This is a genomic window from Nonomuraea sp. NPDC049709, assembly GCF_040674815.1.
Taxonomy (GTDB): Bacteria; Actinomycetota; Actinomycetes; order Streptosporangiales; family Streptosporangiaceae; genus Nonomuraea.
Genome location: NZ_JBFANM010000059.1, coordinates 20,555 through 76,138, shown reverse-complemented (window position 1 = coordinate 76,138; position 55,584 = coordinate 20,555). Strand labels below are relative to the sequence as shown.

Below are 55,584 nucleotides of genomic sequence, written 5' to 3'. Positions count from 1 at the left end.
TCGCGCCCCTGACCCAGGGCATGGAACAGCCGCCGCACCCCATGCGGCTCGGTGAGACCGAAGAGGACTACTACCGGCTGGGGCGGACCAATGGGTGAGACCATCACTTTCTGGGTGCTCGCCGTCGTCTCCGTCGGCGCAGCGCTTGGCATGGTCTTCAACCGCAAGGCCGTGTACTCCGCGCTGATGCTCGGCACCGTGATGCTCTGCCTGGCCGTCCTGTACGCCGTGCAGGACGCGCCCTTCCTGGCCGCGGTGCAGATCATCGTCTACACCGGCGCGATCATGATGCTGTTCCTGTTCGTGCTCATGCTCGTGGGCGTGGACTCGTCCGACTCCTTCGTCGAGACGCTGAAGGGCCAGCGCTTCTGGGCGATCATCGCGGGCCTCGGCTTCCTGGCGCTGATCGTCGCGGCCGTGGGCAACGCGGTGTTCGCGCCCCAGGCCGGGCTGGCGGCGGCCACGCAGCAGGGCGGCTACATCCGCTCGATCGCGCTGCAGCTCTTCACCAAGTACGTGTTCGCGTTCGAGATCACCTCGGCACTGCTGATCACCGCCGCGCTGGCCGCGATGGTGCTGGCACACCGCGAGAAGCTCACCGAGAAGGTCACGCAGAAGGACCTGGCCCGCGCCCGGTTCCTCGGCGACCACCCCTCGCCGCTGCCCGGGCCTGGCACCTACGCCAGGAACAACGCCATCGACATGCCGGCGCTGCTGCCCGACGGGTCGGTCGCGGAGACCTCGGTCAACCGCTACATCGCGCGCTACGACGTCGAGCACGACCACCTGCCGGCGGACCCCAGGCTCGCCGAGGCCATCAAGCACACGGCCGAGCACGACGAGGCGCCGACCGAGGCCGAGCAGGACGCCGAGACCAATGAGGTGACAAAGTGACGACGCACTACCTCGTCCTGTCCGGCCTGCTGTTCGCCATCGGTGCCATGGGCGTGCTGATCAGGCGGAACGCGATCGTGGTGTTCATGTGCGTGGAGCTCATGCTCAACGCGTGCAACCTCGCCTTCGTCACGTTCTCCCGGCAGGTGGGCAACCTGGAGGGCCAGATCATCGCGTTCTTCGTGATGGTGGTGGCCGCGGCCGAGGTCGTGGTGGGCCTGGCCATCATCGTGACGATCTTCCGAACCCGCAGGTCAGCGTCCGTCGACGACGCCAACCTGCTGAAGTACTAAGAGGTGACTGGTGGAATCTCAAATCGCTGAGATCGTCCAGCACACCGGCGGAGTGATCGGCAACGCCTGGCTGGTGATCGCCTTCCCGCTTCTGGGAGCGTTCGTCCTGCTGGTGTTCGGCCGGATCACCAACCGCTGGGGCCATCTGCTGGGCGTGGCCATGTCCCTCGCCTCGTTCGTCGTGGCGGTGCTGGCGTTCTTCGAGCTCATCGGGTTCGGGACGGAGGAGCGCCGCCGGGCCGTCCATCTGTACGAGTTCATTCCCAAGCTGGTCGACATGGGGTTGCTCATCGACCCCCTCTCGATCAGCTTCGCGCTGTTGATCACCGGTGTGGGCTCGCTGATCCACATCTACTCGATCGGCTACATGTCGCACGACGAGCACCGGCGCAGGTTCTTCGCCTACCTGAACCTGTTCGTGGCCGCGATGCTCCTGCTGGTGCTGGCTGACAACTACGTGGGCCTGTTCATCGGCTGGGAGGGCGTCGGTCTGGCGTCGTACCTGCTGATCGGGTTCTGGCAGTTCAAGCCGACGGCGGCGGTCGCGGCGAAGAAGGCGTTCGTCGTCAACCGCGTCGGCGACTTCGGCCTGCTGGTCGGCATGTTCCTGATCCTGCCCGCGTTCGGCACGCTGTCGTTCAAGGGCATCGCCGAGTACACCGGCCCCGCCCCGTCGCAGGGCATCATGCTCGCCATCGGCCTGCTGCTGCTCCTCGGCGCCTGCGGTAAGTCGGCGCAGCTCCCGCTGCAGTCCTGGCTGCTCGACGCCATGGAGGGCCCGACCCCGGTCTCGGCCCTGATCCACGCGGCGACCATGGTCACCGCCGGTGTCTACCTGGTGGTCCGCTCGGGGGCGTTCTTCTTCCCCGAGGGCTCGGGCGCCGCGCTCGCCGTGGCCATCGTCGGCGCGGCCACGCTGCTCGCCGGTGCGATCATCGGTTGCGCGAAGGACGACATCAAGAAGGGCCTGGCCGGTTCGACGATGTCGCAGATCGGCTACATGATGCTCGGCGCGGGCCTCGGCCCGGTGGGCTACGCCTTCGCGATCGGCCACCTGATCACGCACGGCTTCTTCAAGGCCAACATGTTCCTCGGCGCCGGCTCCGTCATGCACGGCATGAACGACGAGGTCGACATGCGGAAGTACGGCGGCCTGCGCAAGTTCATGCCGATCACCTTCGTCACGTTCTTCATCGGCTACCTGGCGATCATCGGGTTCCCGCTGCTGTCCGGCTACTTCACCAAGGACGGCATCATCGAGACCGCGGTGCACCACCAGCCGATCCTCGGCTGGCTGGCCGTGCTGGGCGCGGGCATCACCGGCTTCTACATGTCGCGGATGGTCTTCATGACCTTCTTCGGCGAGAAGCGCTGGGCCGAGGACGCCCACCCGCACGAGTCGCCGCTGGTCATGACCGTGCCGCTGATGATCCTGTCGCTCGGCTCGCTGGGCCTGGGCGCCTACCTGGTCCTGAACGGGACGCTGTACGACTTCCTGATGCCGGCCGTGGGCGGCACGCCCGAGCAGAGGCCGCACTTCGACCCGTTCACCACGCCCGGTCTGGCCACGCTCGCGCTCGTCGCGGTCGGCGTGGTCTTCGCCTGGATGAGGTACGGCCGGGTCGAGGTGCCTGCGGTGCAGCCGCGCGGCTCCTTCCTCACCACGTTCGCCCGGCGCGACCTGTACGGTGACGCGCTCAACGAGTCGCTCTTCATGCGCCCCGGCCAGTGGCTGACCCGCCTCGCGGTGTTCTTCGACAACCGCGGCGTCGACGGGATCGTCAACGGGCTGGCGGCGGGCATCGGCGGCAGCTCCGGGCGCCTGCGCAGGCTCCAGACGGGCTTCGCCAGAACGTACGCGCTGTCCATCCTGATCGGTGCCGCCCTGCTGACCGGCGCCCTGCTCCTCGTTGGGAACATCTGATGTCACCCTGGCTTCCGATACTCATGGCGGTGCCCGTGGTGGGCGCCATCGTGGTGGCCCTGCTTCCCAAGGGCAGTGACAAGCTCGCCAAGCAGGTCACGCTGCTGGTCTCGCTGCTGACGCTGGTCCTGACGGGCGTCATGGCCGCCGGGTTCAAGCCGGACGGCGACCGCTTCCAGTTCACGGCCGAGTACAACTGGATCCCGAGCTTCGGCGTGAAGTTCGGGGTCGGCGTGGACGGCGTTGCGCTCGTGCTCATCGCGCTGTCGGTGGTGCTGGTGCCGATCGTGGTGCTGGCCTCCTGGCACGACGCCGACGGCGTCAAGACCGCCGACGGCACGCTGATCACGCCCAAGCGGTCGGTGAAGACGTACTTCTCGCTGCTGCTCGTGCTCGAGACGATGATGATCGGCGTCTTCGCGGCGACCGACATCTTCCTCTTCTACGTCTTCTTCGAAGCCATGCTGATCCCGATGTACTTCATGATCGGCTCGTACGGCGGTGCCCAGCGGTCCTACGCGGCCGTCAAGTTCCTGCTCTACTCGCTGTTCGGCGGCCTGCTCATGCTGGTCGCGGTCATCGGCCTCTACGTGGTCGCGAACAAGCAGACCTTCATGTTCCCCGAGCTGATCGGGGCCATCCAGGACCCGAACATGCAGAAGTGGCTGTTCGGCGGCTTCTTCATCGCCTTCGCCATCAAGGCGCCGCTCTGGCCGGTGCACACCTGGCTGCCCGACGCGGCCGCCCAGGCCCCGGCCGGCGCCGCGGTGCTGCTGGTGGGCGTGCTGGACAAGGTCGGCACGTTCGGCATGCTGCGCTTCTGCCTGGAGCTGTTCCCCGACGCCGCCAAGGCGTTCACGATGCCGATCGTCGTGCTGGCGGTCATCAGCATCATCTACGGCGCCATCGTGGCCATCGGGCAGACCGACATGAAGCGGCTCATCGCGTACACGTCGATCTCGCACTTCGGCTTCATCGTGCTGGGCGTGTTCGCCATGTCGGACATCGCGCAGTCCGGCGCGGCCCTCTACATGGTCAACCACGGCTTCGCCACCGGCGCGCTGTTCCTGGCCGCCGGGTTCCTCATCGCCAGGCGCGGCTCGCCGTTCATCGGCGACTACGGAGGCGTGCAGAAGGTCGCGCCCGTGCTCGCGGGCTTCTTCCTGGTCGCCGGTCTGGCCGGTCTGTCGCTGCCGGGCCTGTCGTCCTTCGTCAGCGAGTTCATGGTCATGATCGGCACGTACTCCAGCACCGCCCACGGCTCGGGCGCGCTGACGGTGGCGGCGATCATCTCCGCGGTGGCCGTGATCCTGGCGGCCGTCTACATCCTGTGGATGGTCCAGCGGATCATGAACGGTCCGACGGCCGAGCCGGTCAAGGCCTTCAAGGACCTGAACGCCCGCGAGGTCTGGGTGCTGGCCCCGCTGGTCGCCCTGATCATCGGGTTCGGCTTCTTCCCCAAGCCGCTGCTGGACGTGATCAACCCGTCGGTGCAACAGACGCTGACGAACGTGAAGGTACCCACCTCCACCATCGCTGAGAAGGGGACAGGTCAGTGAACCCCGCCATCGAAGCGCCGACGATCGAGTACGGCACGCTGGCGCCGCTGCTGATCATCTTCGGCGCGGCCTGCATCGGCGTGCTCGTCGAGGCGTTCGCGCCGCGCTACCTGCGCAAGTCGATCCATGTGCCGCTCACCCTGCTGAGCCTGGCCGGCGCGTTCGCGCTGGTCCTCGTGCAGACGCTGCGCGGCCAGGTGTCCACCACGGCCTCCGCCATGGGCGCGATCGCCGTGGACGGGCCCTCGCTGTTCATCTGGGGCGTCATCCTCATCCTGTCGTTCGTCTGCGTGCTGCTGATCAACGACGAGGGCCACTTCGTGGCCTCCGCCGCGGCCGTGCCGGGCAGCGCCGACGAGGAGGAGGCCGAGGCCCACGACAACGGCACCGGGCACACCGAGGTCTACCCGCTGGTCCTGTTCGCGGTCGGCGGCATGCTGCTGTTCCCGGCCTCGCACGACCTGCTGATGATGTTCGTGGCCCTCGAGGTCATGTCGCTGCCGCTGTACCTGCTGTGCGGGCTCGCCCGCCGGCGCCGCCTGCTGTCGCAGGAGGCGTCCATGAAGTACTTCCTGCTGGGCGCCTTCTCCTCGGCGTTCTTCCTGTACGGCACCGCGATGATCTACGGCTTCGCGGGCACCGTCTCGCTGCCGGGCATCAACCAGGCCATGGCCGCGGGCAACACACTCGACCCGCTGCTGCTGATCGGGTTCGCGATGCTCGGCGTGGGCCTGCTGTTCAAGATCGGCGCGGCGCCGTTCCAGGCCTGGAAGCCGGACGTCTACCAGGGCGCCCCGACCCCCATCACCGCCCTCATGGCCTCCGGCACGCTGGTGGCCGCCATCGGGGCCGTGCTGCGGGTGTTCTGGGTCGGCCTGGGCAACCTGGACTGGGAGTGGCGGCCGGTCATCTGGGGCGTCGCCGCGCTCACGATGATCGTCGGCTCGATCCTGGCGATCACGCAGACCGAGATCAAGCGGATGCTCGCGTACTCGTCCATCGCGCACGCCGGCTTCCTGCTGGTCGGTGTGATGGCCACGTTCGGCAGCGCGCAGCAGAACGCCGACTCGCTCAAGGCGATCCTGTTCTACCTGGCGGTCTACGGCATCACCACGGTCGGCGCGTTCGCGGTGCTGACGCTGGTGCGCGACCCGGGCGGCGAGGCGGGGCACCTGTCGCGCTGGGCCGGGCTCGGCAAGCGCGCGCCGGTGCTGTCCGGGGTGTTCGCCTTCTTCCTGCTCGCCTTCGCCGGCATCCCGCTGACGAGCGGCTTCTTCGGCAAGTACGCCGTCTTCGCCGCCGCCCTGAACAGCGGCACCCAGCCCGGCGACTCGATGGGCGGCTGGATGGCCGGCCTGGTCGTCGTGGGCGTCGTCGCCTCCGCGGTCGCGGCGTTCTTCTACGCCCGCGTGATCGTGCTGATGTTCTTCAGCGAGCCGGCGGCCGACGGCCCGGCGATCGCGGCGCCCAGTATGGGCACCGTGGCCGTCATCGCAGTTTCGCTGCTGGTTACCGTAGGAGTGGGGCTCTATCCGGAGTCCGTACTCGGTGTTGCCAACGACGCTGCTAGCAGCCTGTTCATCAGATAAGGGGATCTCGTATGTCTGCGCCTCCCGTGGTTGACCTTCCCATTGAGGACGAGCGGTTGGCGCAGGACGTGGCCAACGGACTGGCCGCGGTCGAGAAGCTCCTGCGCTCGTCGGTGGAGAGCGAGGACGCCTTCGTCACGGAGGCGTCCAAGCACCTCATCGAGGCCGGCGGCAAGCGGTTCCGTACCTTGATGGTGCTGCTGGCCGCGCAGTTCGGCGACCCGTCGGCGCCGGGCGTGGTGCCCGGTGCCGTGGTCATCGAGCTGACCCACCTGGGCTCGCTCTACCACGACGACGTCATGGACGAGGCCCCGGTACGCCGGGGCTCACCGTCCGCCAACGCCCGGTGGGACAACACCGTGGCGATCCTCACCGGCGACTACCTGTTCGCCCAGGCCTCGGACCTTCTCGCCGACCTCGGTCCCGAGCTGATCCGCATCCAGGCCCAGACGTTCTCCCGCCTCGTACAGGGTCAGATCCGCGAGACCATCGGCCCCCGCGCCGACGAGGACCCGATCGCCCACTACCTCAGCGTCCTGTCGGACAAGACGGGCTCGCTCATCGCCGCCTCCGGCCGCTTCGGCGCGCTCCTCTCGGGCGCCCCGGCGGACGTGGAGGAGCGCCTCAGCCGGGCGTGCGAGGCGATCGGGGTGGCCTGGCAGCTGGGGGACGACCTCCTGGACGTGGCCTCGACGGGCGCGCAGTCGGGCAAGACGCCCGGCACGGACCTCCGGGAGGGCGTCAAGACCCTCCCGGTCCTGTACGCGCTCGCGGTCGGCGACTCCCCGCGCCTGACGGCCCTGCTGTCGGGCCCGGTGGCCGAGGAGGACGTCGAGGAGGCGCTCACCCTGCTGCGCGCCCACTCCGGCATGGCCCGGGCGCGGGCGGAGCTGGACGCCTGGGTGGACCGGGCCCGCGATGACATCTCGGGCCTGCCCGACATCCCGGCCAAGGACGCGTTCCTGGCGCTATGTGACTACGTGGTCCAGCGCTCCGGCTGACGCCTCACGACGACGACGGCTCCGGGCCGCCCGCGCTGCCCGGAGGCTGTCGTACGTGAAGATCGCCAGGGCCAGCCAGACGATCGAGAACCCGATCCACCGGCTGGACGGCATGACCTCCTTGGCGATCAGCACCCCGCAGGCGAACTGCAGGATCGGCGCGATGTACTGCAACAGCCCGATCGTGCTCAGCGGCACCCGGATGGCCGCGGCCCCGAAGCAGATCAGCGGCACGGCCGTGATGAGGCCCGCTCCCACCAGCAGCGCCGCGTGCGCCACGCTCACCTGCCCGAACGTGGCGTCCCCGGTGCTCTGCAGGAAGGCCAGGTAACCGAGGGCGGGAATCAGCAGGACCAGCGTCTCGACGGCCAGGCTGTCGGTCGCGGCCACGTTGGCCCGCTTCTTGATCAGCCCGTACACGCCGAAGCTGACCGCCAGGACGAGCGCCACCCAGGGCAGGCGGCCGTAGTCGAGCGTCAGCACGAGCACCGCCAGCGCCCCGAACCCGACGGCCGCCCACTGCAGCGGCCGCAGCTTCTCACGCAGCAGCACGACGCCGAACAGCACGTTGACGAGGGGGTTGATGAAGTAGCCGAGGGCGGTCTCCACGACGTGGCCGGCGTTGACGGCGTAGATGTAGGTGCCCCAGTTGACTGTCACGACGACGGCGGCGAGGGCCAGCAGCGCCACCTTGGCCGGCTGCCGGGCGATCTGCTTGATCCAGGACCAGTGCTTGCGGACGGCGAGGACGGCCAGGACCACCACCAGCGACCACACCATGCGGTGGGCGAGGATCTCGATGGCGCCGGAGGGCTTGAGGAGGGGCCAGTAGAGGGGGAAGAGTCCCCACATGGTGTAGGCGGCGATCCCGTAGAACACACCACGCCGAAGGTCAGGCATGTAACCGATTTTCGGGCATTACCACCTTTAAACACAAATCTCAGTCGCTGTATGGAAATGTGTAGAAATCCTTAAGTGTTGGGCCTGTGTAGGCTGGCAAACGACCTATGGAGGTAGCGCTATGGGCTGGCTGTTCGGCGGTAACAAGACATCGATGGTTCGACGCGAGGACGCCCTGCCGGGCCGCCAGGACCCCATCCCCGTGCCGACCCGTCACGCGGTCCTGGACGCCCCGCTCGCGCCGCCGTACCCGGAGGGCCTGGAGGTCGCCGACTTCGGCCTGGGCTGCTTCTGGGGCGCCGAGCGCAAGTTCTGGCAGACGCCCGGGGTGGTGACGACGGCGGTCGGATACCAGGGGGGCTACACGGCCAACCCGACGTACGAGGAGGTCTGTTCCGGTCTCACGGGGCACGCCGAGGTCGTACGCGTGGTGTTCGACCCGGCGAAGGTCTCGTACGAGGAGTTGCTGAAGGTCTTCTGGGAGGCCCACGACCCCACGCAGGGGATGCGCCAGGGCAACGACGTCGGGACCCAGTACCGGTCGGCGATCTACTACCACTCACCGGAGCAGCAGAAGTCGGCGGAGGCTTCGCGGGAGGCGTACCAGCGGGTGCTGAAGGTGGCGGGGTACGGGAACATCACGACTGAGGTGGCTCCGGCGGGTCCGTTCTACTTCGCGGAGGATTATCACCAGCAGTACCTTTTCAAGGAGCCGAACGGCTACTGCGGGATCGGCGGCACGGGCGTTGCCTGCCCGGTCGGGCTGACCTCCGGTGAGGCGTGACCGTTCTGACTTGATCCACGCTGGGTGGATCAAGGAGGAGAACGCGAGGATCTTCTGCGAGATCCTCGCGTCGCTCATCGGGTACGAGTTCGACGACCTCGACTGGCAGGCGGTTGAGTGTGCGTTGCCCGACACCGACGATGAGCAGGAGGAACGCTGGTACGGGTATCCGTTGGTCGGTCGGGTGACGAGGCTCGATCTCAGGCTCGCACAGGCAGTGGGTGGGAGCGTGGTCTCAGTCGAGGTGTACGGCGATCCGAATGACGTCCTTCGAGGGCAGGTAGAGCTTGCCTGTGACGTTGCCGCCGCGTACGGCATGAGCCGAACGTGAATGCGCCTCAGCGCTGCACAGAGGCGAGGACGGCGACAATCTTCATTACAGAGTTTCCAGGGCGTGCCGCCTGCGGCGTCCCGCCGCGCGTCGGGCGGTCACTGGCCGCGCTGCGGCTCTTCGACCGGTCGCGGCCAGCACCACCCACGCGCTGTCAGCAACACGGCAGACAGCTAGAACGTCGGAAGGCGTATCACGGCTCAGTCGTCGACCGTATGGACCTGGTGTCTCAGCACTACACCGCTGAGAACACCGCAGCCTCAAGCTTGCCGAGTTGTACACATAGGAGATCAATCGGCAGCGCGGCGCGCCGCCGTACTCCCGGCCCTCCGCCCGCCCGCCGTCCGGGCGGCGGGCCGGTCCCGGACGGCAGCGGGACACCAGGCCGGGAGCCGCACGCAGGCCCGCCGTACCAACCGAACGCTCGGCCGGGGTTGCCGCGCCGCCGCTCAGATGCAGGCCTACGATCGCCGCTGCATGGCTGGACGCCGTACGTGCTTGGGGGCGATCGACGATTCAGGGTTCGTTCCTCACCCTGGCTCACCGGGCAACGTGGCTGACCCTCATTGCCGATATTGCTGAGCGTTATGTGGATCTGATTTGTCAAGCATGGCCACTACGGGTCGGCGGTGGCTACCGACTGGCCGATTTGGCGATGAACCTGGACGATCGCTTGTCGTGATGGGGATCTTCGGTTTCGAGCCGACCTTTCTTATCGGGCTTAAAGCTATCCGCGAGGAACATGGATCGGGCCTGGCTGCGTTGGGTGGTCGGCGTCTGACTGCTTCGCGATCGTGCGTTTCATCGAGGACGGGGATTGGTATGCCGAATGCCCCGTCGTCTTGGACTTCGACGGCGTCCAGGTAGAGATCATGCACTCGAGCTCGATGAGCTGTCGATCAGCTGGAACTCCATCGACACGACGGCTTCGATCACCGGCTGGGAATGGTTCGAGCTGACACCGGCGTGGTCCAGCGCCGACGAACGACTTGAGCCTTTCATCGGCCAGAAACTGCGCGGGGTGGCCCTACTCGAGTGCCGGCCATCACGTCGCGACGTGGCGGCCGGCACCCTCGCTGTGGAGTTCGTCTTCGACGCGGGCCGCTTCCACATCGCCAACGCCCTCGATGAGAACAGCATCGAGGTCAACGAGGCCCATCCAGAATGGGTGCGGCACCCACTGGGCTGTGGCACGCAGCCTGATTAGGTTGGCCTCCGGTTTATCTCGATGACCGGCAGCAGGGTCGCCTGAGCCGAGGCGTTGATCTGCCGGGGAGTGAGCCCGGCGGGGGTGGAACGTCGACGAGATGGCCGAAGTAGTCGGTCCAGGGCAGCCTGGCCATCATCGACCGCGGCGCGTTCGTCGTCGGTGAGTGGGACAGCGGAGAGCATGCGCTGCAAGTTGTTTTAGCCTCCAGCAGCAGAGCCCTGGAGGAGTCCTTCGGGGTGTAGAAGTCACACTTGGCGCAGGCCATCCGGTGCGGGCACTGCTTGAAGAAGGTGTAGTTGCAGAACCCATGCCCCAGGTCGTAGTACTGCCACGGCTCTCCCGCGGCTGCGGCCCCGCTCTCGACGGCGTCCCGGTCGACGAGGACTTCGATGGTGCGGCCGTTGCGCTCGAAATGTCCGGCGTCGCGGTATGCCTTGGACAGCGTGCTCGGGGCGATCTTGGCGTAGTGCTGGGTGGTGTCGGCTGAGCGGTGTCCGAGCCGAAGCCTGAAGCTCGAACAGCGTCATTGGCCACCTTGCTCCGACTCCGGCGGTGGCTCCGAGGTCCACTCTTGCTAACCGAGGTGCTAACAACGGTCCTGGACGATTACGAACGTTGGGGGACAGCGCCCCATCAGTAGGGTCGCCTTGAGCACGCATTGTCGCTCCACCTGGACGACCCTGGACGATCGTGTTCTCACTCGTAATGAAGGGGTCTCCAGCGTTCCCCGGTCTACCTCTACAGCGGATTAGGCTCTTCAGGCTCGGTCGCTGGGGGTCGATCCCAGAAAGTGGTCGCGATGACGAGCGCCGCTGCGGCCAGGAGGTGCCATCGGATCATCTTGGTCGCGTACGCGAGGTATTCGGCGCCCGCGACGATGAGAACCGTCGCGAACCCCTCGACGGCGGCGAGGAGGAGGAGCGCACCGATTCCCCATGCGACCTGGTGCCGCGTCCGGCCTGCCATGACGCCGCCGGCCACCGCGGCTAAGGCGATGAGCACGATCAGCACACCGTCCACGTCGGCCTTGCAGGACCACGCCCCGGGTCGTTTCCACAGCAGTTCCACCGATGGTGTGTAGGCGAACCAGCCGAAGGAGGTGGACTCACCGATCGGAAGAAAGAGCCGGCCGACTGTCCACGCAGCCGCCACGATGGCCGCCGCCCAGAGCACGATTCCCTTCCGCGCCGGAGGCAGGGGCGAACGTGCCGCCACGAGCAGCGTGACGATGGCCACGGTGTAGCAGACGATCGACAGCCAGGGCTCATCGACGGGAAGGGTCCGGTCGGTGAGGGGGCGGGTATCGGACGGGAGGGAGATCACGAACAGCCTGAACGCGAGGACGGCACAGACCGCCGCGCTTCCGAGGAGCGTGGTCCGGCGCGGGGCGCACACCAGGAGACCGGCCAGGACCACCGGCAGCAGGAGTTCGCCCCACGACAGCAGCTGCCACCACGGGCTCGTCGTCATGAGGACGGGTGCGACGGGGTCACCTCCCCAGCAGATCCCGATGTTCAGCTCTGCCGCGCTGACCCTGGAGGTCTTCAGGATGACCGGCCCGGAGGCGGCCAGGACCGCCCCGACACGGAGTGCCTTTGCAGGGAGGCGCGTCTCCACATGAGATGACTGCGTCACGACGGCCTCTCCGTTCCCCCGCTTGCTGGTAGAGCGACTCGGGCGACAGTAGCGGACGAAGGTCATGATCTAGCAAGGGCCACTCCTCGGTGAGGCGACCACCGGCGCGCTCCCTGAGTGCGACTTCTTTACCTAAGGCCACGCCAAGGTGAGCAATAGCCACTCATGTCACCCCCTGTTCGTTGGTGCGCGAGATGAACTGCTGCCACCAGCAATGTCTTTTGGAGTACCCAACGGCTACTGCGGTATCGGCGGCACGGGTCGCGTGCCCGGCAGGATCGGCGTCAGCCGAGGCCTGATCTCCAATCGAGCGCCGCGACACCGTTCGGACACGGGGAGGGGGTGCGGCTCGGTCTCAGGCTCGCGCGGGCGGGCGGGCGGGGGGAGTGTGGTCTCGGTTGAGGTGTACGGCGATGCGGACGATGTCCTCAGTGGGCGTGTGGAGCTGCCGCGTACGACAAGACGTGTGCTTGAGGCTGCGCCACCCGGGGCTGGTGCATCTGGGGTTGACGGGCAGGTATCGGGTGAGATCGTCGGCATGAGGAGAGGGGAATCTGATGGTGCGTCGTCCGGAGATCGTTCACGTGCGTACCAATCTGGGGTTGGTGCCCGGGGTTGAGCGGCTGGGTGAGGTGCTGTTGGGGGAAGGGTTGGCGGAGGGGATCGGGGCGAGGGCCGGGGCGGTGGTGGAGGCGCCGGCGTACTCGGGGGAGCGGGTTCATCCGAGTCGGCTGCTCAATGCCGAGGCGATGGGTGAGGTGGCGCTGCGGCAGGCCCTCGTGGTGGCGGACGTGATCGAGGGCGGCCGGTTGCCTGTGGTGCTTGGTGGGGACGACAGCGTGATCTTCGGTAGTTTGCTGGCGTTGCGGCGGCGAGGGGCCTACGGGTTGGTGTTTCTGGATGCGCACACCGACTTCTATCCGCCTGGTGACTCGCCGACGGGGCAGGCGTCGGATTCCGAGGTGTATCTCGCGTTCGGCAACGGTGCGGAGGTGATCGCGAATCTCGATGGTGCGCGGCCGTTGGTCGAGCCTCGGGCGGCGGTGCTGATCGGGCGCCGGGACTCTGACGAGTGGCGGGACACCGGTGCGGCGCTGTCCGCGACCGATGCCCTGGTCGTTTCTCTTGAGGAAGTGCGTGAGAGCGGTGTGGAGGGGGTCGCGCGGCGGGCGCTCGCTCGTCTGGACGATGCGGGAGTCGAAGGGTTCCTGCTGCACATCGATGCCGACGTGCTCGATGACGCGCTCATGCCGGCGGTCGACTACCGCTTGCCCGGTGGGTTGGATCGACGGGAGTTCGGTGCGCTGGTGGGGGCGTTGCTCGCCGATGAGCGGGTGGTGTGCGTCGACGTGACGATCTACAACCCTGGGCTTGATCCGGGCGGCGAGGCGGGGCGTGATCTCGCCGGGTGCTTGATCGACGCGTTTGCGCAGGGGCGCGCCGCGTCGTAGCCGTGTCGTTGGTGGTGTCCGTGGCCTGTGCGATGGGGTGGGCGGGCATTTGGGTCTTAGTGTGCTAAAAGGTGCACTAACCTCTTCGAATGATTTCCTGCCGTGCGAGCGTCCCCGCCGAACTCGAACGGGTGACTGCTTGGATCGTGTCCGAGCCTGTCGGCTGGATCCCCGCCGACCGTTACCTCGCGGAGCTGGCCGAGAACATGTACCGGCCGGAGTGGACGTGGATTGCCGAGGTCGGTGACCGGGTCGTGGGGCGGGCGCTGTGGTGGGGGCCGCGGGACAGCGCGTACCCGGTCGCGCTCGACTGCCTCGACGTGGATCCCGCGGTGGGTGAGCGGGCCACCGTCGCCGCCGAGCTGATCAGGGCCGGGCTGACGGGGTTCCCGAAGCCGGTGCAGTACGCGATCAAGGCGGCCGGCGGCTGGCGCGACGATCCGGCCACCTCGGCGGCCGTCGGATGGCGGCGGGCGGCGGCGCACGCGGCGGGGCTCACCCGGGAGGTGGAGCGGCTGCAGTTCGAGTGGGCGCCGGCCGACGGGGTGCCCGCGGCGACGGGCGTGCTGCGGTTCGCCGAGGCGTCGGACGAGGAGTTCCTGGCGGTGTTCGCGAGGATCGCCGAGGGGAGCCTGGACGCTCACACCCGGGCGAGCCTGGCGGCCAAGGGCGTGGACGCGACGGCGCGTGGAGAGATGGACTTCTATCTCGGCGCGCCGGGCAGGCGGGAGTGGTGGCGGCTCGCCTACACGGGCGAGGGTGAGGTGGCCGGCATGGCGATCCCCTCGGCGACGCCGTACAGCGTGAACGTGGGGTATCTCGGGGTGGTCCCGGAGTTCCGGGGGCGTGGGTACGTGGACGAGGTGCTGGCCGAGATCACCCGCATCCACGCGGCCGGCGGGGCGTCGCGGATCACCGCCACCACCGACGTGGGCAACGCACCGATGGCGGCCGCGTTCCGGCGCGCCGGATACCGCAACACGGAGATCCGGATCAACCTCTCCAACGACCTGAACCCCTGAGACTCCCCCCCGGTACGAGGTCGACCGTCGGGTGCGCCGGCGGTCATCCGGGTGCGGCGGCAACCGGGCGTGGGCGTACGGGGAGCTCGAGGACGGTGGCCTGGGTGCCGTCGGCGTCCACGAGGTGGTCTTCCACGGTGGGGCCGGCAATGTCCAGGTGGTGGCGGTCCAGCCAGCCGAACAGGTCGTGCCCGGCTTCGACCAGGGTGGTCGTGGGCGGGACCACGGCGCGTACGACGGTGCGGGTGGGCAGGGTGAGCCGCATTCCGCTGCGGTCCGTGGTCACCGCCGCGGTGAAGGTGCCCGTGGGGTGGCCGCGTAGCCAGGTCAGGAGGGTCGCGGGCGGTGGTGGGCAGAGGGCGGCCAGGGCGGACGGATGGTCGAGGCGCAGGTGGCGTACGTGGAGGTGGCGTGGGCCTACCGCGGTCTGCTGCGGCAGGATCGACATCGGGGTGGCGAGGTGGTCTTCGGCGTGGGCCGCGGTGGCGGCCAGCGCGGTGATGTCGCGACGGATGTCCGCCAGGGTCTCGGTCACGGCTTGGCGCAGTTGGGCCTCAGGTGCGTCCAGCAGGTCGACGATCCGGCGGAGCGGGAGGCCGAGGCGGCGAAGGGCGCGGATGCGTTCGAGCCGGGACAGTTCGGTCACGCCGTACCAGCGGTAGCCCGTGGCCTGGTCCGTGGCGGCGGGCGTGAGGAGGCCGATCTTGTCGTAGTGGCGCAGCGTGCGTTCGGTGATGCCGACCATGCGTGCCAGTTGCCCGATCCGCCACATTTCGACCTCTCGTGTTGACCTTGTCCCTGCGGCAAAGTCCTACGGTCACCGCCATGACTGACTCCAACGCTGGGCGCCGGCTTGCCGGTGTACTGCTGCTGAGCTCGCTGGTTGCCATGATCCTCGGTGCGGCCCTCGTGGTGCCATCGGGGCTTACCCTGAATCCGGCCGACCCCGCCGCCGCGCTGGCCGCGGTGAGCGAGCAGGCCGGGCTGCATCTGGCCGAGCTGGCCTTCGACGTGCTGGGCTGGCTGGGGCTGACCGCGGCGGGGCTGGTGATGGGTGCCAGTGCGGGCGGGGCGGGGCTGGTGATGGGCGCCGGTGCGGGCGGGGCGCCCAGGCCGTACCTGGTGGTGCTCGCCGGTGGGCTGCTGGCGGCGGCCGGGGTGGCCGGGCTGCTCCATGACGCCGGGAACCTGGCGTTGACCCAGCTGAGCCCCGTTCCCGCGGTCGCCGGCGCAGTGCTTCTGACCGCCAAGTGGATGGTCAACCTGGCCGGGCTGCTGTGGGCCGCGGCCACCGTCGCCGCGGCGGCCGGCGTGCCGATGCCTGCCGGGCTTCGCCGGGCCGGCTTCTGCGCGGCGCTCTTCGGTCTGGCCGCGGTCGTCCTGCCGTGGACGGCCGGGGCGGAGGGGGTGCCGGTGGCCGTGGAACAGCTCGGGTACGCCCTGCAGTTGCCGGTCGTCTTGTGGTACGGCTTGCTGGGATGGCGATTTCTGCGGCGTGGGTGACGTACGGAGCGGTGGCCGGGTTTACCGGGGGACTCGGCCCAGGATCGGTGGGTGGTGGGATGCCGTGGTCACGGGGTGCCGTCGTGGTGCTCGTGGCGGTGGTTTCGTTGTCGGGTTGCGGGCTCTCCGAGAATGAACGGTTCGCGCGGTCGGTGGCGAGCATGGAGGAAGTGGCGCGGGCGGCGGGTGGCGGGGAACTGCCGCGCGAAATCGGGGCGTTCGCGTTCGAGGATGTCCATCGGGACGGCGACCGGGTGTATTTCCAGGTGGGCAACAGCACCGGTGGTGTGGATCCCTATGGCTATGTCTGGAGCCCGAACGGCGTGCCGGTCGACACGGACGACTCCGATGCGGTGGCTTCGTCCTTCGAGCATGTGCGGGGCCACTGGTACCGGTGGAGCGACAGCTACTGAGCTCCGCCTCGATCGGGGGCCCTCGACAATGATCGGCGGGGCTGTGATGATCTGCGCGTGGCGCGTTTCAGGGTACGGTTCCGTGGTTACCACCGGGGCCAGGTCGATGAGCTGGCCGAACGCGTCGAGCGGGCGCTCGGTGGCTCCGGGGAACTGACGGGGACGGAGCTGCGCAAGGAGCTCACCGAAGGCGGGCTGGAGCTCGTGATCAGGGGGTACGACCCCCGCGAGGTCCACGCGGCCCTGGATGAGTGGGTGCGGCGGCTGGACGGTCGATGACGGTCATCGGGCAGATCTCGCTGGGCGTGCGGGATGACGTACGGGCCGCCGGGTTCTGGGGGCGGGCGCTCGGTTACGTGCGCAGGGCGCCGCGGTTCGAGGGTGACGACTGGATCGTGCTGGAGCCGCCGCCGGGCGTGGCCGGGGTCGCGATCGCGCTGGATGTGAGCGAGAGCCCGGCGGAGGAGTTCCCGCGCGTTCATCTCGATCTCCACGCTGGTGATCGAGACCTCGACGAGGAGGTCGAGAGGCTGGTGGCCCTGGGGGCACGGCGCGTGGACTGGGCGCATTATCCGGACGATCCGCGGCCCGAGGAGTGGCCTTATGTGGTGCTCGCCGATACGGAGGGCAACCGGTTCTGTGTGGAGGGGCGGCGTGCCGGGTGACCGGTGCGCAGGTGCGTCATCCGGCGCTGTCCGGGGTGCGGGGCGCGGTCGCCGGCGAGCTGAGCGGCCGTTTTCCGCGGGGCTCGCAGAACCAGCGGCCCGCCGGGGGCAGGAGCATGGCGATGACGATGATCATGGGAAACGGGTTGATCAGCTTGGACCAGGTGAGCTCGGAGTAGACGGCGGCGTTTGTGAGATTGGACGCCATCGACACCACCTGTACGGCGGCGATCTCCCAGCGCAGCATCCTTCTCCGCCGTCGCCAGCGGCTCAGTTGCCAGCCGATGGCCGACAGGAGCGCGGTGACGTAGGCGAGTGGCAGGAGAAGGCGCCACTCGAAGGAGGAGGCGAAGGCGACGAGCATGAGAGCCGTGCCCGCAAGGCCGAACGCCACCTCGAACGTCATGACATATTGGGCTGTCTTCACGGCTATCGGCATTCGCTCCGTCGCCGGCGCCGTGGTCGTGTTCGTCACATCCCTATTGTGCTGAACCCGGCACGAACTCGCTGTGAACCGGCTATTTCCGACAGCGGGCGATCCGAGGTCGCCGGTGGACAGGGGGATTCGGGCGTCAGATATTGGAAGAGAAAACGGAGGTGTTTTCATGTACGCACGCCTTGACCATATCGTCTGCTGGGTCTCCGATCAGCTCGTCTCGCTGCGTTTCTACGAACAGGTGATCGGTCTGCCCGGGGTCCGGGCCGCGGAGTTCCGTGACGGGAAGGCGCCTTTTCCCAGCGTACGGATCTCGCCCGAGTGCATTCTCGACCTGATGTCCTTCGAGGCGATGCGGGGGGTGGACGAGGGCACCGGGGTGCGCGGGAGCGCCGGGCATCCGATCAACCATTTCTGCCTGGCGGTCAGCAGGGAGGACTTCGACGCGTTGCAGGTCAGGTTGAAGCAGAACGGGGTGGAGATCACCGGCACCGGGGCGAACTCCTTCGGGGCGCGGGGCATCGCGCCGGAGACGTTCTTCTTCGCCGATCCCGATGGGAACGTGGTCGAGGTCCGATATTACGAGTGAGTGAGCCCGGCCGGCGTTACGTGCGGGTCGAGCGGGTCCGTCCGACGCCGCGGGTGAGCCGGGCCCGCACGGCTCGCCGGACCATCGGGCCCATGTCGTCCAGGGCCGCCACGAGCACGGTCAGCTCCTCCAGCGCGTCCAGCGCCTGGACGGCACCGTCGGTGTCCACGCCCTCGTACAGCTCCAGCCCCACGAACGCCGCCGCCGTCGCCTTGGCCAGCCCCGCGACGTCCACGAACTCGGCCAGCGGCGAGCTCGCCAGCACCCTCCCGAGCGCCTGCTCCACCTCCGCGATCCACAGGTTGAGCCCGGCCACCACCGCCGGGGCCAGCTTCTGGTCGGACTGGCTGCCCGCCAGGAGCTGGGAGAGCGCCGCGACGCTGCCCTCCGCGCGTTCCTCGGCGTGCAGCGCGCGGCCCAGGTCGAGCAGCTCGCGCAGCGACGTCACGGCGGCGAAGCGGTCCCGGTAGAGGGCGATGCGCTGGTGGGAGCCGTGCTCGCAGGCGGCGGCCAGGAGCTGGTCGACGCTGCCGAAGTGGTAGAAGACGAGTGCCTGGTTGACGCCCGCCGCCGCGGCGATCGTACGGGCGGAGGCCCCCGCCAGGCCCTGCTCCCTGAGCGTTTCGAGTGCCGCGTCGAGCAGCTTGGTACGTGTGTCGGCCACCAGGTCCACCAGATCTTCTCAGCGTCGATCAGCGTCGATGCACGTTGGTCGAGTGTCGGTCGGCGACGGGCTTGCTCCGTCCGGCCTCACGCTAGCGGGAACCCGTGCGGGACCAGGTCCGCTTGCGGGCCCTGCCGAGGGTCGAAGGCGGCTCGGAAGTGTCGGTCCGGTCTGGTACACAGGCGGCATGGGTGTGAGTGTCGACGAGTTCCTCGAGTTGCTGGACGAGCTGCCTGAGGTCCGGATGGGCCATGGTGGCGAGTGGATCGCGCTCAAGGTGCGCGACAAGGGGTTCGGCTACCTGTGGGAGGCGACCGAGACCGTCGGGCTCAAGGCCACGATCGAGGAGCAGATCGCGCTCGTGGCCGAGCGGCCGGAGGTGTTCGAGGTGCAGTTCACGGCGGGGCGGTTCGGCTGGGTGGTGGTGCACCTCGACAAGATCGACTCCGAGGAGCTGTTCGAGCTGGTGGCCGAGGCCTGGTGTCTGACCGCGCCGCGGCAGATGGTGGCCGACTTCGAGGCCTCCCACCCGATCGGGCAGAGGGTGCAATCGGGGTAATCTCGGGCAACGTGATCCCTGTGAACGTCCGGCTCCGGGAGTGGCGCGAGGGCGACGCACCCGCCGTGCTCCGCGCCTTCCAGGCGCCTGACCTGCGCCGGCAGGCGCCCTGGCCTGTTGTCACGCTCAAGGACGCCTGCGGGTGGATCGCGTCGTGGTCGGGGGTGGGGCATGCCTTCGCGGTGACGGTCGACGGGCCGGGCGGGGAGCAGGTCGTCGGGAACGTCGCGGTGGCCCGGATCGATGATCACGGCAACGGGTGGGTGTCCTACTGGGTGGTCCCCGAGGCCAGGGGTAAGGGGATCGCGGTCGCGGCCACCGAGTTGCTCGCGAGGTGGGCCTTTGACGAGCGCGGGCTCTATCGGCTTGAGCTGGGGCATCGTACGAACAATCCGGCTTCGTGCAGGGTCGCCACCAAGGCCGGGTTCCTGCCGGAGGGCATCGAGCGGGGCAAGCTCTGTTACGAGGGTGTCCGCTACGACGTCGAGCGGCATGCGCGGCTGGCCACCGATGAGTGGTCAGGGTGGGGCGCGCTGAACTAACCTTTGCGGGTGGACAGCGAGAGTCTGGCCGCGGCCGGGCTGCTGGCGGCCCTGGGTCGGGCGTCGGAGATTCTCGCCGAATTACGTCATCCCTTCGTGAGAAGTGAGCGCTTCTCCTATTTCTTCCCGCCCGCGGGAGCCCGCGTCGGCGCGCTCTTCATGCTGCCCGACGGCCGTGAGGTGCGGTTCGAGGTCTCCATCGTCGCCTCCGGCAACGCCTTCCACGTGGAGGGCGGCATCACGGCGGAGGCCGAGACCCTGCTCGACCTGCCGCGCAAGAGCGTGCCGGGGATCCACGACGGGCTGGCCGTGTTCGACGACTACGCGGGGGAGGTCGCGGCTCCGGCGGCGCGGGTGATCGAGCAGCTTCTGGAGGAGTTGTCAGACAGCTAGGCAAAATCGAGTGTCTGATTGTCTGACAATGACGGCATAATGGGGCCATGAGAAATGGACCCCTTGCCGTCGTGGGCGCTTCCGTGCTCTGGGGCACCGCCGGGACGGCCGGGTTGCTGGTCTCCGCCGACTCCGTGGCCCTGGCGGCCGCCCGGCTGGTGATCGGGGGTGCCGCTCTCGCGCTCCTGGCCGGGGCCGGCCTCCGCCGGGTCGTACGACCGGGGCTGCTGCTGGGAGCGGTCGCGGTGGCCGCGTACCAGCTCTGCTTCTTCGCCGCCGTCGGCCGCACCGGCGTCGCCATCGGCACCGTCGTCGCGATCGGCAGCGGGCCGGTCTTCACGGGGCTGCTCTCCTGGGTGCTGCACGGCCGCCGCCCCAGCGGGCGCTGGACCCTGGCCACCACCGCGGCGATCTGCGGCTGCGCGGCGCTGATCGCGGGAGGTGATGCCGAGGCCGGTGCGCAGGTCGTCTCGGGGATCCTGTTCGCGCTGGTGGGCGGGCTGCTCTATGCCTTCTACGCCGTCATGGCGGCCCGGGCGATCGGCCAGGGCGGCGAGTCCAACGCGGTGATGGGCGTGATGTTCGGCGGGGCGGCGCTGATCATGCTGCCCGTGCTGGTGGTGAGCGGGGCCGGATGGACGGCGGAGCCGCGCGCGCTGCTCGCCGTGCTCTACCTGGGGCTCGGGACCACGGCTCTGTCCTACTTCCTGTACGGCCGGGGCCTGCGCACCACCCCCGTGGCCACGGCCGCCACGCTGGCCCTGGCCGAGCCGGCCGTCGCCGCGCTGCTCGGCCTGGTGGTGCTGGGCGAGCGGCTGCCCCCGGTCTCCGTCGCCGGGCTGGTGCTGCTGGGCCTCAGCCTCGTGGCGGTGGCCGTACCAGACAGGAGGCCGGAAAGAAGGCCGGAAAGGGAGCTAGAGTCGCAGCCGTGACTTTGCCGCTCAGACCCGTCTCCACCGTCGGCGCGCTCGCGGACGCCCTGCGCAGCAGGGTGTTGTCCGGCGAGATCCCACCCGGCACCGCGCTGCCCGAGCAGGAGATCGCCGCGGCGTACGGCGTCGCCAGGCCGACCGTGCGCGAGGCGCTGGCGAGCCTGGTCAACGAGGGAGTGCTCAGGCGTGAACGCAACCGCAGCGCCTATGTCCCGGAAGTGACGCTTTCGGACCTCGAAGACCTCATGTACGTCCGCCGCCCCCTGGAGGACCTCATGGCGCAGGCCGTGGCGGGGCGGACGGTGCCGGGGGCCGAGGCCGCGCTGCACCGGATGGCCGCCCTGCCCCACGACGCGCCCTGGTCGGAGACCGTGGCCGAGCACATGGCGTTGCACCAGGCGCTGATCGAGGCGGTCGGCAGCCCGCGGCTGGAGCGGCTCTACGGCGCGCTGTCCGCTGAGACCAGGCTCGGGCTGGTGCGGCTGCGCGAGGTGTACAAGGACCGCGACGTGCTGATCAGCGAGCATCGCGAGCTGCTCGACGCCATCGCGGACGGGCCGCAGGAGGCGGCGCGGGCGGCCGTGGCGGCGCATCTCAGCCACTCCTGGGGCGGTGAGGGGCGGGGTCATTGAGCCGGCCCGCCGGGGGCTGAGGGCGGGGTCATTGAGGTGATTGGGGTGGGCATGAGCACCATTGAGCGCGAACCCTTGCGGGACTGCCCCGGAACTCGCAAGAATCGCGGCCATGCACGGCAATCCGATGCCGGACTCCTACGTGTATGTCACGGAAGAGGGCGTCACTCGTCACTATGCGGACGGTAGCGTCGAAGCCCTCGCCTGGGAGGACGTGGTGGAGGTCCGTGTCGTCACCGAATCCGGGGAAGACGTCCTCTACATCCTGCTCGATCGCGACGGCGAGGGTTGTGTCGTACCGCGCTCGGCCACGGACGCCACGTTCCTCGCCCGCCTGCGCTACCTGCCCGATTTCGACCTCGACCGGCTGACCCTGGCCGCCGACTCCGCGCACGACGGGGTGGTGGTCGTCTGGCGCAGCCCGGATCCGCCGTCGGCGCTGCCGGACCTCGAGTACGACTAGCCGCTTCACGCAACGGCAACCTGCTGAAATGTCGCCGTAAAACTCCCATTTCCCTACGGAACTGCTGCCACTTGTGGACCGTTCCGTCAACCCCTCCAGCCGCCCGGCAAACGTCCGATTGTGGACGTTTGACGTTATTCCCCGCGCCGGACTCGATCTTTACTCTTTAGTGGGGGCCGCCGCCCTTGTTGTGCGTGGGACTTGTCAACCCATGTGGTTCAAGGAACGTCAAGTTATCGCGGTGCACAGAGTTGTCAGGGTGGTGCTATGAGGGTGGGGACTGGGGAGTCCGCTGTCGTGCTCCTCGAGGCCGTACCACGCCGCGCGTCCAGCATCTGGACGCGGGCGTACTTACGGCTCCTGTTATGCGGGGACACGATCTGCGTGCTGCTCGCATGCGTATGCGTGCTGGGCATCCGGCTGATCGCCGGCGCGTACATTCCACTGGCCGAATACCTGCTGGGATTCGGTCTCGTCATCGCCTGGCCGGTCGCGCTCCTGATGAGCGGGGCGTATCGCCAGCGCGCCAACGGCGAGGGAACGGAGGAGTTCAAGGCCGTCTTCAACGGCGGCATCGGTCTGATGGCCACCGTCGCCATCATGGCCTACGCCACGCAGGCGGTGATCGCGCGCAGCTTCGTGATGGCGATGCTGCCGCTGGCCCTGCTGATCACGCTCTATTACCGATACCGGATGCGCAAGCGGCTCCACCGAAGGAGAGCGGTGGGCGACTACATGCGCCAGGTCATAGCGGTCGGGCACCGGGAGTCGATCCTCGACCTGGTGGTGCAGTTCAGGCGGCAGCCGTATCACGGAATGCGGGTGGTGGGAGCCTGCCTTCCGGACAACACGCTCGACGTCGACGTGGACGGCATCCCGGTCCTGGGGTCCTTCGGTGACGTGGCGAGCGCGGTCGAGCGGCAGCAGGCGGACGCCGTGGCCGTGCTGGCCTGCCCGGAGCTGGACGGGGCGGCGCTGCGCCGGCTGGCCTGGAGCCTGGAGACCGCGCGCACCGATCTCTTCGTGGCCCCCGCCCTCCTCGACGTGGCCGGGCCGCGTATCAGCATCAGGCCGGTCGCGGGGATGCCGCTCCTGCACGTGGAGCATCCCGAGTTCGACGGCATGCGGCAGTTCGTGAAGACGGTCTTCGACCGCCTGGTGGCGGGGGCCGCGCTCGTGGTGCTGGCCCTGCCGCTGCTGGCGATCGCGCTGATGATCCGCATGACGAGCCCGGGTCCCGCCCTGTTCCACCAGGTGCGGGTCGGCAAAAGCGGCAAAGAGTTCCGTGTCGTGAAATTTCGTACGATGGTGGTTGATGCGGAACGGCTCAAGAGCGCGTTACTCGATGCGAACGAGTTCGACGGGGTGCTCTTCAAGATTAGGAACGATCCAAGGATCACTCGGGTAGGCGCTTTCCTGCGGAAATACTCCCTCGACGAGCTGCCCCAGCTGCTCAATGTCCTCCGCGGAGAGATGTCCCTCGTCGGCCCCCGGCCGCCGCTGCCGGAAGAGGTCGGCAAGTACGGCGCCGACGTCCGCCGCCGCCTGGTGGTCAAGCCGGGCATGACCGGGTTGTGGCAGGTCAGCGGTCGCTCCGACCTGACCTGGGAGGAGTCCGTACGCCTCGACCTGCGGTACGTGGAGAACTGGTCGCTCATCCTCGACCTGCAGATCCTGTGGAAGACCTGGTCCGTCGTCACCCGTGGAGAAGGGGCGTACTAACGGTGAAAGCACTCGTGCTCGCCGGGGGGTCGGGCACACGGCTACGACCCATCACCCACACCTCGGCCAAGCAACTGGTCCCGGTCGCGAACAAACCGGTCCTGTTCTACGGGTTGGAGGCCATCGCGGCCGCCGGGATCCGGGAGCTGGGCCTGGTCGTGGGCGACACGCACGCGGAGATCGAGGAGGCGGTGGGCGACGGCTCGGCGTTCGGGCTGCAGGTGACGTACCTGCGGCAGGAGGCGCCGCTCGGGCTGGCCCACGGCGTGCTGATCGCCCGCGACTACCTGGGCGACGACGACTTCGTCATGTACCTGGGCGACAACTTCATCGTCGGCGGCATCAACGACCTGGTGGACAGGTTCGCCAGGGAGCGGCCCGCCGCCCAGATCATGCTGACCCAGGTCGGCGACCCGCGCCAGTTCGGGGTCGCCGAGCTCGACGCCGCGGGCCGCGTGGTCGGCCTGGAGGAGAAGCCGGCCCGGCCCAAGAGCGACCTGGCGCTGGTCGGCGTCTACCTGTTCAGCCCGGCCGTGCACGCGGCGGTGGCGGAGCTCAAGCCGTCGTGGCGGGACGAGCTGGAGATCACGGACGCCATCCAGTGGCTGATCGAGGCCGGGATGCGCGTCGAGTCCTCGGTGATCTCGGGCTACTGGAAGGACACCGGCAACGTCACCGACATGCTGGAGGTCAACCGGCTGGTCCTGGAGTCGGTGGAGCGGCGGATCCAGGGGCACGTGGACGCGGCCAGCGAGCTCATCGGCCGCGTCGCGGTCGAGCCGGGCGCGGTGGTCGAGCGGTCCCGGGTCGTCGGCCCGGCGATCATCGGTGCGGGCGCCCGGATCCAGGACAGCTACGTCGGCCCGTACACCTCGATCGGCGCCGCCTGCGCCATCATCGGCAGCGAGATCGAGTACTCGATCGTGCTGCCCAGGGCCTCCATCGCCGGGGTCGGCCGCATCGAGTCGTCGCTGATCGGCCACGACGTCGAGGTCACCCCCGCGCCCAACACGCCCAGAGCCCACCGTCTGGTGCTGGGCGATCACAGCAAGGTACAGATCAGTTCATGACAAGAATTCTGGTGACGGGTGGTGCGGGATTCATCGGCTCCCACTTCGTCCGGAACCTCCATGACGGGTACGTGACGGTCCTCGACAAGCTCACGTACGCCGGGAACCGCGCCAACCTCGACGGGGTGCGGCACGAGTTCGTGCACGGGGACATCTGCGACGCCGACCTGCTGGCCGACCTGGTCCCCGGGCACGACCTGGTGGTGAACTTCGCCGCCGAGTCCCACGTGGACCGCTCGATCGAGGGCGCCGCCGAGTTCATGCGCACCAACGCGCTCGGCACCCAGACGCTGCTCCAGGCGTGCCTGGAGGCCGAGGTGCCGAAGGTGGTGCAGGTGTCGACCGACGAGGTCTACGGCTCGATCGACATCGGCTCCTGGGACGAGGCCGCGCCGGTGCGGCCCCGCTCGCCGTACGCGGCGTCGAAGGCGAGCGGCGACCTGATCGCCCGCGCGTACGCGATCACGTACGGCCTGAACGTCTCGATCACCCGCTGCGGCAACAACTACGGCCCCAGGCAGTACCCCGAGAAGGTCATCCCGCTGTTCATCACGAACCTGCTGCAGGGCAGGAAGGTGCCGCTGTACGGGGACGGCGGCAACGTACGGGACTGGATCCACGTCGAGGACCACTGCGCGGGCATCCGCCTGGTCGCCGAGAAGGGCGGCCCGGGCGAGGTCTACCACATCGCGGGCACCGCGGAGCTGACCAACAAGGAGCTCACCACGCGCCTGCTCGAAGCCTGCGGCCAGGACTGGGACATGGTCGAGTACGTCGCCGACCGCAAGGGCCACGACCGCAGGTACTCCCTGGACGACGCCAAGCTGCGGGCCCTCGGCTACCGGCCGGAGGTCCCGTTCGAGCAGGGGCTCAAGGACACCGTCCGCTGGTACGCCGAGCACCGCGACTGGTGGGCCCGGTAGTGATCACCCGTTTATGCCAGGAGGCGGCATGAGGTGGCTCATCACGGGGGCGGGTGGCATGCTGGCCGCCGACGTCCTCGACCGGACCGCGCTGACCGGCGAGCCGGTGCTCGCGCTCGGCCGGGGTGAACTGGACGTGCGCGACAGGCGGGCGGTGCACGACTTCGTCTCCGCCTACCGGCCCAGAGCCGTGATCAACTGTGCCGCCTGGACCGCGGTGGACGACGCCGAGACGCACGAGGCCGAGGCGCTCGCGGTCAACGGGAGCGCGGTGCGCTGGCTGGCCGAGGCGTGCGACCGGGTCGGGGCCCGGCTCCTGCACGTCTCCACCGACTACGTCTTCGCGGGGACCGGCCTCCTGCCCTACCCGGAGGACGCGCCGACGGGGCCGGTGAACGCCTACGGCAGGACCAAGCTGGCGGGAGAGCGGGCGGCGCTGGAGCACGGGCACTACGTGGTGCGCAGCGCCTGGCTGTACGGCGCGCACGGCGCCAACTTCGCGCGGACCATGATCAGGCTGGCCGGGGAGCGGCGGACCCTGAACGTGGTCGACGACCAGCGCGGCCAGCCCACGTGGAGCGCCGATCTGGCCGACTACCTCGTCCGGCTCGCGCAGTCGGACCTGCCGCCGGGCGTCTATCACGGCACGAGCGAGGGCGAGACGACCTGGTGCGGGTTCGCCAAGGAGATCTTCACGCTGCTGGGCGAGGATCCCGGACGGGTGCGCCCGGTGCCGACCTCGTCCTTCCCGCGCCCCGCCGCCCGCCCGGCGAACAGCGTGCTGGCGCACACCCGGTGGGAGCCGATCCGGCACTGGCGCGCGGCGCTGCACGCGGCCTGGCCCGTCCTGTCGAGGAGCCGTCAGTGCAGCGTGGCGTAGAACTCCCGGCACACCTGGTAGCCGGGCAGCAGCCCGGTCGCGAGCGCCTCGTCGAGGGAGGGCGCCTTGGCGTCCTTCTCCGACAGCACGGGCTCCACGCCGGCCGGCCAGCCGATCGACAGGGCCGGGTCGAGCGGGTGGATGCCGTGCTCGCGGCCCGGCGCGTACGGCTCCGAGCACAGGTACGCGACCGTCGCCTGCTCGCTGAGCGCCATGAACGCGTGGCCCAGCCCCTCGGCGATCAGCACGGCGCTCCGCGTCTCGTCGTCCAGCGTCAGGGCCTCCCACCGGCCGAAGGTGGGGGATCCCACGCGGATGTCCACGACGACGTCCATGACGCTGCCCGACAGGCACATCACGTATTTCGCCTGCCCCGGCGGCACGTCGGCGAAGTGCACGCCACGCAGCACGCCGCGGGCGGACACGGAGCAGTTGACCTGGGCCAGCTCGAACCGCCGCGGCAGGTCGGCCGCGCGGTAGGCCTCGAAGAACGAGCCGCGGGGGTCGGCGTGGACGAGCGGCGTGTGGCGCCAGGCGCCGTCGATGCCGAGGGGATCCATGACCCGACAGTAACGAGATCACCGGGCCGAGCGGAACATCAACTTCTTGGAGCATGTGGATGAAGACTTGCCGGTTATGCGGCTCCACCGACCTCACGAGCGTGGTCGACCTGGGGGCGACGCCGCCCTGCGAGCGGTTCCTCACGGCCGAGCAGCTCGACGAGCCCGAGCTGACCTATCCGCTGCACCTGCGCGTGTGCACGTCGTGCTGGCTGGCGCAGATCCCGCCGCTGATCACCCCCGAGGAGACCTTCACCGACTACGCCTACTTCTCCTCCTACTCCGCCTCCTGGGTGGAGCACGCGCGCTCCTTCGTGGCGGGGCTCGACCTGCGGCCCGACTCGTTCGTGGTGGAGGTGGCCAGCAACGACGGCTACCTGCTGCGGCACGTGCTGGACCGGGGGGCGCGCTGCCTGGGCATCGAGCCGTCGGTCAACGTGGGCCAGGCCGCCAGGGAGCGCGGGGTGCCGACGGTGACGGCGTTCCTCACGCCGGAGAGCGCCCGGGCCGTGGTGCGGGAGCACGGCACCGCCGACCACGTGGTCGCCAACAACGTCTACGCGCACATCCCCGACGTGATCGGCTTCACCGAGGGGCTGCGCACGCTGGTCGCCGACGACGGCTCGGTCTCGATCGAGGTGCAGCACCTGCTCACGCTGATGCAGCTCAACCAGTACGACACGATCTACCACGAGCACTTCCAGTACTACACGGTCGCCTCCGCGCAGCGCGCGCTGGCCAGTGGCGGCCTGACGCTGGTGGACGTGGAGCTGCTGACCACGCACGGCGGCTCGATCCGGCTGTGGGCCCGGCCGTCGGGCACGCCCTCGCAGCGGGTGGCCGACGTGCTGGCGATGGAGAAGGCGGCGGGGCTGCACGACATCTCCGGCTACATCGACTTCACCGAGCGGGTGGCCAAGGTCCGGCGCGACCTGCTGAGCTTCCTCGTCGCCGCCGCCGAGGACGGCAGCACGGTGGTCGGCTACGGGGCGCCGGGCAAGGGCAACACGCTGCTCAACCACTGCGGGGTACGGCCTGACCTGCTGCCGTACACCGTGGACCGCAACCCGTACAAGCACGGGAGGTTCACCCCGGGCGCCCGGATCCCGATCTTCCCGCCCGAGCGCATCGCCGCCGACCGGCCGGACTACGTCCTCGTCCTGCCCTGGAACCTGCGTGACGAGCTGGTCGACCAGCTCTCCTACATCCGTGACTGGGGCGGCCGGCTGGTCTTCCCCATCCCCACGCTGGAGGTCGTGTGAAGGTCGTCCTCTTCTGCGGCGGTCGCGGCACCCGGATGCGCAGCGACCTGCCCGGCGGCGACATGCCCAAGCCGATGCAGTTCGTCGGCCCGCGCCCGCTGGTCTGGCATGTGATGCGCTACTACGCGCACTTCGGGCACAAGGAGTTCATCCTGTGCCTGGGCTACGGCGCGCAGCACATCAAGGACTTCTTCCTGACGTACAAGGAGACGGCGTCGAACGACTTCGTCCTGCGTAACGGCCGGGCCGAGCTGTTATCCACAGATATTTCGGATTGGTCGGTCTCGCTGATCGACACCGGGCTCGACTCGTCGATCGGCGAACGGCTGCGCCGGGTGCGCCCGTACCTGGACGGCGACGAGATGTTCCTGGCCAACTACGCCGACGTGCTCACCGACGCCCCGCTGCCCGACATCATCGACCGCTTCACCGCCTCCGACGCCGGCGCCTCGATGATGGTGGTCCCACCCACGAACACCTTCCACGTCATCGACGTCAGCGAGGGCGGCCTGGTGGGCGGCATCACCCCGGTCAGCGAGATGCCGCTCTGGGTCAACGGCGGCTTCTTCGTGCTGCGCCAGGAGGTCTTCGAGCACATCCCGGAGCAGGGCGACCTGGTCGCGGACGGCTGCGCCGAGCTGGCCAAGCGCGGGCGGCTGATGGCGTACCCGCACCGCGGCTACTGGCGGCCGAGCGACACCGTGAACCAGCGCCTGGAGCTGGACCGCTCGTGGGCCCGCGGCGAACGGCCGTGGGCGTTGTGGGAAACGTGATCGGCCTGCGGCCCGCGCGTACGGACGCGGTCGTGGCCCTGGGCGCGCACTGCGACGACCTCGCGATCGGGGCGGGCGGGACCCTGCTCACGCTCTGCGCCGCGCGCCCCGGGCTGCGCGTGGACGCGCTCGTGCTGTCCGGCGGCGGCACCGACCGCGAGCGCGAGGAGCGGGCCGCGCTCGCCGCGTTCTGCCCCGGCGCCGACCTCCGGCTCACCGTGCTCAAGATCCCGGACGGCCGCCTGCCCGCGCACTGGGACGAGGCCAAGAACGCCCTGGAGGACCTGCGGGCCGCCCAGCCCGCCCCCGACCTGATCGTCGCGCCCTGGCGCGGCGACGCCCACCAGGACCACCGCGGCCTGGCCGAGCTCGTGCCCACGGTCTACCGCGACCATCTCGTGCTCGGCTACGAGATCGTCAAGTGGGACGGCGACCTCGGCCGCCCCTCGGTCCACCACCCGCTCGCCGACGAGGTGGCCGAGGCCAAGGTGCGGCTGCTGCAGGAGCACTACCCCTCACAGAGACACCGCCCCTGGTACGACCGGGAGGCGTTCCTCGGGCTCGCCCGCATCCGCGGCATCGAGTGCGGGGCCCGCTACGCCGAGGCCTTCCACGTGACCAAGCTGACCATCGATCTTGCTGGAGACTGACGTGCGGATCCTATTGACCGGGCACCAGGGTTACCTGGGCAGCGTGATGGCCCCCGTGCTGGCGGCGGCCGGACACGAGGTGATCGGCCTCGACTCGGGCCTGTTCGCCGACTGCGTGCTCGGCCCCCCTCCGGCCGACCCGCCCGGCCACGCCGTGGACCTGCGGGACGTGCCGCCGGACCTGCTGACCGGCATCGACGCGGTGGCTCACCTGGCCGCGCTCTCGAACGACCCGCTCGGCTCGCTCGCGCCGGAGCTGACCTACGACATCAACCACCACGCCTCGGTACGGCTGGCCCGCCTGGCCAAGGACGCCGGGGTGCGCAGGTTCCTGTACGCCTCCACCTGCTCGGTCTACGGCGCCTCGGGCGGCGACGAGCTGGTGAACGAGGACGCGCCGCTCAAGCCGGTCACCCCGTACGCCGAGTCGAAGGTGCGTGTCGAGGAGGACCTGGTGGGGCTGGCCGACGCCGACTTCACCCCGGTCTTCATGCGCAACGCCACGGCCTTCGGCTTCTCGCCCCGGCTCCGGGCCGACATCGTGCTGAACAACCTGGTGGGGCACGCCGTGCTGACCGGCGAGGTGCGGGTGCTGTCGGACGGGACGCCGTGGCGGCCGCTGGTGCACGCGCGCGACATCGCCGAGGCGTTCCTGCTCGCGCTGGACGCGCCGCGCGAGGCCGTGCACGCGCGGGCCTTCAACATCGGCACCGAGGGCAACAACGTGACCGTGGCCGAGATCGCCGGGGAGGTGGCCGAGGCCGTGCCGGGCGCCCGGCTGGTGATCACCGGTGAGGCCGGCAACGACCCCCGCTCCTACCGGGTCGACTTCGCGCGGGTACGGGCGGCGCTGCCCGGCTACGAGGCCCGCTGGACGGTCAAGGCGGGCGCGGCCGAGCTGGCCGAGGCCTACCGCGCGCACGGGCTGACCAGGTACGACTTCGAGCGCCGCTTCACGCGTCTGGCCAGGCTGTCGGACCGCAGGCTCGACGGGACGATCGGCGAAGAGCTGCGACCATGACGGGGGCCGAGCTGCACGCCCTGGTCGAGCGCCTGTACCCGCTGTGCAGGAGCATCACCGGCGACGGCGTGCGGGCCACGCTGGAGATCGTCGGCGAGCACGTCCCGCTGGAGATCACCGAGGTGCCGACCGGCACGGAGGTGCTCGACTGGACGGTGCCCAAGGAGTGGAACATCCGCGACGCCTACGTCAAGGACGCCACGGGGCGCCGGGTCGTCGACTTCCGCGAGTCGAACCTGCACGTGGTGGGCTACAGCGTGCCGGTGTCGGGGACGTACTCGCTGGCCGAGCTGCGCCCACATCTGCACACGCTGCCCGAGCAGCCCGATCTGATCCCCTACCGGACCGGTTACTACGCCGAGACCTGGGGCTTCTGCCTGCGCCAGAGCACGCTCGACGCGCTGGACGAGGGACCGTACGAGGTGCTGATCGACTCGACGCTCCAGGACGGCTCGCTGACCATCGCCGAGCACGTCGTCCCCGGCAGGACCGAGGAGGAGGTGGTCATCTCCTGCCACACCTGCCATCCGTCGCTGGCCAACGACAACCTGGCCGGCATCGCGGTGGCGACGGGCCTGGCCCGGCGGCTGGCCGGGCAGCGGGGGCGGCCCCGGTTCACCTATCGCTTCCTGTTCATGCCGGGCACGATCGGCGCGATCACCTGGCTGGCGCTCAACAGGGAGCGCGTGCACCGGATCGCGCACGGGCTCACGCTGGCCTGCGCGGGCGATCCCGGGTCGCTCACGTACAAGCGCAGCAGGCGCGGCGACGCCGGCATCGACCGGGCCGTGACGCACGTGCTCAAGGACCGGCCGCACGACGTGCTGCCGTTCTCACCGTACGGCTACGACGAGCGGCAGTTCTGCTCGCCGGGCTTCAACCTGCCGTTCGGCAGCCTCACCAGGACGCCGTACGCCGGATATCCGGAATATCACACGTCGGGAGACAACCCGAATTTCGTCACCCCCACCGCCCTGGCCGACACGCTGGAGACGCTCTGGCAGGTCACCCGGGTGCTGGAGGGAGATCGCACCCTGCTCAACCTCAGCCCTTACGGCGAACCGCAACTGGGCCGACGTGGCCTGTACGGCTCGCTCGGAGGGCGGAGTGACACGAAACAGGCGCAGATGGCGATGTTATGGGTGTTGAACCTGTCCGACGGGGAGCACAGCCTGCTCGACATCGCCCAGCGCTCCGACATGCCGTTCGCCGCGCTGGAGGACGCGGCTCAGGCGCTGCTGGCGGCCGGACTGGTCAAGGAGATGGCGTGCTGAACTTCAGGGTCGGAGACCTGGTGGAAGTACGAAGCGAGGCCGAGATCCTCGCCACGCTGGACGAGCGTGGCGAGCTCGACGGGCTGCCGTTCATGCCCGAGATGCTGGCCTACTGCGGCCGGCGGCTCACCGTGCACAAAGTGGCGCACAAGCTGTGCGACACCCAGGCCCGCACCGGGCTGCGCAAGATGGAGCGCGCCGTTCACCTGACGGGGGCCCGGTGCGACGGGTCCGCGCACGGTGGCTGCCAGACCGCCTGCTCCCTGTACTGGAAGGAGGCCTGGATCAGGCGGGTGGCGGGCGAGCCCGCGCCTCCGGTCCAGGAGCCGCGGCTGCTGCCGCTGCTCGAGGTCAACACGCGCAAGCCGGCCGGCGACGGCGGAGCGGAACGTTTCGCCTGCCAGGCCACCGAGCTGCTGCGGGCCGCGCCGACGTGCCTGCCGCTCAAGAACGTCACGCAGTACGTCACCGACGTGCGCTCGGGCAACGTGGGCCCGCTCAGGACCCTGCAGAGCCTGGCCATCGGGCTGTTCAACCGGCTGCAGCACCTGGCCAGGCGCGTGCTGCCGCGGCGGCTGTGGCTCAGGAGCGGGCTGCCGTGGGGCTTCCTCAAGGGCCGGGTCACGGGTCCCACGCCCGCGCAGACCCTCGACCTGCGCCCGGGAGAGCTGGTCAGGGTCAAGCCCAAGGAGGAGATCCTCAAGACGCTCAACGCCGACCTGCTCAACCGCGGCATGGGCTTCGAGCAGGAGATGGCCCGCTACTGCGGGAGGACGGCGCGCGTGCAGGCCAGGGTCGAGCGGTGCATCGACGAGAAGACCGGCGCGATGCTGCACATGAAGAACCCGTGCATCGTGCTCGAGGAAGTCGTCTGCGAGGGGGTGCACAGCCTCAACTGCCCCCGCGAGTTCGTGCCGTTCTGGCGGGAGATCTGGCTGGAACGAGCGGTATGAAAAGGCGGGAATGAACGACAACGTCGAATCCATCGGCCGCAAGGCGGGTCGTGGACTGCGATGGAGCCTCCTCGGGAACACGGTGACCAAGGCGGCCTCCTTCGTCATGAGCCTGGTGCTCGCGCGCCTCCTCGCGCCCGGGGACTTCGGTATATACGCGGTCGCCCTGGCGGCCACGCAGTTCGTCATGGTCGTCAAGGACGCGGGCATCATGGCCGCCGTCATCCAGTGGCGGGGGCGGCTCGACGAGATCGCGCCCACCGCCACGGTGCTCGCGTTCTTCTTCGCCTCCGGGCTCTACGGGCTGTTCTGGGCGGGGGCTCCGTACTTCTCCGCGCTGGCCGGCAGCGAGGAGGCGACCGGCGTCGTGCGGCTGCTCACCGCGGTCATCCTGGTCGAGGCGGTGACCGCGGTGCGCAGCGCCGCGCTGATGCGCGAGTTCGCGCAGGACAAGCTGGCCATCGCGAACCTGGCCGGCTTCGCCGTCAACGCCGCCCTGGCCATCACGCTGGCCGTGGGCGGCGCGGGCGCCTACAGCTTCGCGTGGGGCCAGCTGGCCGCGTCCGTGGTCACGGGCGTCATCGTTCTCGCCCTGGCCAGGATGCCCTTCGTGTACGGCTTCGACCGGGCCGTGGCCGGCCGGCTGCTGCGCTTCGGCCTGCCGTCCGCGGCCGGGTTCGGCCTGGAGGCCGTGCTGATGAACTCCAGCTTCGTCGTCGTGGGCGCCGTGCTCGGCGAGGAGCAGCTCGGCTACTACCTGCTCGCCTTCAACGTCTCCAGCTGGGTGCCCGGGCTGATCGGCACGGCGTTACGCTACGTCTCCCTGCCCAGCTTCTCCCGCCTGGCCGAGGAGGGCGACTCGCTGTCGGAGGGCGTGCGGCGATCCGTCCCGCTGCTGCTGTCCTTCGTGCTGCCCGTGGCGCTGGTCATGGCCACGCTCGCGCATCCGCTCGTCGCGTTCCTCTACGAGCCCCGCTGGGACCCGGCGGCGGGGGTGCTGCGCTTCCTGGCCGTCGTCATGGTCGTGCGCATGATCACGTCGTTCCTGGCCACGGACATCCTCATCTCGATCGGCGCGACCAAGAGCACGGTCTGGCTCAACCTCGTCTGGGCGGTCGCGCTGCTGCCCGCGCTGCTGGCCGGCGCGCACTACGGCGGCATCAGGGGCGCGGCCGTCGGCCACGCCGTCGTGGCCGTCCTCGTCGCGCTGCCGCTGAGCGTGCTGCTGCTGCACCGGCACGGCGTACGCGTCAAGCCGATCCTGCCCGGGCTGGTCCGCCCCGCGCTGGCGACGCTGGGGGCCGGCCTGCTCATGGTGCTGTTCACCGGGACGTTCGAGGGCGACCCGCTGCTCGAACTCCTCGTCGTCGGCGGGTCAGGGCTGCTGGTCTTCGCGCTGCTCGCCACGCCGCCGGCGACACTCAGACGACTGCTGAACCAAGGGAGGGCCCATGCCCGGCTCTGAACTGGTCTCGATCGCACTGCCGGTACGCAACGGCGCCGAACGGCTGGAAGGCGTGGTCGAATCGGTGCTCGCGCAGGACCACGGGCACCTGGAGCTGGTCATCTCGGACAACGCCTCCACCGACGGCACCGAGGAGCTGTGCAGGGACCTGGCCGCCGGCGACCGCCGGATCGTCTACCACCGGCACCCGCACAACGTCGGCCTGCTGAACAACTTCATGCACGCCGCGCGGATCTCCAAGGGCGCTTTCGTGCGCTGGATCGGCGACGACGACCGGCTGGACCCGGCCTGCCTCTCGCGGGCCATGGCGGCCTTCGCGGCCGACGAGCGGATCATCCTGGTCACCACCCAGGTCGGCTACACCGGGCCCGACGGGGTGACCAGGACCAGCCCGTACGAGGGCACGGGCCTGGGCTCGGACGACCCCGTGGAGCGCCTCTCCGAGCTGCTCCGGCTGCTCAACGAGAGCCCGCTGCTGATGGACCCGCTCTACGGGCTGCTGCGGCGTGGCCCGGCGACCGAGATCCCGCGGCGGAACATGCTGCGCGAGGACGAGGTCTTCGCCGCCAAGCTCGCGCTGGCCGGCCCGTGGGCGCACGTGCCCGAGGTGCTGGCGTACCGCAACACGCGGGTCGAGCGGATCGCGGGCGTCGCCCGCCGGCTCGACGTGCCGCCCTGGCAGGCCCGCCTGGCCAACACGCTCCAGCTGCGCGAGCTGTTGCGATGGGTGGCGGAGGCGGAGCTCACGCCGGAGCGGCGCCGCCGGGCGCGGTCCGCCGTGGTGCGCATGTACGCGCGCCGCCAGCGCCGTACGGTCGCGCACCGGAGCCGGAAATTGCTGGCAATGGCACGGCTGGTGTAACACGTCCAGTGAACAGCGCGATTTCCTGTTTGTACCGGTACAACGCTGACGGGGGCAAATAATAGTGGGCTTCTGGAAGACTATTTTCGGTCTGGCCAGGAAGAGAGCCGTCGGGATCCCCATCGCACTGGCCACGATCGGGCTGGCCCTGGCCGCGTACTTCCTGCTGCCCAGCCGCTACGTGTCCACGGCCTCCATGGTCCTCACCATCCCCGCCACCGGCGGGACGCTGGAGACCGAGCCGTTGCGCAAGCCGGGGCTGACCAATCCGCTGCTGCAGTTCAGCGACGCGCTGCGGACCACGGCCGGCATCCTCATCCTGTCCACGAACACCGAGGACGTGGCCGCCGAGATCGGTGCCCCCGAGGGCGGGCCCACCACCCTGACCATCAACGACGGCCGGACCAATCCGGACCTGCTGAGCATCAGCACCAACGGGCCGTTCATCTACCTGGAGGTGGAGAGCACCTCTCCCGGTACGGTCCAGGAGGTCATGATCAAGGCGCAGCGCCGGGTGCGGGTGGAGCTGGCCACCTGGCAGACGGCTCTGGGCGCGCCGATCAGCACGCACATCGGCATCCTCGACGTGATGCCCGCCTCCGTGCCCAGGCTCGTCATCCAGGACCGGCTGATGGCGACGGCGGGCGGCGGACTGCTCGGCGTGGTCGGCGGGTTCGGCGTGGCCTACGGATACCAGCGGCTGCGAGGGGCCCGCGACGCCACCGCCGAGCCGGACGGGCAGCCCGAGCGCGTGCTCGACCCTGTGCTCGACCCTGTGCTCGACCCTGTGCTCGAGCCTGTGCTGGAAGCGACGCCGGAGCCTGAATCCGCGCCCGAGCCGGTGACCGTGATCGCGCCCGACCTCGACGCGGACCCCATGCAGGGGACGCTGGTCAAGTTCGGCCACGGTCCGGTGCGCAAGGGCGAGGCGGGCAAGGCCGTCGAGGAGCCCGCGCGCGTGGCGGAAGTGGTCGTGGGCAACGGTGTCAAGGCGCCGCTGGGGACGCTGGCGGAGTTCCCGCCGGACGGCCCGGAACTGGGCGACGCGGACACCCAGACCTTCCCGGCGATCAAGCCGGACGACGATCAGCCGGACCCGGCCACCTGAGCGCAGCGGCGGATGGCGGCCGTCCTGGCCTCCATCGGCGTGTGCGACTTGGCGGAGATCATCATGCCGACCGCCTCGGGCGGCAGGCGGTCGGCGAAGGCGAGGGCGCCGGCCTGGTCCAGCGGGTTGGTGTCCCACATGAAGTGGCAGAGCGTGTTGTTGACCGGGGCCGGGGTCTCCAGCAGCTCGTCCGCGTACACGCCGTAGCAGATGAACTCCGAGACCTGCAGGTGCGCGGCGAAGGCGTCGATCCAGGGCCGGCCGGTGGTTTCGGCGATCCGCTGCTGCATCGCCCTGACGACGGCCGGGTCCCAGCACGCCAGCGAGCTGACGTAGTCCGGCTTCGGCAGCGCGGGTGAGGCCGGCAGGCCGAGCAGCGCGCGGGCGACCCGGTGCCAGGTGACGTGGTCGGGCATGCCCTCGTGCACCCCGTCGCCGACCCGGTACAGGCAGACCTGGCCGTCCCGTACGAACAGGTCGGGGGTGGCCGGGCGGACCAGGACCACGTCGGAGTCGGCCACCAGCACCACCTTCGACTCCAGCCGCGCGGCGACGGCCATCTTGGCCACCTGCTGCATGATCCAGCCGCGCAGCGGCGGCCACGGCCGGGCCGCGTTGACCCACAGCCCGACGCCGGGCAGCCGGAGGATGCGGCGCGGCAGGATCTCCGGATACGTCCAGATCCGGCAGCGCGGCCCGGCGTAGCCGGCGAACAGCGCCCGGTCGGACGGCGAGATCACCACGTGGTGCACGGTGTCGTCGGAGGTGAACTCCAGGACGGATCGGTGCAGATGGGCGAAGAGTTCGGCGTCGGGTCCGTACGTGGGCGTAACGATGGCCAAAGAACTCATGAAGACGGTCTCCAGTTTCCCCCGCGCAGCGCGATGCGCCTTCTGGCCTCCTTATCGTGATGGTTTGGGTGGTGTTACAGGGATTTATGTAACGCTCCACCCCGCTCCGCACGACATGTATGAGGCGGGAAGAACGTGGAGGGCGCGTGGATTTCTGGGGGACCATCCTCGTCCTGATCCGGCGATGGTACGTCGCGGTGCCGGCCTTTCTGCTGGCCATGGGCGCGGCGTTCTTCGCCTACTCCACGATCCCCATCACCTACAGCACCGAGGCGGTGCTCGTCCTGACCGCGCCCACCAGCGGCGGCGTCACGCCGGGCGACCCGGACGCGCCGATTCCCCGGGTGAACCCGCTGCTGAACTTCGAACACGGGCTGAGCGTGGCTTCCTCGATACTGATCAGCGTCATGAGCACCCCCGACATGGTGGCCGAAATGGGCGTCAAGGTCGACGGCGATCCCGCGTACGCGGTCACCAACGGCACCAACAACCTGGAGTCGCTGGCCACGGGCCCGCTGGTGTTCGTCAAGGGCGAGAGCACCAGGCCGGAGGCGGCCACCGCCATCGCGCTGAAGGTCATGGACCGGGTGGCGAAGGAGCTGGAGCTGCGCCAGAAGCAGGTGCACGCGCCCGCGGAGACGTTCATCACGATCAGGGCGGCCGTGCCGCCGACCACGCCGACCCCGCAGTACGGCAGGAAGCTGCGCTCGTCGGCGGCCGCGCTCGGCCTGGGGGCGATCGGCGCGCTGTGCGCCGCCTTCGCCGCCGACAACCTGGCGGGCCCGCTGCGCGCCTACCAGGCCCGCAGGGCCCGGCGCGGACGGCCGGGGGACACCGCCGAGCCGAAGGCCGGGGAACTGGCCACGGCCGAGCGGGGGACGTGACCGGTGGCGCTCAAGCTGCCCGGCAGGAGCCTGCCCGCGCTCGCCGACGCTCCCGCGCCGGGACGCGCCGACGGCGCGACCGTCGCGGCGGTGTTCGCCGTGGTGCTGATGATCGTGCCCGCCCGGCTGGTGCTCAGGCTGCTGCCGCTCTCCCTCACCCCCGCCAACATCGTGAGCCTGGGGGCGGCGCTGCTGTGGTTGTGCGCGCAGCTCACGCTCACGCTGGGGGTGGCCAAGGGACGCACGCCCGTACGCACGGCGCTGTTCGCCTACTTCACCGCCATGGTGGCCACCTACGGCTTCACCACCGCCGGATTCCTGGAGTCCGACGAGCTCAACATGGCCGACCACGCCTTCGTGCTGATCATCGCCTCGGTCGGCATCGGGCTCACGGTCTGCGACGGGGTCCGCGGGTTCCGCCGCCTGGACTTCCTGCTCAAGACCGTCGTGGTCGCCGGCACGGTCATGTCGCTGATCGGGGCCTTCCAGTTCCTGCTCTCCATCGACCTGACGACGTACCTGGAGCTGCCGATCCTCCGCTACACCAGCGAGGACACCTTCGTCCTCGAACGCGCGGAGCTGCGCCGGGTGGCCGCCACCGCCGGCCATCCCATCGAGTTCGGCGTCACCTGCGCCATGATCCTGCCGCTGGGCGTGCACCTGGCCACCAAGGCACGCCTGCGGGGGCAGCCCGCGCTGCGCTGGTGGGTGTGCACGCTGCTGATCGGGTGCGGGCTCATGTTCTCGGTGTCGCGCTCGGCCATGCTGAGCCTGGCGGTGGTCGGCGCGGTGCTGTTCGCCGGCTGGCCGGCGCGGCGCCGCGTGCAGGCGCTGATCGTGGCCGCCGGGTTCCTCGTGGTCATCAGGTTGGCCGCGCCCGGCCTGATCAACGCCATCCTGGGGCTGTTCACCAACCTGGGCTACGACCCGAGCATCCAGTACAGGACGCACGACTACGCGGTCGCCTCCCAGGAGATCGGCCGGCACTTCTGGCTCGGCCGCGGCATGGGCACCTGGTACGCCCCCAAGCACCAGATCTTCGACAACCAGTACATCCTGTCCATGGTGGAGACCGGGCTGTTCGGCACCCTGACCTTCGCCGGGCTCTTCGTGGTCGCCTTCTACTCGGCGCTCAAGGCCAGATACCTGAGCGCCGACCCCGGTGTCCGCGACCTCGGGCTCACCATCGCCGCCTGCCTGGTCGTGCCCCTCGTCGGGTCGTTCACCTTCGACCTGATCGCGTTCGCGACGGCGACCGGGCTGTCGTTCCTCCTGGTCGGCGCGGCCGGAGCGCTGTTGCGGGCCGCCCGGGCCGAGCAGGTCAGCCCAGGCCCAGCCGGCGGCACAGCTCCGCCCACGAGCCCGCCGCCAGATCCCGCGCGCTGACCCCGGCGGCGGGCAGCGGCCAGTCCACCCCCAGCTCGGGATCGTCGTAGCGCACCGAGAGGTCCTCGGCGGGATCGTGCGCACGGTCGATGCGGTAGCAGGTGTCGACGGGGTCGGTGAGCGACTGGAAGCCGTGCAGCAGCCCCGGGGGGACGTAGAGCGTGACGAAGCTCTCGTCGTCCAGCGTCACCGCCATCGTCTTGCCGAACGTGGGAGAGCCGGGCCGGGCGTCCACCAGGACGTCGTACATGGCGCCGCGGGCGCACCTGACGAGCTTGGCCTCACCCCGCCCCGAGCGGCCGTGCAGGCCGCGGACGACGCCGCGGCGCGAGCGGGACTGGCTGTCCTGGATGAAGGACTCCGGTGTCAGGCCCGCCTCCCTGGCGACGGCGGTGTCGAAGGTGCGCGTGAACAGCCCGCGGTCGTCGCGGTGGGGGGACGGCACGAACAGCAGCACCCCGTCGAGCGCGCCATGCTCTACTCTCATGCCCCCTATATATTCCATGCCGAGCCATCAAATAGGGCGTTTTCTCAGCGTCTTTCACTGTTAACCCCAGCGGACGTAACAAGCCTCCTATATCGCCCGATTACCCGTTGGAACAGGGGCATTCGAGCGATCGGAAGCTGGGGGCGATCGTATTTCCGCGGATCATGCCTTACCCTCGGCTGCTTCGGCCCGGGTACGGGTCGGCGCGATCGACGTGATGGTGATCACGGAGACGGAGCTGGCCGACAAGGTGGCGGCCGGCTGGCGGGCCGGTCAGGGCGGTTGGATCGTGACAGCCAACGTCGACATCGTCCGCGCGGCCACCCGCGACCCCGAGCTAGCCGCGCTGGTCGGCCAGGCCCAGGTGGTGGTGGCCGACGGCATGCCCGTGGTGTGGGCCGGCCGGCTGGCGGGCGCGGACATCCGGGAGCGGGTGACCGGCGCCTCCCTCGTGTTCACCCTGTCGGAGCGGGCCGCGGCGGAGGGCCGCTCCGTGTTCCTGCTCGGCGGTGACGAGGGTGTGCCCGAGGAGGCGGGGCGCGTGCTGGCGGAGCGGTATCCGGGTCTGCGGGTGGCGGGCGCGTACTCGCCTCCGTACGGATTCGACGCCGACCCGCGGCACCTGCGGGAGGTCGCCGAGCGCGTGAGTGCCACCGCGCCCGACCTCGTGCTCGTCGGCCTCGGCTTCCCCAAGCAGGAACGGATGATCGCGACGCTGCGCGCGCAGCTGCCGGCCGCCTGGCACCTGGGCTGCGGAGCGGGCATCCCGATGGCCGCCGGCCAGTTCAGCCGCGCCCCGGCGCTCCTGCAGCGCAGCGGCGGCGAGTGGCTGCACAGGCTCGTGCTCGAACCGCGCCGCCTGGCCCGCCGCTACCTGGTCCACGACATGCCCTTCGCCCTGCGCCTGCTGGTCCAGAGCCTGCGCATCCGCCTGCGGGAAAGGTGAACGATGCTAGCGGTAGTGATCGTCACGTATCACAGCGCCGAGGTGGTCGCCGACTGCCTGAAGTCGGTCCGGCTGGCCCTCCGTGACCAGGGCCCGGCCCGGGTCATCGTGGTCGACAACGCCTCGGCCGACGACACGGTCAAGCTGGTACGCCAGGTCGACCCGGCCGCCGAGATCGTCCAGTTGGAACGTAACAGCGGCTTCGCGGCCGGGGTGAACGCCGGCATCGCCGCGGCGGCGGGCTGCGACGTGCTGGTGCTCAACCCGGACATCCGGCTCGACCTCGACGCCGTCGCCCGGCTGCGGGAGACGCTGGCCGTACCGGGGACCGGCATCGCCGTGCCCGAGCTCACCGGCGAGGACGGCAGCCTGGACCTCTCGCTGCGCCGGCGGCCCACCGTGCTCAGAGCCGTCGGCGAGGCCCTGCTCGGCGGCCCGCGCGCGGGCCGGTTCGCCCCCTTGGGGGAGCTGGTGGTGGATCGCTCGCGCTACGCCCGCGAGGGCACGGCCGACTGGGCCACGGGAGCCGCGTGGCTGGTCTCCCGTGCGTGCCTGGACGCGCTCGGCCCCATGGACGAGCGGTACTTCCTGTACTCGGAGGAGACCGAGTACATGCTCCGGGCCGGGGACCGCGGCTTCGCCGTCCGCTACCAGCCCCGGGCGCGGGCGGTGCACCTCGGCGGTGCGCAGCAGACGTCGGGCACGTTGTGGGCGCTGTCGTCGGCCAACCGGGTCCGGCTGCACCGCGAGCGGCACGGGAGGCTCCGAGGGCTGGCCATGCGCGCGGCGGTGCTGCTCAACGAGGGGCTGCGGGCGCTCGCCAAGGGTCGCGTACGCGGCCACCGGCACCGGCTGGCGCTGCGTGCCCTGCTCACCCTGCCGCGATGGCCGACCACGCCGACCACGCCGGCGCCGCCCGGCTACGTCTGCTTCTCCGCCCAGGACTGGTGGTACCACAACCGGGCCCACTCCGACTTCCAGCTCATGCGCTCGGTGGCCGGGCGGCGGAAGGTGCTGGTGGTCAACAGCATCGGCATGCGGATGCCGACGCCGGGCAGGACGACCCAGCCGCTGCGCCGGATCGGCCGCAAGCTGCGCAGCGTGGCCAAGTTCGTCCGCAGGCCGATGCCCGACTTCTACGTCATGTCCCCGCTGCCGCTGCCCTTCTACGGCTCGCCCCTGTTACGGCGGGTCAACGCCGTGCTCGTACGCGCCCAGGTACGCGTCGTGTGCCGGGCGATCGGGCTGACCGAACCCGTGATCATGGTGACCATCCCCACCGCCTGGGACGTGGTCCGGCCGATGCGCAGGCGGGCGCTGCTGTTCAACCGGTCGGACCGGCACTCCGCGTTCCCCGAGTCGGACACCGGGACGATCCAGGGGCTGGAGGAGGCCCTGCTGCGCCGCGCCGACCACGTGCTCTACGTCAGCGGGGCGCTGATGGCCGAGGAGCGCCACCTCACCGGCGACCGGGCCCACTTCCTCGACCACGGCGTCGACCTGGAGCACTTCACCAGGAGGGACCGGCTGCCCGCCGACCTGGCGGACATCCCCGGGCCGCGCGTGGGCTTCTTCGGCGCGCTCGACGACTTCGTGGTGGACTTCGACCTGCTGGAGCGGATCGCGGCGGACCTGCCCGACGTGTCCCTGGTGCTCATCGGCGACGCCACCGTGCCGATGGAGCGGCTCACCGAACATCCGAACGTCCACTGGCTGGGCTTCCGCCCCTACGAGGACATCCCGGCGTACGGGTCGGGGTTCGACGTGGCGATCATGCCGTGGCTGGACAACGCGTGGATCCGGCACGCGAACCCGATCAAGCTCAAGGAGTATCTGGCGCTCGGCCTCCCCGTGGTGAGCACGGACTTCGCGGAGCTCGCGAACTATACTGATCGGGTCAGGGCCGTCACCGACCCCGCCGAATTCATCGCGGCCATCCGTTCGACCCTGGACGACGGCGGGCCACGCGAACCCCAAGCGCTGCGCGAGTCCGTGCTCGGCGCGTCGTGGTCATCCCGCGCCGCCGAGCTCATGGCCATGGCCGAAGCGCCGCCAAGCAGAGGCTGAGGAGATTCGATGGGGCGAAAGCTGTCCCTGTTATCCGTGTTCGGCGTCGGGACCCTCGTCCTGGTGCTGGCCTTGCTCTACTTCTATCCCGGCGAGTGGCGTCAGGTCCTGCCGGGTGACGAGCCGACCAGGCCGGTCGGCGGCACGACGGAGCAGCCCGCGACGCCGTCCCGTGGCGCGTCTCTGGAGGCCCTGCCCAGGGTGCCGTGGGAGGGCGGGCCCGCCTACTACGGCAAGTTCGGCGGGATGGCGACCACGGGCTGGACCGACCCCGCGTTCTTCCCCGTCGGCGTCTGGCTGGAGTCGGTCGTCGAGCCCGGGGACGCCGCGGGCGACAAGGCGCTGGGCCTGAACACGTACATGGGCCTGACGAGCACCAGCAGCGCGCAGCGGGTCCGCGAGGGCGGCATGTGGGCGTTCACGGACAAGCCGCTGGACGGCCACGGGGACGAGACGGTCGGCTGGGTGATCGACGACGAGGCCGACATGTGGGCGGGCCCCGGTGACGCGAAATGGACCGGGAACCACCCCGGCGAGGGGCCGCTGTGCGTCCCCGAGGACCAGAGCTGCGGCTACACCGTGCTGACCGAGCAGAAGAAGCGGCTGCCGAAGGACGGCCGCCTGCACTACGCCAACTTCGGCAAGGGCGTCATCATCTGGGAGAACGACCAGCAGGCCGGCCGGTTCGTCAACGACTACACCGACGTCACCTCGGCCGACGTCTACTGGTACACCAGCGAGGGCATCTGCCAGGACGCCAAGAACTACATCAACGTGCCCCTCGACAAGTGCCGGCGGGCGGCCAACTACGGCATGATCATCGAGAAGCTCCGCCGGCTGGACGCCCTCGACAAGCAGTTGCAGCCCGTCTACGCGGTCGTGGAGGTGGGCTGGCCGGGCGTCGACGACAAGCGCACGATCGAGCCGGACGAGCTGGCCGGCGCCGTGATGAGCTCGCTCATCCACGAGGCCCGCGGGATCCTCTACTTCAACCACAACTTCGGCGGGCCCTGCCAGTCGCAGCACGTGCTGCGCGAGCGCTGCGGCGACCGGATCAGGCCGACGGTCGTCGAGCTGAACAAGCGGATCGCCCAGCTCGCCCCCGTGCTCAACACCCAGTCCTACCGGTACGAGTTCGGCGAGGGCCTGGACACCATGCTGAAGCGGCACGGGGACGCCCTCTACGTCTTCGCCATGCCGGACCGCGACGCCGAACCGGGCACCCGCCGGCTCACCCTGCCCGCCGGGGTCGAGGCGAGCCAGGCCGAGGTCCTCTTCGAAGGGCGCACGGTCCCCATCGACGGGTCCGGACGCTTCAGCGACTCCTTCGCGGCCGAGCACTCCTACCACATCTACAAGATCCCGCTCTGAGCCTCACGGCACGTGCACCCGCCCGGGGCGCAGCAGCGCGGCCAGGCAGGCCCGGGCGACGGCCCGCCCCGCCAGCGCGCGCACGGCCTGGCCGAGCAGCTGGACCGCGTGGTAGGCCGCGCCCGCCGGCCTGCCCCGGCGCCGCCTGAACAGCCTGACCCGGTTGACGGCGAGCAGGGCGGCCAGGGCGGGGTCCGTGCCGCCCGCGCCGCCGATGTGCTCGATCACCGCGCGGGGCTCGTACCAGGTCGTCCAGCCCAGGTCGGCGGCGCGCAGGCAGTATTCGGTCTCCTCGCTGTAGAGGAAGAACGACTCGTCCCACCGGCCGACCGCGCGCAGCGCGGGCACCGAGATCAGCATCGCCGCCCCCGTGGCCCAGGCGTACGAGGCCGGCCGCTCGTACGCGCGCGGGTCGGTGACCACTTCCCCGATCCGCCCCAGCCGCCCCGCCAGCGTGCCGCCCAGCAGCGCCTCCGCCAGCGCCCGGCCCAGCGTGGGCATCCGCCGCAACGACGGCTGGAGCGAGCCGTCGGGGTTGAGCAGCTTGGGCACCGAGATGCCACGGCCGGGCACGCGCAGCGCCTCGGCCAGCGGCGCGATCGAGCCCGGGCGCAGCCGGCAGTCCGGGTTGAGCACGTAGACGGCGTCGAGCGCGTCCAGGTCGAGCGCGTCCAGGCCGGCGTTGACGCCCGCGGCGTAGCCGGCGTTCCTGCCCAGGTCGACGGGGATCACGGGCAGCGCCTCGGCCTGCCGGGCGATGGCCGGCCCGGCGTCGGCCGAGGCGTTGTCGGCCACCACGACCGCGGCCAGCTCCACTCCCTCGGCCGCCGCGGGGAGCGAGGCGAGGCAGCCGGCCAGCACGTCGGCGGAGTTGTAGGTGACGATCACCGCGGCGATGCGCATCGGTGCCCGCTATGACGCCTGCTGGGCGTACCAGGCGACCGTGCGCCGCAGCCCGTCCGCCAGCTCGACGGTGGGCCGCCAGCCGATCAGCTCGAGCGCCGGCCCGAGGTCGGCCACCTGCGTGATGTCCAGCGGGCGGTCGGCCACGGCGCCGAAGCCCGGCCGCGCGCCGCCGCCCGCGATCGCGTAGAGGTGCTCGACCAGCTCGCGAACCGACGTCTTCACCCCGGTGCCCACGTCGAAGGACCGCCCGATGGCCCGGTCGTCCTCGGCGGCGGCGACGAAGGCCGTCACCACGTCGTCCACGTAGACCCAGTCGGCCACCTTGGCGCCGCTGGTCAGGCGCGGCTCCTCGCCGCGCAGCAGCGCCCGCGTCACGTACGGCACCAGCTTCGCCGTGTCCCGCTGCGCCGGCCCGTACACCATGGACGGGCGCAGGACCGTGCACGGCAGCCCCCACAGCCGGTGGTAGAGGTCGGCGTAGCCGGACGCCGCGCTCTTGGCCATCGCGTACGGCGACGGCGCGGCGGCCTGCCCGTTGCCCGGCCGGGGCTCCTCGATCGAGCCCGCCAGCACCATGCGGCATCCGTGCCGCACGGCGGCCGTCAGCAGGTTGACCGTGCTCTGCAGGTTGCCGGCGAGCGTGACCGGGACCACCTGCGGGTCCCTGGCGCCGTTGACCTCGCTGGCCAGGTGGAAGACGACGTCGGGGGCCAGCGCGCCGAGCAGCTCGGCCGTCGCCTCCTGGTCACGCAGATCGACCTGATGCCACCGCACCGCGCCGTCCGCCGCCGGCCTGCGGCTCACCGCGTGGACGTCGGCCTCCAGCGCGGCCAGGCGCGTGACGAGATGCCCACCGATGAAGCCCGAGGCCCCCGTCACCAGGGCCCGCCTGCCCTTCCATGCCATGAGCACTCCCCCCGTGGTCACTGGTGCATCCCCGTCCGGCCATGGCCTGTTACACGGATGCGGAAACACGAACGCCGCCGCCCGAGCGGGCGGCGGCGTCAGGTGCGCGGGTGAGTCAGCCGATGCGCCAGGTGTCGCCACCCAGCAGCAGCTCCTCCAGGTCGCCGGGACCCTTCTGGGCCACGGCCTCCTCCAGCTGCTCGGCCATGAGCACGTCGTAGGCCGGGCGGTCGACCTGGCGGAAGATGCCGATCGGCACGTGCTCGAACGCCGGCTCGTCGAGCCTGCTGAGCGCGAAGGCCACCGACGGGTCGGGGTTGTGGGCGTCGTGCACGAGGATCTGGTCCTCGCTCACGCCGTCGCGGGCCACGACCTGGATGCCGCCGCTCGGCGCGCGTACGACGGCCTTCGAGGCGCTCACGATCGGCTGCCCGTGCTCCAGCCGCAGCGTGATGTCGTCGCGGACCTCGGGGTCCTTGAGCTGCTCGAAGGCGTTGTCGTTGAAGATGTTGCAGTTCTGGTAGATCTCCACCAGCGACGTGCCGCGGTGCTCGGTCGCCTGGCGCAGCACTGACTGCAGGTGCTTGCGGTCGGAGTCGATGGTCCTGGCCACGAACGACGCCTCGGCGCCGATGGCCAGCGAGATCGGGTTGAACGGCTTGTCCAGCGAGCCCATCGGGGTCGACTTGGTGATCTTGCCGACCTCGGAGGTGGGGGAGTACTGGCCCTTCGTCAGGCCGTAGATCCTGTTGTTGAACAGCAGGATGTTCAGGTTGACGTTGCGGCGCAGCGCGTGGATCAGGTGGTTGCCGCCGATGGACAGCGCGTCGCCGTCACCGGTGATCACCCAGACGCTGAGGTCGGGGCGGGAGGCCGCCAGCCCGGTGGCGATCGCCGGCGCCCGGCCGTGGATGGAGTGGAACCCGTAGGTGTTCAGGTAGTACGGGAACCGCGAGGAGCAGCCGATGCCGGAGACGAACACGATGTTCTCGCGCTTGAGCCCCAGCTCGGGCAGGAAGCTCTGCACCGCGGCCAGGATCGCGTAGTCACCGCACCCCGGGCACCAGCGCACCTCCTGGTCGGACTTGAAGTCCTTGAGGCTCTGCTTTACGTTGGTCTTCGGGATGAGCGACAAGCCCTTCCCGTTCACCAGCTCAGTCACTGTCGATCACGTCCTGGATGACTCCGGCCAGCTCCTCGGCCTTGAACGGGAGCCCGCGCACACGGTTGTAGCTGATCACGTCGACGAGGTATCTCGCGCGCAGCAGCAGGGCGAGCTGACCGAGGTTGATCTCGGGCAGCAGGACCTTGTCGTAGCGCTTGAGGATCTCGCCGGTGTTGGCGGGCAGCGGGTTGAGGTGGCGCAGGTGGGTCTGGGCGACCACGCCGCCCTGCCGCCTGATGCGCCGTACGGCCGCGGCGATCGGCCCGTACGTCGAGCCCCAGCCGAGGACGAGCACCTTCGCGTCACCGCTGGGGTCGTCGACCTCCAGGTCGGGCACGTCGATGCCGGCGATCTTGGCGGCCCGCGTGCGGACCATCAGGTCGTGGTTGTTCGGGTCGTAGGAGATGTTGCCGGTGCCGTCGGCCTTCTCGATGCCGCCGATGCGGTGCTCCAGCCCGGGCGTGCCGGGGATGGCCCACGGGCGGGCGAGGGTCTCGGTGTCACGCTTGAAGGGCAGGAACTCGCCGTCCTCGCCGTTGGGCTCAGTCGTGAATTCCTGCGAAATGTCGGGCAAGTCCGAAATCTCGGGCAGGCGCCACGGCTCGGAGCCGTTGGCCAGGTAGCCGTCCGAGAGCAACATGACCGGAGTGCGGTATTTGACGGCGATCCTGGCCGCCTCGACCGCCGCGTCGAAGCAGTCGCTCGGCGACATCGGCGCCACGATCGGCACCGGCGACTCGCCGTTGCGGCCGAACATGGCCATCAGCAGGTCGGTCTGCTCGGTCTTGGTCGGCATGCCGGTGCTCGGCCCGGCCCGCTGCACGTCCACGATGATCAAAGGCAGCTCGGTGGTGACCGCCAGGCCGACGGTCTCCGCCTTCAGCGCCACACCCGGGCCACTCGTCGTGGTCACGCCGAGCGCGCCGCCGAACGCGGCCCCCAGCGCCGCGCCGACACCCGCGATCTCGTCCTCCGCCTGGAAGGTGCGGATCCCGAAGCGCTTGTGCTTCGACAGCTCGTGCAGGATGTCGCTGGCCGGGGTGATCGGATATGACCCCAGGAACAGCGGCAGCTTCGACTGCACGGCCGCGGCGATCAATCCGTAGGCCAGCGCCTGGTTGCCGGAGATGTTGCGATAGACGCCCGGTGCCAGCTGCGCGGGCTTGACCTCGTACGAGACCGAGAACGACTCGGTCGTCTCGCCGAAGTTCCAGCCTGCCTGGAAGGCCGCGATGTTGGCCTTGGCGAGGTCGGGCTTCTTGGCGAACTTCTGCTCGAGGAACTTGACGGTCTGCTCGGTCGGCCGGTGGTAGAGCCACGAGAGCAGGCCGAGGGCGAACATGTTCTTCGACCGCTCGGCGTCCTTCTTGGACAGGTCGAAACCTTCGAGGGCCTTCACGGTGAGCGAGGTCAGCGGCACCGCGTGCACCCGCCACTCGCTCAGCGACTCGTCCTCCAGCGGGTTGGCGGTGTAGCCGACCTTCTGGAGGTTGCGCTTGGTGAACTCGTCGATGTTCGCAATGATGTCCGCGCCCCTGGGCAGGTCGCCCAGATTGGCCTTGAGCGCGGCCGGGTTCATGGCCACGAGCACGTTCGGCGCGTCACCGGGCGTGAGGATGTCGTGGTCGGCGAAGTGGAGCTGGAAGCTCGACACACCGGGCAGGGTCCCTGCGGGCGCGCGGATCTCGGCGGGGAAGTTGGGCAGCGTCGACAGGTCGTTGCCGAACTCAGCCGTACCCGCGGTGAAGCGGTCGCCGGTGAGCTGCATGCCGTCGCCGGAGTCTCCAGCGAATCTGATGATCACGCGGTCGAGTTGCTGGACCTGCTTTGCCACAGCTCAGTCCTCCTCGACGCGCCAATGCGCGGTTGCAGTAGGCGCGTTCTCTGTATCCATGCTAGATCCTCGGAAGGTCACGCGTTTGCATGCCGCGTAAAGCGGGTAAACGCGGTCGGAGTCAGTCAGGGTGAGGTGGGAGAACGACGACACAGCCCGGACGCGAGCCTGCAGAGGTCTACATGCAGGCGGGCGAACAGGACGGTTCGGGTCACGAGCGCCAACTATACGTCCCCCCAACACGTGCGCTACGTCAGGGGCTGCTTACCCGGCAGCTCGTTCCCTGACTTGTACAGGCGTCCGGCCTGCATCCCCGCAGAGCCGTACAACTCAGGAACGGTGACGAAGCTGTAACCCTTCCCGCGCAACCTTTTGAGGATGTCCGGAACCGCATCCACGGTTTCCCGATGAATGTCATGCATGAGAATGATCGCACCTGGATGCGCTTCACGCACGGCCCGGTTCGCGATGTCGTCCTTCTTGCCCCCGAGTTGGTCCCTCGTGTCCACGTCCCACGTGACCAGGGACAGCCCGAGCCGGTGCGCGACGTCGCGCAACTGCTGGTTCACGGCTCCGTACGGCGGCCGGGCCACCGTCGGCGTCTGCCCGATGGCCGCCGCCACCGCGTTCCCGGTCTTCTCCAGCGAGTCGGCGACTTTGCTGCTGGCCTGTTTTGACAGGTCCCTATGTGCCCAGCTGTGATTCGCGACCAGGTGGCCTTCCATGCTCATCCGGCGCAGCAGCGCGGGCTGGGCGGCCGCGTTGCTGCCGACCGTGAAGAACGTGGCCCGCGCCCGCTCCTTCGCCAGGCGGTTGAGCAGCTCCCCCGTGTACTGCCCCGGCCCGTCGTCGAACGTCAGCGCCACGCACTTGGCCCGCGTGCAGTCCACGCTGCCGGCCCGGTTGCTGACGGCGTCGGGGCTGGTCGTGGGGGCGAAGTGGGGCCGGTCGCCGGACATCGCGCCCTTGGCCGCCTTCCGTACGCTCTCCTGCGCCTGCCGCCCCAGCCCCGACAGCAGCGGTGCCACCTGCCCGGCCGGCACCGCCACGGCCAGCCGGCCGAGCGAGCACGGCCCGAGCTGGCAGTCGTCGAACTCGACCACGAGGTCCCCGCCGCTGTTGAACGCCATCGAGTCGAACTCGTCCCCGCCCGCCCGCACGATGTCCAGCTCGACCTGGGAGCCGCGCTTCTTGAGCTGCTCCTTGACCAGCGTCGCGAGCCGTTCGAGCGCCGCCTCGCCGGACAGCAGCCCGGTGGAGTCGACGGCCTTGCCCTTGTGGGGATCGAACCAGTAGGTACGCGTGGAGTTGCCCCAGTTGTCGCCGAGGAACTGGCCGGTGCGCAGTCGTACCCCGATGGCCTGCGGCGACGCGGCGGCGAGTTGCCAGTCGACGTTCAGCTCGGGGCGGGGGTACACGGGCTCGTCACCCCTTGTGTAGGCACGGAAGTCGCGGAGCTGCCGTTCGGCCTGTTCGTGCAGGGCCTCGTTGAGCGCGGGGGCGGTGGCCAGGTCCGGGTAGTTGATGTACACATACCGGCTGCTGGTGGAGTCGCCTTCGGTCAGCGTCCTGGTGGACAGACCGATGATGGTCGCCGGGTCGACGAAGTCGATCATCGTCGGCTCTGCCGGGACCATGACGTCCCTCTCGTTGGAGGCGGCGGCAAGACCGCATCCGGAGGCCGAGAGGGCCAGCAGAGCGATTCCGGAGAAGAATCGCGATTTGCGCATGCTTGTCAGGGTATGGGGTTGATCTTACTATTTACCCCGATTTTTGACGATAGGTCCAGAGGCTTTGACCGGGCTGGGTACCTACCGGGGGTTGGCGCTGTTCCTGGGTTACCATCCCCTCATGGACGGCTACTTCGGGTCCTACGTGCTCGTCGCCGCGCTGCTCGCCATCGGTGTCGCCATCGTGGCCGGAGCCATGTTCGCCAACCGTCTCCTCCGCCCCAGCAGGCCCACGGCCGAGAAGCTGACCACGTACGAGTGCGGGGTCGACCCCGTCGGCGACGGCTGGGCGCAGTCGCAGGTCCGCTACTACGTCTTCACGTACCTGTACGTCGTGTTCGCCGTGGACGCCGTCTTCCTGTTCCCCTGGGCCACCGTCTTCGACGCGCCCGGCTACGGGCTGACGACGCTGGTCGAGATGTTCGTCTTCCTCGGCTTCATCGCGCTGGGCATCGTCTACGCCTGGCGCAAGCGGGTCCTGAGCTGGACCTGAGATCGTCACCCGCGCCGCCCGCTCAGCCCTCCACCACCGACCCACCCGCGGGGATTGCTCGGGCCTCGAAACCACCACGCAACCCCCAGATCCCCCCAGATACCACCAACGCCACGTCCTCCCCAGGAAGATTCCTTTGCCTGACCTGTGATCCGCGCAAGAATGGCCATATGGCAGCAACGGATCTCCCGATGCCCACCGTGGGCCCGATCTCGCGGTTGGCCCCGAAACCCATGCGCTTCGTGCTCAACTGGGGCCGCCGTTACTCCCTGTGGGTGTTCAACTTCGGGCTGGCCTGTTGCGCCATCGAGTTCATCGCGACCTCGACGAGCCGCCACGACTTCATCCGCTTCGGCGTGATCCCGTTCGCGAACGGCCCGAGGCAGGCCGACCTCATGATCGTCTCAGGGACGGTCACCGACAAGATGGCCCCGGCCGTGAAGCGCCTCTACGAGCAGATGCCCGATCCCAAATACGTGATCTCGTTCGGCGCCTGCTCCAACACCGGCGGCCCCTACTGGGACTCCTACTGCGTCACCAACGGCGTGGACCAGATCATCCCCGTCGACGTCTACGTCCCCGGCTGCCCGCCCAGACCGGAGGCTCTCCTGTACGGCATCACGAAGCTCCAGGAGAAGATCGCGGGAGAGAAGCTCAGCGACCGCTACGTCTGGTCCCGCTCGCACGCGCAGTCGCAGCCGGAGGAGGCGTGAGCGGGATCGCCGAGCGGTTCGGCGACCGCGCCCAGATCTCCGAGTCGTACGGCGACACCACCGTCGACGTCGCGCCCGCCGACTGGATCGAGCTGCTCACCTACGCCCGCGACGACCTCGGTCACGCCTTCTTCGACTGGCTGACCGGCGTCGACGACCCGCCGGACGCCTTCCTCGTCGTGGCCCACGTCTACAACCCGGTCGCCGGGCGCCGCCTGCTCCTCCGCACCCGCGTGCCCCGCGAGAACCCGCACCTGCCCACCGCCGTGGGCGTCTACCGGGGGGCGAACTGGCACGAGCGCGAGACGTACGAGATGTTCGGCGTGATCTTCGACGGCCATCCCTACCTCGTCCCGCTCCTCCTGCCCGACGGCTTCGAAGGCCACCCGCTGCGCAAGGACTTCATCCTGGCGGCGCGCGTGGCCAAGGCGTGGCCCGGGGCCAAGGAGCCCGGCGAGTCCGGACACGGTGCCCCGAGCCGCCGCAAGACGCTTCCGCCAGGAGTTCCAGCCGACTGGGGGCAACCCGATGCTTGAAGTGGTGCTGAGCTTCGTCGTCATCCTCGTCGTGTTCCTGGTGCTGCCCCTGATCGTGGGCCAGACGGAGCACAAGGTCATGGCCCACATGCAGTCGCGCCTCGGTCCGATGTACGCGGGCGGCTTCCACGGCTGGGCGCAGCTCATCGCCGACGGGGTGAAGTTCGCCCAGAAGGAGGACGTCATCCCGGCCGCGGCCGACCGCCGCATCTTCATGATCGCCCCTGGGGTGGCGCTCGTCCCGTACCTGGTCGTGCTGATCGCCATCCCCATCGACCGCGGTCTCGTGGCCGTCGACCTCGACCTCGGCCTCTTCTTCGTGCTCGCCGTCATGGGCATCGGCGTCCTCGGCTCGATCATGGCGGGCTGGGCCTCGGCCAACAAATACTCGGTCCTCGGCGGGATGCGCTCGGCGGCCCAGCTCATGTCGTACGAACTACCCCTCGTCCTGGCCGCCGCATCGGTCGCCATGGCGGCCGGCACGCTCTCGCTCCCGGGCATCGTCGAGGCCTGGCAGTGGTGGTGGCTGCCGTGGCAGGCCGTCGGCGGCATCGTGTTCTTCCTGGCCGGCCTGGCCGAACTCCGCCGCCCCCCGTTCGACATGCCGATCGCCGAGTCCGAGATCATCATGGGCCCGATGACCGAGTACACCGGCATGCGCTTCGCCCTCTTCATGCTCGCCGAGTACGCCGGGATCGTCGTCCTGTCCTTCCTGACCACCGTCCTGTTCCTGGGCGGCTGGCACGGCCCCTTCCTGCCCGGCTGGCTGTGGACCCTGCTGAAGGTCTTCCTGCTGGCGTTCGTCGTGATCTGGCTGCGCGTCACCTACCCCCGGCTCCGGGAGGACCAGCTCCAGAAACTCGCCTGGGCAGTCCTCGTCCCCCTGGCCCTCGCCCAACTGGCCCTCACCGGCGTGGTCAAGGTCCTCATCTGACCGAAACCACCCGAACACGGCACGTCGTTTTCTTTGGGTTCGTTGCGCTGGCCTTTGGCTTGTTGCGCTGGAGGTGCACCCATCCCACGGGCCGCAACCCTGCCCTGAACGGACACACGCACGTCCCGCCGGACACCCACTCGCCCGGAACGACGGGCTTGCCCCCTGACGCACACCCACTCGCCCCGGACGGTCACCGGCTCACCCCTGCACGAACACGCGCTCACCCATTCTGAACGGACACGCGCTCACTCATCCTGAACGGACACGCGCTCACTCATCCTGAACGGACACGCGCTCACTCATCCTGAACGGACACGCGCTCACTTGCTCGACACGCGCTCGCCTTGGGCGACGTGGGCTCGCCCTGCGTGGATATGGGCGCTTTGGAGGGCCGCAACCGGCTTGCCTTGAGGGACGAGGGATGACCGTGGGCGAGCGAGCGCCCGATCACGTCACGCTCCTCCCCGGCCACTCGTCCCCGACCAGGGCGTGCGCGTGAGACCGGTTCGCCCTCCTGCTCCAAGCAGACGACCGTTGTCCGTTCCAGGTGGACCTGTCGGTAGCGACGCCTGCTGAGCTGCGGTCCGACCAGTACGTGTGCACGCTGGCGGTCCCGGTCGTTCACCTTGACCTCGCAGATTCCAGGCCCTGTGGGAAAGCCTGGCTGCGAAGGCCGTGGTGCTCGCTCCAGATACCAGGCGGCCCAGGCAGGATTGTCGTCGCTGAGCCGGGCAGCCCGTGATCGAACTCCTCCGGTCAGCGGTAGTCGTTCTCCTTCAGCTCGATGACCCAGGCACGACGCTCGGCGATCTTGCCGTCGCGCATGACGAACACCTCGGCCATGGACATGCGCATCTCGCCGCCCGCGACTCGCTTCACCGTCCCGGTGAGCTCCGCCATGACGACATCGCCCTGCTCGACCATGCGCACGACCTCCAGGTGGGGAGGGTCGACGAGTTCGGGCGGGCCGTCGATGGCCCTGTCATAGGCGTCCTTGCCGGTCAGGTGGAAGGCGCCGAAGACGGTCCACTCGATGTCGTCAGTCAGGCAGGACAGGATCTGCTCGTGATCGTTCTCGCGGAAACCGTCCAGGTAGGTGTTGACGGTCTCAATGTTCCGCGACATGTCTGCTCCTTCGCAGCGGGTCTCGTCCATGAGGCGCCGCTGTGCGACCCAGCGGTTCCCTCGCAGGAAGGTCGGAGCGGCCAGAGCGTTTTCGACATCACTTCGACAGGCTGACCCTGAACACCGACACCCATGCCGGCAGGAGTAGAGCGCCGACACGTTCCACCGCGCACAGGACAAGCGGAATCCGTCACCTCAACCCGGACACCGACACGGGGCCCGACACGGGGCCCGACACGGGGTCCGACACGGGGTCCGACACGGGGTCCGACACGGGGTCCGACACGGGGTCCGACACGGGGTCCGACACGGGGTCCGACACGGGGTCCGACACGGGGAC

Annotated in this window: 60 protein-coding genes (1 of these 60 running past the window's edge); 45 read left to right on the top strand and 15 right to left on the bottom strand. The window is 69.6% G+C overall.

The genetic code is table 11. From position 1 onward, the window contains the following. The 7 genes in view from nuoI to AB0J69_RS43405 are tightly spaced (at most 11 nt apart) and all read left to right on the top strand, a layout consistent with a single transcriptional unit that may run on beyond the window. On the top strand, positions 1–98 hold the end of the coding sequence (nuoI, locus tag AB0J69_RS43435; RefSeq protein ID WP_364130618.1) for an NADH-quinone oxidoreductase subunit NuoI. Its footprint begins 418 nt before the window's first position; the window shows 98 of its 516 coding nt (coding positions 419–516); its start codon lies beyond the left edge, outside the window; it ends in the stop codon at positions 96–98. After that, positions 91–894 carry an NADH-quinone oxidoreductase subunit J gene (locus AB0J69_RS43430; protein WP_364130615.1) on the top strand — a complete coding sequence of 268 codons (804 nt, stop codon included), beginning with the start codon at positions 91–93 and terminating at the stop codon, positions 892–894. The genes nuoI and AB0J69_RS43430 overlap by 8 nt, the downstream gene beginning before the upstream one ends. Continuing rightward, positions 891–1,187, top strand: a complete 297-nt coding sequence (gene nuoK / locus AB0J69_RS43425; RefSeq protein ID WP_020542667.1) for an NADH-quinone oxidoreductase subunit NuoK — start codon at positions 891–893, stop codon at positions 1,185–1,187. Before AB0J69_RS43430 ends, nuoK begins: the two co-directional genes overlap by 4 nt. A gap of 10 nt (positions 1,188–1,197) precedes the next feature. Beyond that, positions 1,198–3,111 (top strand): NADH-quinone oxidoreductase subunit L, encoded by a 1,914-nt coding sequence (gene nuoL / locus AB0J69_RS43420; RefSeq protein WP_364130612.1) that lies wholly within the window; start codon positions 1,198–1,200, stop codon positions 3,109–3,111. Next, entirely contained in the window at positions 3,111–4,670 is a 1,560-nt protein-coding gene (locus AB0J69_RS43415) for an NADH-quinone oxidoreductase subunit M (RefSeq protein WP_364130609.1), read from the top strand. The genes nuoL and AB0J69_RS43415 overlap by 1 nt, the downstream gene beginning before the upstream one ends. Then, positions 4,667–6,259, top strand: a complete 1,593-nt coding sequence (gene nuoN, locus AB0J69_RS43410; protein WP_364130606.1) for an NADH-quinone oxidoreductase subunit NuoN — start codon at positions 4,667–4,669, stop codon at positions 6,257–6,259. The genes AB0J69_RS43415 and nuoN overlap by 4 nt, the downstream gene beginning before the upstream one ends. Before the next feature lie 11 nt (positions 6,260–6,270). Then, positions 6,271–7,260, top strand: a complete 990-nt coding sequence (locus AB0J69_RS43405; protein ID WP_364130603.1) for a polyprenyl synthetase family protein — start codon at positions 6,271–6,273, stop codon at positions 7,258–7,260. On the opposite strand, the gene rarD is transcribed toward AB0J69_RS43405, so the two are convergent. Continuing rightward, complete coding sequence (rarD, locus tag AB0J69_RS43400) at positions 7,228–8,160, bottom strand: EamA family transporter RarD (RefSeq protein ID WP_364130600.1); 933 nt, start codon at positions 8,158–8,160, stop codon at positions 7,228–7,230. The genes AB0J69_RS43405 and rarD overlap by 33 nt on opposite strands. Positions 8,161–8,281: 121 nt before the next feature. Here rarD and msrA point away from each other — a divergent pair, with 121 nt between their 5' ends. The 3 genes from msrA (at position 8,282) to AB0J69_RS43385 (ending at position 10,482) form a co-directional block, all read left to right on the top strand. Then, entirely contained in the window at positions 8,282–8,944 is a 663-nt protein-coding gene (gene msrA / locus AB0J69_RS43395) for a peptide-methionine (S)-S-oxide reductase MsrA (RefSeq protein WP_364130597.1), read from the top strand. Between the two features lie 10 nt (positions 8,945–8,954). Beyond that, on the top strand, positions 8,955–9,275 hold the full coding sequence (locus tag AB0J69_RS43390; RefSeq protein ID WP_364130594.1) for a hypothetical protein: 321 nt from the start codon (positions 8,955–8,957) through the stop codon (positions 9,273–9,275). Between the two features lie 829 nt (positions 9,276–10,104). Further along, positions 10,105–10,482: a hypothetical protein gene (locus AB0J69_RS43385; protein WP_364130591.1), complete on the top strand. Its 378-nt coding sequence runs from the start codon at positions 10,105–10,107 to the stop codon at positions 10,480–10,482. 741 nt (positions 10,483–11,223) lie between these two features. Here the strand turns inward: AB0J69_RS43385 and AB0J69_RS43380 are convergent. After that, on the bottom strand, positions 11,224–12,120 hold the full coding sequence (locus AB0J69_RS43380; protein WP_364130588.1) for a hypothetical protein: 897 nt from the start codon (positions 12,118–12,120) through the stop codon (positions 11,224–11,226). 557 nt (positions 12,121–12,677) lie between these two features. On the opposite strand from AB0J69_RS43380, the gene AB0J69_RS43375 reads away from it, so the two are divergent. Together AB0J69_RS43375 and AB0J69_RS43370 are read left to right on the top strand one after the other, a co-directional pair. Next, the gene (locus AB0J69_RS43375; RefSeq protein WP_364130585.1) at positions 12,678–13,571 is read left to right on the top strand and encodes an arginase family protein; all 894 of its coding nucleotides are present in this window, start codon (positions 12,678–12,680) and stop codon (positions 13,569–13,571) included. 146 nt (positions 13,572–13,717) lie between these two features. Further along, positions 13,718–14,593: a GNAT family N-acetyltransferase gene (locus AB0J69_RS43370; RefSeq protein WP_364130582.1), complete on the top strand. Its 876-nt coding sequence runs from the start codon at positions 13,718–13,720 to the stop codon at positions 14,591–14,593. 43 nt (positions 14,594–14,636) lie between these two features. On the opposite strand, the gene AB0J69_RS43365 is transcribed toward AB0J69_RS43370, so the two are convergent. Continuing rightward, positions 14,637–15,365 carry a MerR family transcriptional regulator gene (locus AB0J69_RS43365; RefSeq protein WP_364130579.1) on the bottom strand — a complete coding sequence of 243 codons (729 nt, stop codon included), beginning with the start codon at positions 15,363–15,365 and terminating at the stop codon, positions 14,637–14,639. Between the two features lie 53 nt (positions 15,366–15,418). Here AB0J69_RS43365 and AB0J69_RS43360 point away from each other — a divergent pair, with 53 nt between their 5' ends. The 4 genes from AB0J69_RS43360 to AB0J69_RS43345 all read left to right on the top strand — a co-directional run bounded on the left by AB0J69_RS43360 (position 15,419) and on the right by AB0J69_RS43345 (position 17,174). Further along, positions 15,419–16,096, top strand: coding sequence for a hypothetical protein (locus AB0J69_RS43360; protein WP_364130576.1), 678 nt, complete (start codon positions 15,419–15,421; stop codon positions 16,094–16,096). A gap of 83 nt (positions 16,097–16,179) precedes the next feature. Then, positions 16,180–16,509, top strand: a complete 330-nt coding sequence (locus tag AB0J69_RS43355) for a hypothetical protein (protein ID WP_364130573.1) — start codon at positions 16,180–16,182, stop codon at positions 16,507–16,509. Positions 16,510–16,566: 57 nt separating this feature from the next. Beyond that, positions 16,567–16,788 (top strand): DivIVA domain-containing protein, encoded by a 222-nt coding sequence (locus AB0J69_RS43350; RefSeq protein ID WP_364130571.1) that lies wholly within the window; start codon positions 16,567–16,569, stop codon positions 16,786–16,788. Next, positions 16,785–17,174 carry a VOC family protein gene (locus AB0J69_RS43345; protein ID WP_364130569.1) on the top strand — a complete coding sequence of 130 codons (390 nt, stop codon included), beginning with the start codon at positions 16,785–16,787 and terminating at the stop codon, positions 17,172–17,174. Before AB0J69_RS43350 ends, AB0J69_RS43345 begins: the two co-directional genes overlap by 4 nt. A gap of 16 nt (positions 17,175–17,190) precedes the next feature. On the opposite strand, the gene AB0J69_RS43340 is transcribed toward AB0J69_RS43345, so the two are convergent. After that, positions 17,191–17,601, bottom strand: a complete 411-nt coding sequence (locus AB0J69_RS43340; RefSeq protein ID WP_364130567.1) for a hypothetical protein — start codon at positions 17,599–17,601, stop codon at positions 17,191–17,193. Between the two features lie 178 nt (positions 17,602–17,779). On the opposite strand from AB0J69_RS43340, the gene AB0J69_RS43335 reads away from it, so the two are divergent. Further along, the gene (locus AB0J69_RS43335) at positions 17,780–18,199 is read left to right on the top strand and encodes a VOC family protein (protein ID WP_364130566.1); all 420 of its coding nucleotides are present in this window, start codon (positions 17,780–17,782) and stop codon (positions 18,197–18,199) included. Positions 18,200–18,215: 16 nt separating this feature from the next. Here AB0J69_RS43335 and AB0J69_RS43330 read toward each other — a convergent pair whose 3' ends face one another. After that, a complete protein-coding gene (locus tag AB0J69_RS43330; RefSeq protein WP_364130565.1) occupies positions 18,216–18,863 on the bottom strand; it encodes a TetR/AcrR family transcriptional regulator in 648 nt (215 codons plus the stop codon). A 187-nt stretch (positions 18,864–19,050) separates the two neighbouring features. Here AB0J69_RS43330 and AB0J69_RS43325 point away from each other — a divergent pair, with 187 nt between their 5' ends. The 10 genes from AB0J69_RS43325 to rfbD all read left to right on the top strand — a co-directional run bounded on the left by AB0J69_RS43325 (position 19,051) and on the right by rfbD (position 26,979). Continuing rightward, positions 19,051–19,422 carry an MmcQ/YjbR family DNA-binding protein gene (locus AB0J69_RS43325; RefSeq protein ID WP_364130563.1) on the top strand — a complete coding sequence of 124 codons (372 nt, stop codon included), beginning with the start codon at positions 19,051–19,053 and terminating at the stop codon, positions 19,420–19,422. 20 nt (positions 19,423–19,442) lie between these two features. Continuing rightward, positions 19,443–19,964, top strand: coding sequence for a GNAT family protein (locus AB0J69_RS43320; protein ID WP_364130560.1), 522 nt, complete (start codon positions 19,443–19,445; stop codon positions 19,962–19,964). A 9-nt stretch (positions 19,965–19,973) separates the two neighbouring features. Next, positions 19,974–20,357 (top strand): hypothetical protein, encoded by a 384-nt coding sequence (locus AB0J69_RS43315; RefSeq protein WP_364130557.1) that lies wholly within the window; start codon positions 19,974–19,976, stop codon positions 20,355–20,357. A gap of 47 nt (positions 20,358–20,404) precedes the next feature. Then, complete coding sequence (locus tag AB0J69_RS43310) at positions 20,405–21,289, top strand: EamA family transporter (protein ID WP_364130555.1); 885 nt, start codon at positions 20,405–20,407, stop codon at positions 21,287–21,289. Beyond that, positions 21,286–21,921 (top strand): GntR family transcriptional regulator, encoded by a 636-nt coding sequence (locus tag AB0J69_RS43305; protein WP_364130552.1) that lies wholly within the window; start codon positions 21,286–21,288, stop codon positions 21,919–21,921. The genes AB0J69_RS43310 and AB0J69_RS43305 overlap by 4 nt, the downstream gene beginning before the upstream one ends. Before the next feature lie 112 nt (positions 21,922–22,033). Then, the gene (locus tag AB0J69_RS43300) at positions 22,034–22,384 is read left to right on the top strand and encodes a hypothetical protein (protein ID WP_148433120.1); all 351 of its coding nucleotides are present in this window, start codon (positions 22,034–22,036) and stop codon (positions 22,382–22,384) included. Positions 22,385–22,651: 267 nt separating this feature from the next. Continuing rightward, positions 22,652–24,106: a sugar transferase gene (locus AB0J69_RS43295; RefSeq protein WP_364130549.1), complete on the top strand. Its 1,455-nt coding sequence runs from the start codon at positions 22,652–22,654 to the stop codon at positions 24,104–24,106. 2 nt (positions 24,107–24,108) lie between these two features. Then, positions 24,109–25,176, top strand: a complete 1,068-nt coding sequence (locus AB0J69_RS43290; RefSeq protein WP_364130546.1) for a glucose-1-phosphate thymidylyltransferase — start codon at positions 24,109–24,111, stop codon at positions 25,174–25,176. Further along, on the top strand, positions 25,173–26,099 hold the full coding sequence (gene rfbB / locus AB0J69_RS43285) for a dTDP-glucose 4,6-dehydratase (protein WP_364130543.1): 927 nt from the start codon (positions 25,173–25,175) through the stop codon (positions 26,097–26,099). Before AB0J69_RS43290 ends, rfbB begins: the two co-directional genes overlap by 4 nt. A 28-nt stretch (positions 26,100–26,127) precedes the next feature. Further along, positions 26,128–26,979 (top strand): dTDP-4-dehydrorhamnose reductase, encoded by an 852-nt coding sequence (gene rfbD / locus AB0J69_RS43280; RefSeq protein ID WP_364130541.1) that lies wholly within the window; start codon positions 26,128–26,130, stop codon positions 26,977–26,979. On the opposite strand, the gene rfbC is transcribed toward rfbD, so the two are convergent. After that, a complete protein-coding gene (gene rfbC / locus AB0J69_RS43275; protein ID WP_364130538.1) occupies positions 26,961–27,539 on the bottom strand; it encodes a dTDP-4-dehydrorhamnose 3,5-epimerase in 579 nt (192 codons plus the stop codon). The two genes, rfbD and rfbC, sit on opposite strands and share 19 nt — an antisense overlap. 59 nt (positions 27,540–27,598) lie before the next feature. On the opposite strand from rfbC, the gene AB0J69_RS43270 reads away from it, so the two are divergent. The 9 genes from AB0J69_RS43270 to AB0J69_RS43230 all read left to right on the top strand — a co-directional run bounded on the left by AB0J69_RS43270 (position 27,599) and on the right by AB0J69_RS43230 (position 36,907). Next, positions 27,599–28,801: a class I SAM-dependent methyltransferase gene (locus AB0J69_RS43270; RefSeq protein ID WP_364130536.1), complete on the top strand. Its 1,203-nt coding sequence runs from the start codon at positions 27,599–27,601 to the stop codon at positions 28,799–28,801. Then, a complete protein-coding gene (locus tag AB0J69_RS43265; protein WP_364130534.1) occupies positions 28,798–29,574 on the top strand; it encodes a glucose-1-phosphate cytidylyltransferase in 777 nt (258 codons plus the stop codon). Before AB0J69_RS43270 ends, AB0J69_RS43265 begins: the two co-directional genes overlap by 4 nt. Further along, a complete protein-coding gene (locus tag AB0J69_RS43260) occupies positions 29,562–30,224 on the top strand; it encodes a PIG-L family deacetylase (RefSeq protein ID WP_364130532.1) in 663 nt (220 codons plus the stop codon). The genes AB0J69_RS43265 and AB0J69_RS43260 overlap by 13 nt, the downstream gene beginning before the upstream one ends. 1 nt (position 30,225) lies before the next feature. After that, complete coding sequence (locus AB0J69_RS43255; RefSeq protein WP_364130529.1) at positions 30,226–31,245, top strand: SDR family oxidoreductase; 1,020 nt, start codon at positions 30,226–30,228, stop codon at positions 31,243–31,245. Continuing rightward, positions 31,242–32,519 (top strand): DUF4910 domain-containing protein, encoded by a 1,278-nt coding sequence (locus tag AB0J69_RS43250; RefSeq protein ID WP_364130527.1) that lies wholly within the window; start codon positions 31,242–31,244, stop codon positions 32,517–32,519. Before AB0J69_RS43255 ends, AB0J69_RS43250 begins: the two co-directional genes overlap by 4 nt. Further along, positions 32,513–33,472: a hypothetical protein gene (locus AB0J69_RS43245; RefSeq protein ID WP_364130524.1), complete on the top strand. Its 960-nt coding sequence runs from the start codon at positions 32,513–32,515 to the stop codon at positions 33,470–33,472. Before AB0J69_RS43250 ends, AB0J69_RS43245 begins: the two co-directional genes overlap by 7 nt. A 10-nt stretch (positions 33,473–33,482) precedes the next feature. Then, entirely contained in the window at positions 33,483–34,937 is a 1,455-nt protein-coding gene (locus tag AB0J69_RS43240; protein ID WP_364130522.1) for an oligosaccharide flippase family protein, read from the top strand. Then, positions 34,924–35,799, top strand: a complete 876-nt coding sequence (locus AB0J69_RS43235) for a glycosyltransferase family 2 protein (RefSeq protein ID WP_364130519.1) — start codon at positions 34,924–34,926, stop codon at positions 35,797–35,799. The genes AB0J69_RS43240 and AB0J69_RS43235 overlap by 14 nt, the downstream gene beginning before the upstream one ends. Before the next feature lie 64 nt (positions 35,800–35,863). Next, entirely contained in the window at positions 35,864–36,907 is a 1,044-nt protein-coding gene (locus tag AB0J69_RS43230) for a hypothetical protein (RefSeq protein ID WP_364130517.1), read from the top strand. Here AB0J69_RS43230 and AB0J69_RS43225 read toward each other — a convergent pair. Next, positions 36,886–37,758 (bottom strand): DUF6492 family protein, encoded by an 873-nt coding sequence (locus tag AB0J69_RS43225; protein WP_364130515.1) that lies wholly within the window; start codon positions 37,756–37,758, stop codon positions 36,886–36,888. The genes AB0J69_RS43230 and AB0J69_RS43225 overlap by 22 nt on opposite strands. Before the next feature lie 146 nt (positions 37,759–37,904). On the opposite strand from AB0J69_RS43225, the gene AB0J69_RS43220 reads away from it, so the two are divergent. Continuing rightward, the gene (locus AB0J69_RS43220) at positions 37,905–38,642 is read left to right on the top strand and encodes a hypothetical protein (RefSeq protein ID WP_364130512.1); all 738 of its coding nucleotides are present in this window, start codon (positions 37,905–37,907) and stop codon (positions 38,640–38,642) included. Between the two features lie 3 nt (positions 38,643–38,645). Next, a complete protein-coding gene (locus AB0J69_RS43215) occupies positions 38,646–40,028 on the top strand; it encodes an O-antigen ligase family protein (protein ID WP_364130510.1) in 1,383 nt (460 codons plus the stop codon). Here the strand turns inward: AB0J69_RS43215 and AB0J69_RS43210 are convergent. Beyond that, positions 39,964–40,515: a dTDP-4-dehydrorhamnose 3,5-epimerase family protein gene (locus AB0J69_RS43210; RefSeq protein ID WP_364130507.1), complete on the bottom strand. Its 552-nt coding sequence runs from the start codon at positions 40,513–40,515 to the stop codon at positions 39,964–39,966. The genes AB0J69_RS43215 and AB0J69_RS43210 overlap by 65 nt on opposite strands. Before the next feature lie 217 nt (positions 40,516–40,732). Between AB0J69_RS43210 and AB0J69_RS43205 the strand changes: the two genes are divergently transcribed. From AB0J69_RS43205 to AB0J69_RS43195, 3 genes are read left to right on the top strand one after another with little or no spacing between them, the layout of a single operon-like run. Beyond that, positions 40,733–41,461: a WecB/TagA/CpsF family glycosyltransferase gene (locus AB0J69_RS43205; protein WP_364130505.1), complete on the top strand. Its 729-nt coding sequence runs from the start codon at positions 40,733–40,735 to the stop codon at positions 41,459–41,461. A 3-nt stretch (positions 41,462–41,464) separates the two neighbouring features. Next, positions 41,465–43,528 carry a glycosyltransferase gene (locus AB0J69_RS43200; RefSeq protein ID WP_364130502.1) on the top strand — a complete coding sequence of 688 codons (2,064 nt, stop codon included), beginning with the start codon at positions 41,465–41,467 and terminating at the stop codon, positions 43,526–43,528. 9 nt (positions 43,529–43,537) lie between these two features. Further along, complete coding sequence (locus AB0J69_RS43195) at positions 43,538–44,899, top strand: hypothetical protein (protein ID WP_364130500.1); 1,362 nt, start codon at positions 43,538–43,540, stop codon at positions 44,897–44,899. A gap of 3 nt (positions 44,900–44,902) precedes the next feature. Here the strand turns inward: AB0J69_RS43195 and AB0J69_RS43190 are convergent, their stop codons facing one another. The 6 genes from AB0J69_RS43190 to AB0J69_RS43165 all read right to left on the bottom strand — a co-directional run bounded on the left by AB0J69_RS43190 (position 44,903) and on the right by AB0J69_RS43165 (position 51,440). Next, positions 44,903–45,802, bottom strand: coding sequence for a glycosyltransferase family 2 protein (locus AB0J69_RS43190; RefSeq protein WP_364130498.1), 900 nt, complete (start codon positions 45,800–45,802; stop codon positions 44,903–44,905). A 9-nt stretch (positions 45,803–45,811) separates the two neighbouring features. Beyond that, positions 45,812–46,711, bottom strand: a complete 900-nt coding sequence (locus AB0J69_RS43185; RefSeq protein WP_364130495.1) for an NAD-dependent epimerase/dehydratase family protein — start codon at positions 46,709–46,711, stop codon at positions 45,812–45,814. Between the two features lie 115 nt (positions 46,712–46,826). Beyond that, positions 46,827–47,873, bottom strand: coding sequence for a 2-oxoacid:ferredoxin oxidoreductase subunit beta (locus AB0J69_RS43180; RefSeq protein WP_364130492.1), 1,047 nt, complete (start codon positions 47,871–47,873; stop codon positions 46,827–46,829). After that, complete coding sequence (locus AB0J69_RS43175; protein ID WP_364130489.1) at positions 47,866–49,710, bottom strand: 2-oxoacid:acceptor oxidoreductase subunit alpha; 1,845 nt, start codon at positions 49,708–49,710, stop codon at positions 47,866–47,868. The genes AB0J69_RS43180 and AB0J69_RS43175 overlap by 8 nt, the downstream gene beginning before the upstream one ends. 125 nt (positions 49,711–49,835) lie before the next feature. Further along, complete coding sequence (locus AB0J69_RS43170; protein WP_311132193.1) at positions 49,836–49,925, bottom strand: putative leader peptide; 90 nt, start codon at positions 49,923–49,925, stop codon at positions 49,836–49,838. Between the two features lie 33 nt (positions 49,926–49,958). Beyond that, positions 49,959–51,440 carry a polysaccharide deacetylase family protein gene (locus tag AB0J69_RS43165; RefSeq protein ID WP_364130487.1) on the bottom strand — a complete coding sequence of 494 codons (1,482 nt, stop codon included), beginning with the start codon at positions 51,438–51,440 and terminating at the stop codon, positions 49,959–49,961. A gap of 121 nt (positions 51,441–51,561) precedes the next feature. Here AB0J69_RS43165 and ndhC point away from each other — a divergent pair, with 121 nt between their 5' ends. From ndhC to nuoH, 4 genes are all read left to right on the top strand, one after another. Further along, entirely contained in the window at positions 51,562–51,933 is a 372-nt protein-coding gene (gene ndhC, locus AB0J69_RS43160) for an NADH-quinone oxidoreductase subunit A (RefSeq protein ID WP_364130486.1), read from the top strand. 233 nt (positions 51,934–52,166) lie between these two features. After that, complete coding sequence (locus AB0J69_RS43155; protein WP_364130624.1) at positions 52,167–52,646, top strand: NADH-quinone oxidoreductase subunit B family protein; 480 nt, start codon at positions 52,167–52,169, stop codon at positions 52,644–52,646. Then, positions 52,643–53,182 (top strand): NADH-quinone oxidoreductase subunit C, encoded by a 540-nt coding sequence (locus AB0J69_RS43150; RefSeq protein WP_364130483.1) that lies wholly within the window; start codon positions 52,643–52,645, stop codon positions 53,180–53,182. Before AB0J69_RS43155 ends, AB0J69_RS43150 begins: the two co-directional genes overlap by 4 nt. Continuing rightward, positions 53,175–54,116: an NADH-quinone oxidoreductase subunit NuoH gene (nuoH, locus tag AB0J69_RS43145; protein ID WP_364130480.1), complete on the top strand. Its 942-nt coding sequence runs from the start codon at positions 53,175–53,177 to the stop codon at positions 54,114–54,116. The genes AB0J69_RS43150 and nuoH overlap by 8 nt, the downstream gene beginning before the upstream one ends. A gap of 759 nt (positions 54,117–54,875) precedes the next feature. Here nuoH and AB0J69_RS43140 read toward each other — a convergent pair. Next, positions 54,876–55,244 (bottom strand): nuclear transport factor 2 family protein, encoded by a 369-nt coding sequence (locus AB0J69_RS43140; protein ID WP_364130478.1) that lies wholly within the window; start codon positions 55,242–55,244, stop codon positions 54,876–54,878. Positions 55,245–55,584 lie beyond the last annotated feature (340 nt).

Coding starts and splice junctions, on each gene's coding strand:
- AB0J69_RS43430 (WP_364130615.1), top strand. CDS start 91: ATGGGTGAGACCATCACTTTCTGGGTGCTCGCCGTCGTCTCCGTCGGC.
- AB0J69_RS43415 (WP_364130609.1), top strand. CDS start 3,111: ATGTCACCCTGGCTTCCGATACTCATGGCGGTGCCCGTGGTGGGCGCC.
- AB0J69_RS43405 (WP_364130603.1), top strand. CDS start 6,271: ATGTCTGCGCCTCCCGTGGTTGACCTTCCCATTGAGGACGAGCGGTTG.
- rarD (WP_364130600.1), bottom strand. CDS start 8,160: ATGCCTGACCTTCGGCGTGGTGTGTTCTACGGGATCGCCGCCTACACC.
- msrA (WP_364130597.1), top strand. CDS start 8,282: ATGGGCTGGCTGTTCGGCGGTAACAAGACATCGATGGTTCGACGCGAG.
- AB0J69_RS43385 (WP_364130591.1), top strand. CDS start 10,105: ATGCCCCGTCGTCTTGGACTTCGACGGCGTCCAGGTAGAGATCATGCA.
- AB0J69_RS43375 (WP_364130585.1), top strand. CDS start 12,678: ATGGTGCGTCGTCCGGAGATCGTTCACGTGCGTACCAATCTGGGGTTG.
- AB0J69_RS43365 (WP_364130579.1), bottom strand. CDS start 15,365: ATGTGGCGGATCGGGCAACTGGCACGCATGGTCGGCATCACCGAACGC.
- AB0J69_RS43360 (WP_364130576.1), top strand. CDS start 15,419: ATGACTGACTCCAACGCTGGGCGCCGGCTTGCCGGTGTACTGCTGCTG.
- AB0J69_RS43345 (WP_364130569.1), top strand. CDS start 16,785: ATGACGGTCATCGGGCAGATCTCGCTGGGCGTGCGGGATGACGTACGG.
- AB0J69_RS43335 (WP_364130566.1), top strand. CDS start 17,780: ATGTACGCACGCCTTGACCATATCGTCTGCTGGGTCTCCGATCAGCTC.
- AB0J69_RS43325 (WP_364130563.1), top strand. CDS start 19,051: ATGGGTGTGAGTGTCGACGAGTTCCTCGAGTTGCTGGACGAGCTGCCT.
- AB0J69_RS43310 (WP_364130555.1), top strand. CDS start 20,405: ATGAGAAATGGACCCCTTGCCGTCGTGGGCGCTTCCGTGCTCTGGGGC.
- AB0J69_RS43300 (WP_148433120.1), top strand. CDS start 22,034: ATGCACGGCAATCCGATGCCGGACTCCTACGTGTATGTCACGGAAGAG.
- AB0J69_RS43295 (WP_364130549.1), top strand. CDS start 22,652: ATGAGGGTGGGGACTGGGGAGTCCGCTGTCGTGCTCCTCGAGGCCGTA.
- rfbB (WP_364130543.1), top strand. CDS start 25,173: ATGACAAGAATTCTGGTGACGGGTGGTGCGGGATTCATCGGCTCCCAC.
- rfbD (WP_364130541.1), top strand. CDS start 26,128: ATGAGGTGGCTCATCACGGGGGCGGGTGGCATGCTGGCCGCCGACGTC.
- rfbC (WP_364130538.1), bottom strand. CDS start 27,539: ATGGATCCCCTCGGCATCGACGGCGCCTGGCGCCACACGCCGCTCGTC.
- AB0J69_RS43270 (WP_364130536.1), top strand. CDS start 27,599: ATGAAGACTTGCCGGTTATGCGGCTCCACCGACCTCACGAGCGTGGTC.
- AB0J69_RS43250 (WP_364130527.1), top strand. CDS start 31,242: ATGACGGGGGCCGAGCTGCACGCCCTGGTCGAGCGCCTGTACCCGCTG.
- AB0J69_RS43240 (WP_364130522.1), top strand. CDS start 33,483: ATGAACGACAACGTCGAATCCATCGGCCGCAAGGCGGGTCGTGGACTG.
- AB0J69_RS43235 (WP_364130519.1), top strand. CDS start 34,924: ATGCCCGGCTCTGAACTGGTCTCGATCGCACTGCCGGTACGCAACGGC.
- AB0J69_RS43225 (WP_364130515.1), bottom strand. CDS start 37,758: ATGAGTTCTTTGGCCATCGTTACGCCCACGTACGGACCCGACGCCGAA.
- AB0J69_RS43210 (WP_364130507.1), bottom strand. CDS start 40,515: ATGAGAGTAGAGCATGGCGCGCTCGACGGGGTGCTGCTGTTCGTGCCG.
- AB0J69_RS43205 (WP_364130505.1), top strand. CDS start 40,733: ATGGTGATCACGGAGACGGAGCTGGCCGACAAGGTGGCGGCCGGCTGG.
- AB0J69_RS43200 (WP_364130502.1), top strand. CDS start 41,465: ATGCTAGCGGTAGTGATCGTCACGTATCACAGCGCCGAGGTGGTCGCC.
- AB0J69_RS43195 (WP_364130500.1), top strand. CDS start 43,538: ATGGGGCGAAAGCTGTCCCTGTTATCCGTGTTCGGCGTCGGGACCCTC.
- AB0J69_RS43190 (WP_364130498.1), bottom strand. CDS start 45,802: ATGCGCATCGCCGCGGTGATCGTCACCTACAACTCCGCCGACGTGCTG.
- AB0J69_RS43185 (WP_364130495.1), bottom strand. CDS start 46,711: ATGGCATGGAAGGGCAGGCGGGCCCTGGTGACGGGGGCCTCGGGCTTC.
- AB0J69_RS43165 (WP_364130487.1), bottom strand. CDS start 51,440: ATGCGCAAATCGCGATTCTTCTCCGGAATCGCTCTGCTGGCCCTCTCG.
- ndhC (WP_364130486.1), top strand. CDS start 51,562: ATGGACGGCTACTTCGGGTCCTACGTGCTCGTCGCCGCGCTGCTCGCC.
- AB0J69_RS43155 (WP_364130624.1), top strand. CDS start 52,167: ATGCGCTTCGTGCTCAACTGGGGCCGCCGTTACTCCCTGTGGGTGTTC.
- nuoH (WP_364130480.1), top strand. CDS start 53,175: ATGCTTGAAGTGGTGCTGAGCTTCGTCGTCATCCTCGTCGTGTTCCTG.
- AB0J69_RS43140 (WP_364130478.1), bottom strand. CDS start 55,244: ATGTCGCGGAACATTGAGACCGTCAACACCTACCTGGACGGTTTCCGC.